Below are 56,044 nucleotides of genomic sequence, written 5' to 3' on the forward strand. Positions count from 1 at the left end.
CGCGTTCCGCGCGACGGTAGCGCGCTGCCCGCGCCTGACGCGCCCACGGCGCTGCTCTTTCATGCGACCTCGAAAGACGAGAAGAAGTGGCCGGTCGAGCATTGGGGCGAGCTGGGCAATGCGTTGATCGCGCGTGGCCTGCGCATCGAACTGCCGTGGGGTTCCGATAACGAGCACGCCACGGCGCGTGAAATTGCGGCGCTCATCCCTGGTGCGACGGTGCTGCCGCGTCTCACGGTTTTGCAGGTCGCACAGCGCATCGAAGATTGCGCGCTCGTGGTCGGCACCGACACGGGCTTCGTGCATCTCTCCCACGCGCTCATCAAGCCGACCGTGATGGTCTTCGTTACGACCGACGCCGAGCACAGCGGGGTGCGTGCGCCCAATCGCTCGATCTCGATCGGCGATGGTCGTCATGTGCCGCCCGTGCAGGTAGCGATCGATGCCGTCGATCGCATCTACCCCGCGCGCGACGGCGGCGCATCCACGCAGGCATCGCGCGTTCACGCCGCTTGAGTTTCGCGGTTCGGCGCGCGCTGGCTGCGGCGGTCTTTCCGCGTGCTTTCCCCGCAGTTTCCCATTACGAGCTTGTTAAAAGTGTCGCGCTTGTATTGCATGCGCGCGTGAGAGCGCGCATGCAAAAGGCTTTGGGCGCTCGTGTTGTTACACGAGCCACACCGCTGCTTACAAATTGCAACGCCTCACGCCTTCGCCGTCGTGTTCAATCATAACCATCCAGCCCGACATCGCATGGCTGGACACAGACACTGACTTGAAGGGAGAACACTGTGAAACGATTGACGCTTACCCTCATCGCCGGCGCATTGCTCGCGGCTTCGCTGGGCGGCTGCGTCGTGGTGCCGGCCGGCGGCTACTACGGCGGCGGCTACCATCACGGCTATTACTATCGCTGATCGCCGCCACGCGGCGCAGCGCCACATAGCGCCGTGCGAGCGGCACCCGCGGCACCTGCAGCACGGCGGCCTTCAGGCAAGCAGCATTTCAATCGCGACGACCGCGGCAATTGCCGCGACGTTCGCCGCAAGCGCTTCGAGCACGACCGCGCGCCAGCTCGCGGTGCGCAGGCGAAACGCCAGCAGGAGGGAGATGCCCAAGGCGAGGGCGATGATCAGAACAATGTCGGCGTTGCTCAGATGCAGGTTCATCGTCGGCTCCCCCGGGAGATCGCTCCCCGCCTGTTGATTCGAGTATAGACACGCGTCGCGCGTGCCCCAAGCGATCAAAAATCGCGATCTGGAAGGGCGTAAAAAAAGCGGAGTCCGGCTGGCGGACTCCGCTTTTTTGCTTTGCTTTTTCGTCGATACGGCGATGCGTTACGAGAGCGACGTATGGCGCGTCTCACGCATGCACAGGACACCGAACAGGCTCACGCAGGCGGCGATCGACACATACGCGCCGACCCACGAGAGACCGCCGCGCGCGGCCAGCACCTGTGCGATATACGGCGCAACCGAAGCGCCGAGAATGCCGCCCAGGTTGTACGCGACGCCCGCGCCCGTATAGCGCACGTTCGTCGGAAACAGCTCGGGCAGCAGTGCGCCCATCGGTGCGAACGTGGCGCCCATCAGGAACAGCTGGATCACGAGAAAGAGCAGCACGAGCGGCGTCGCACCGCTGCCGAGCAGCGGCTCCATCGTGAAGCCGGAGAGAATCGCCAGAATGCAGCCGACGATCAGCACCGGCTTGCGACCGAAGCGATCGGAAAGCCAGGCCGAGATCGGGGTGGCGATGCCCATGAACACCACAGCGATGCACAGCATGCCGAGGAAGGTCGGGCGCGGGATGTGCAGCGCCGTCACGCCGTGCGAGAGCGAGAACACCGTCGCGTTGTAGAAGAGCGTGTAGCACACGACCATGGCGAGCGCGCCGAGCAGCGTCGGCCACCAGTACTGCGAGAGCAGCGTCGCGACCGGCACCTTGACGCGTTCGTCGCGCTCGACAGCGGCCTTGAAGGCGGGCGTTTCAGCGATCTTCAGGCGCACGTACAAACCGAGCGCGACGAGCACTGCCGAGACGATGAACGGCACGCGCCAGCCCCAGTCGCGGAACTGCTGGTCGGAGAGTGTCGAAGCGAGCCCGAAGAACAGGCCATTCGAGGCGAGGAACCCCACCGACGGCCCGAGCTGCGGGAACATGCCGAACCAGCCGCGTTTGCCTTGCGGCGCGTATTCCGTCGCGAGGAGCGCGGCGCCGCCCCATTCACCGCCCAGGCCGATGCCCTGGCCAAAGCGCAGGATGCACAGCAGGATCGGCGCGAGGCTGCCGATCGCGTCATAGCCGGGCAGGAAGCCGATCAGCGTGGTGGAGAGGCCCATGACGAGCAGCGACGCCACCAGCGTCGATTTACGGCCGATACGATCGCCGAAGTGGCCGAAGATGAACGAGCCGATCGGCCGCGCGACGAACGCAATGCCGAAGGTGACGAACGCCGAGAGCGCCTGCGCCGTGGCCGAGCCGTGCGGGAAGAACACGGGGCCGATCACGAGCGCGGCGGCCGTTGCATACACATAGAAGTCGTAGAACTCGATGGCGGTGCCGATAAAGCTCGCAAAGATCACGCGTGCGGTGCTTTGCTGCTTCGCTGCGCTTGCCTGATCGGCGCGCGCGGGCGAAATGGGGGAGGTGGACATTCAAGGGTCTCCAGTCGTTGTGACGCGCTTACGCCTGACTCTTGCGAGGCTTGCGCGAGCGTCTTTGTTCAGGCTCGAAGCGTGGCGGGGCGCGTGGCTGGCGCGCGACGCACAGGCCGCGTCCGTCAGGCGGCGACGCTTCGCCAGTATGCATCGCACAGCGCGGGCTGTGCGCGGTGGTTCCTGACCGGCCATTGGCGCGCGCCGATAGGCACGAAGGGGCGGGAGCACGGTCGAAGCCTCACGTGGGGGCGCGGATGGCGCGTGGCGAGAGGCATGGCCGGCGGGCGCCGGCTGGGGATAGCGAAAAATTATAACGACCGTGCGCGTCGAGCGGCAAGGCGGGCGTAAGCAGGCGAGCGAAGCTTTTACGTCACTGGAAGTTCTGCGCTTGCGGCGAAGCGAGCGTGCGCAACTGGAACTTGCCGTTGTCGTTAAAGAGCCAGTCCTCGAACATCTCGAGCTGGCCTGCGGAATTGAGCAGACCGCCGGGCGGAGGCGGCAGCGGCGCGGCACGGCGCAGGGTTGCGAGGGCGGTGGCTTCGGCTTCGTCGTCGCCGTTGGTGCGATAAACCGATGACTTCACGATCTGGCCATTGCGATTGACCGTGAACGAGACGACCACGAGCGAGCGCAGCATGGCCTGCGGCGCGCCGCGCAGCACATAGGTCGGGTTGTGTTCGACGATGTGTCTCGCGACCGTGGTGCGATAGTCGTCGAGTGTGGCGCTGTTGATCGCCGCGGGAGGAATGACAAGGAGCGGTTTGGGCGGCGGCGTGATCGTGCAGGCGCTAAGGCACCCGAGAATCGCGAGCAGCAAAACCAGACCGAGGCGCCGTGCGAGGAAGGCGCGAGGTGCGGACGAACCGCATGACCACTGGACGCAGATGAGCATGTCGAACAAGCTCGGAAGCGGAACCTGAATCGAGCTTAGACGATACGCAGCGGGAAGCAATCAGAACTGTCCCGCGTAGTTCGCGGGACGTGCGAAACGGCGACAGTGCTTGGGGGTGCTTGAACGTGTTTATTCGACCGGGAACTGTGCGCAGGGATCGGCTGTGGTCGTCGCGCAGGCGTACGAGTACTCGCCGCTCTTCAGGAACAGTTCTTTGCCGACCTGCAAGTTGTCGCGCAGATTGGGCGAGGTTTCCCACGCGATGTAGCTCGAGCACATCACGGCGAACAGGACGACAAGCGAAAACGCGAATTTTTCGAGCAGTTGGTATTGGTGCGGCATGGTGATCTTTCCCATCGATGCGTAGGATTTTACCTCATGGTTAGGGTTTTCACCTAGTGAATTGGGCGCGATCTGATGGGGCGATTTATGGGTTCGACCCTTTAATTGCGATCGTCGTGATGAGATATCCGATCGGGACCTCGCAGCGCTCTGGGTGAGCACGGCCTGTCAGCGCGAAATTGTTCGTTGTCCTGATTATTTATCGCGCAATGCTGGCCACGCATTCTCTCGTGGCGTAGGGGCGGCATCTCGTTGATCAGCGGCGTTTCGGCCTGGCGGCCGGCGCTTTGACGACACGCTGGCGCTCAGACGCGCCAGGTTTCACGAATTGGCGGAGGCGGTGTCTTTCTTTGATCCTTACTGGGTATGGGTTTTCGGTCAGCATTAGCAGAAAGTACCCGACAAAGTACCCGGATTTGGTGGTGGTTGCGGCGGGCGCTGGCGGGCCGTGTGCTGACTCCCGGCCAGTAAAAACGCTTGGAGACGTGGAGACAATATGTGTGTCTCGTCTAGAACCCGTATTGCATAAGGCTTTAGCCCGTCTCCAGATTGTCTCCAAAGTGTCTCCAACGATATGGCACTTTGGAGACAAAAGAAAGCGGCCAAGCACAGAAGGCGGTGGCAAAGTATCCGCCTCTGGAACGCTCCGCGCAAAAGGAACCCCGCGCCGCCGCCTACCACGGCGCGCGCTGTGTCGGAAACTGGGTTTTCCTATGAAAGGATTTCCGTTAGGAAAAGAGCAAACGAGGTAGCCCTCAGACGTCGCTTACGCTGGACGCTCCTTTAACGAAACAGGAGAGCGCGATGGATCGCGATCGACCGAAGCACGATGCGGTTACCAGTGAACACCTCAAACATGTTCGAGCGACCCTTACTGACACGATCGAGCCTGTGCGGATACCCGGTCCTTTAGGGATCGAGGAATGGCAGCCGCATGTACGCCGCCACCCGCATGCTGGTGCATCGGACGAAGAACTATTGATGCTGTATCCGTTGCCGAAGTGACGTGCAAAAGCTGGCGGCGTCGCCGCCAGCTTCATTGATAAGAGTGCGAAGGCTAGGATGCAGCGCGGATGCGCATGATCGTTTGGCGGCTCGTGCCGTAGTGTCGTGCCAGCGCTGCCACGCTCTTACCGTCCGCCAACTCGCGCAACACTTCGGCGCGTTGATGTTCACTGAGCGCGGCGGGGCGCCCTATCGCTTTGCCTTCGGCCTTCGCGCGCGCAATGCCCGCGTTCGTGCGTTCGATGAGTAGATCGCGCTCAAACTCGGCCACGGCGTTCAAAACCTGCATTGTCATGCGACCGGCCGCGCTCGTCAGATCCACGCCGCCGAGGGCCAGACAGTGGACCCGCACACCACGCTCCGCCAGCGCTTCGACTGTTGCGCGTACGTCCATCGCATTGCGGCCGAGCCGGTCCAGCTTCGTCACGATCAGCACGTCGCCTTCCTCCATCCGGTCGAGCAGTTTGGCGAAGCCGGGGCGCTGGTCGGCGCTTACGCTACCGCTGATGCTCTCCGATACGACGCGGCGCTTATCGACTGCGAACCCGGCCGCCTCGATCTCGCGGAGCTGGTTTGCGGTGGTTTGGTCGGACGTGCTGACGCGGACATAAGCGAACGTGCGGGACATATCGCCTCCAAGGTGTACGAAAGGCATGTACGAATCATAAGGGACGTACGAAACTATTCCACCCTTACTTGCGTACACCTTGAGCTAGGTATGTCTAAAAGGGTTCGGTTTCGGACAGGGGCAAACGGTGCGGACGCATCGGGACTTGTGGGGACTTTGAGGGCGTATGATTATGCCGCCCTTACACGCCCTGCAAACCCGATATGCCAGTCCGTTACCGGCGCATTCTGAAACACCATCCATTGCGCGAGCTGCTCGGCCCGCGCCACCCCGGCGAAACGCCGCTTCGATATCCGGTCGATGCGCCGTGGTCGATCGTTCAGGCTGGAATGCGGGCGTATGTGGGGATTCTGACGATGCTACAAGCGGCGGGCAGGTTGCCACCTACGCTTGACGATAGGCGGTTCTACAAGGGGCTTGTTCGTGAGTTCATGGCCTTTCGAGAGCGCGCACTCGACGCAATGTCGGAGTTCGCACCTACTGACTTGGGAGCTACTCCCGGAATCGCGGAGCTTGCGTGTTGGCGGGTGTTCCAGCACGGCCCCGAATCAAGGTTCGACGTGCATCTTGGCGCCCTTGAGGACATCTGGTTGTCGGCTGGAGCTGCTGACGCTCCCAACGGCCCTTTGGCCCTTGGTGTGCCTGTCGAGGGCCGGGGTGCATTCCTTGCTCGCCACTACGCCGTGGCCGTGCTGCTGGAGTTCGACACAGCGTTGATCTGTCGAGCGAGAGGCGACATAGACGGCACACTCCAGGCGGCGGTCTATGGCGGCCAATCGGCTAGTTCGTCATTCAATCTCGAAACGGCACCGAGCGGAGCTGGGGATATCGCGTCTCTTGCGGCGACTCTTGCGGCGCTTCGTAGCGAACAGGCCAGAGCGGCGGCAAATCTCCGTCACAGCAACAGCGACGAAGGGCGCGCGAAGCTGGCGGTCTGTGAGCAATGGAGGCGCTGGCGTGCGGGCGAATTGCACTTCCAAAGCGTTGCAGCGTTCGCCCGCGAGGCATTGAAACAGCACATCGCCTTGAATAGCGGGCCGACCGTTGAGAGGTGGGTACGAGAGTGGGACCAAGGAAAGAACATTCCCGATCTGGCCTGACGGACTTTCGGGCTCACTCTGTCAGATAAAAACGTACTCTGCTAGCACAGTGCGCATCGTGCGAGCATAGTGCGCACTGTGCTAGCACAAGCGTTTCGCACCTTCAAAATAAGGCTGATACTCCGGCCAGTCCCGCCATCCGACGCGGGATAACGGAGGAATCATGCGTGAGCTTGACAGCACTGCGAGCGGCACGCGGCCGGAATCGCTCTTGCGATTAAACGCCGTAGTCGCTCGAACCTCTCTCTCGCGAAGCGAGATTTACCGCCTGATGAGTGAGGGCGCTTTTCCGCAAAACTTCAAGCTCGGTGAGCGCTCGGTTGTGTGGCGTGAGTCTGAAGTGAGCGCATGGATTCATGGCGTAGTGCACCGCCAGCAAGGTGCGTCATGACTCCGCGCGGCCGAGCTGGAAAAGACGCGGGCGGCCGACAATGCGCCTTGCCCTTCGACGATGCAAAGCCGGGTGCGCTTGTGCATTGGCGCCGTGGTGTGGCGGTCACTGATTCGCTGACGATTGCCCGCGAATTCGGCCGCCGCCACGATAACGTGTTGCGAACCATTGACAGCTTGCTTGCGGACGGGACGCTAAATCGCCTCAACGTTGAGGCGATCTCGTACGCCGATGAAATGAATCGCCCACAGCGGGCCTTCGAGCTTGACGAGCGCGCGGCGCTAATCGCCATGCCGTTTGTTGGCGGCCGCAATTCGCGCATCGGGCAAGCGCGGCTTGTCGATGAGTTCTTGGCGATGCGTGACCGCGAGCGCACGCGCAGCACTGACGCATGGCGAGAGGTACGCGGCGAGACACGCGCAAGCTTTCGCCTGATGGGCGCCTCTCTGGTGCACACTCGCGCGGCCGCTGGCAAGGCCACAGAGACGCACCACTACATGAACGAGGCCCGCCTCGTGGACTACGCTTTGACCGGCCGATATGGCCCGCTCGACCGCGATACGCTGTCGCGGTCGGAGCTGGCCTTGCTCGATGAGTTGGCGGGCCAAAACGCAATCCTGATTGCGCGCGGGCGCTCCTACCCTGAACGAAAGGCCGAGCTGGTGGCGCTGGCGGCCAGGTATCGCGCCGCGCATGGCGTGAGGACGCTCCAGTGAGAGCCATGAGCGTGCGCCAGGTGCGCGCTGGGCCGCTGCTTGGGCCGCGTGGCCGGCCGGGGTATACTGGCCTTGTCGCCGTGCGTACGGCGGCAAACTGGATTGGCGTCCAGACAAGTCAAGGCGGGCAACCGCCGACCGGCGGTTTTTTTTCGCCCGCACGCATCAAGCGCCTTCTATGGTCGGGCCTTGGTGGGGGTGCGCTCGCGCACGCCGGTTTCCTTGACGCCGGTACGCCAACTCCGCCTTGTGCCCGGCCACCCCGATTGGCGTTGGGGGGACGGGTTGGAAAACTCGTTCAAGGAGTCGCGTCATGCGTCTTGTCTCCGCTCGCCCCGAGCAATCGCAATCCCCCCTTCAAATCATCCGTGCTGCACTTCGCGCCGAGCTGGCCCGCGTGGAGGTCTGCAATGGATAACCGCCAGCACGCTATCCCGGCCGCCAGCATCGACGCGGCTGTTATCCGCCTTGGTGAGCTGGCGGCCTTCGCAAACCTGCTATCGAACGAGGACGCGGCGGGCGCTTTCGGCCAGCTCGATCTGGCCGAACAGGTGTCGATCTTCGGAGCGCTCGAAGGCATGGCGAACGCTGCACGCGCAGCGCTGACGCAAGGTGCGGAGGTGACGCATGAATAAGCGTGATTCGTCGGCTGGAGTTCCAAGCGTGCGCGAGGCCGCGCTGTATTTCGATGATTGCGCGCGGAGGCTGTATCAGCTCGGTGCACTGTTCGAGGCGGTCTCTTGCATGAGCGCTGAATTCACAACCGCCCGAGGGTTGGCGGACGTTGGCGTGCGGCTCTCTGAGGAATGGGCCAGCTCGATGGAAGCGCAGCGCGAACGGTACAGGTCGGAGGTGCCCCATGCGTGAGCTAACGACTGTCGTAGCCGTGCTTGACGCGGCCAACAATGCGACCGGGCGCGCGCTCGAAGGCATGCAGCGGGCCAATGCGGTGTTCCTGGCGCTCGAAAGGATCGCGGCGGCCGGTGGCGACAACGTGGCCGCTGGCCTGGCACGTGAGGGAACCACGATGCTGGACGACTACATCGACACGGCGTCGGGCGACGTGGAGGAGTTTTTCGGAGCGTGGAAACGCGCTACAGGCGCGGCTGTTCCCGCGACGAAGTAGGCGGTACTGACATTCAATCGGGGCGGCAATGTACGCCGCCCGTTAAGGATTCCTACATGAAAGACGAAACTTGCATCATCCATCTTCCCGGTGACGACATGCTGCCTTTCGAAACGCGCGTTCCCGTCATCCATCGGATCAGCGTGGCGGCGGGCGCGGTTGCGGCGGATGAAGTGCTCGACGTACTGGAGAGGGTCGATCTGGCGTCCGAGGTGGCAAACGCCGTAGGCGCTTTCCTTGCGGAGGTTGAGCGCGAAATAAGGCAAGCCGGGCTGGACTCGCACGAAGTGACGTTACACGCGATGCAGGCCGCGTTTCTCGCCGGGTTCGTCGGCCGCGTGCAGCAAGTCATGATGCACGCGGGCATCGGCGTAGTGAAGCATTGAGGGCGAGCCGTGGCAGATACCGTGCATGACGAGTTTGAACGCGCCCGGATCGCGCTGGGCTACATCCCGCCCGATGATCGCGAGACGTGGCGCAAGGTCGGAATGGCGCTCAAAACTGAGTTTGGTGATGAGGCGTTCCCTCTGTGGGACGAATGGAGCCGTGGCGCACAAAGCTACAAGGCCAAAGCGGCGCGCGATTCGTGGAAGTCGTTCAAGGGCGGAGGAATCACAGTCAACACGCTTTTCCATATCGCGAAGGGACACGGCTTTGACCCGCGCGCACACAAGGCAAAGCCGATTGACCCGGCCGAGCGTAAGCGGCGCGATGCAGAGCGCGCGGAGCGTGAGACACGCGAGCTGGCGGACGCTGCGGAGCGGCATGAGGCGGTAGCGGCCGAGGCTGCACGGATCTGGGAAGCGGCCGGGGCGGCTCCGGCCGACCATCCCTACCTCAAGCGCAAGGCGATTCAACCGGGTGAGCTGCGCCTCTATCGCGGCCCGCTGCGCTTTGGCACGGCCGTATGCGATGGCGCTTTGATCGTTCCAGCGTGCGACACGGCGGGTAAGGTCTGGACGCTCGAATTGATCCTTGTGGACGGCCAGAAACGCTACCTAAGGGACGGCCAGAAGGCGGGACACTTCGCCAGTGTCGGCGGGCCGGTAGGCGATACGTTGCTAATTGCAGAGGGCTACGCGACCGCCAGCACGCTCGCGGCCGCGACGGGGCTGCCGTGTGCCGTGGCATTCGACGTGGGGAACCTGCTGGCGGTCGCCAAGGCGTTGCGCGGCCAGCATCGTGACGCGCGCATTGTCCTGTGTGCTGATGACGATTACCGCACAAAGGGCAATCCGGGCGTGACGAATGCGAATGCGGCCGCTGCTGCTGTTGGCGGCGTGGTGGCCGTGCCTGACTTCGGGGACAAGCGCCCCTCCTCTGGAACGGACTTCAATGACCTGGCCGCACATCGGGGCGTTCAAGCGGTGGCGGCTGCTGTGCGCTCCGCTCTCGCTACACGCCGCCCGGACGGTGCAGGCAATGCCGATGCGTCCACAACGGGCGCGAAGCCCGCCAAGGCCCGGAAAACGCCCCGCGCAGGGGATCGGCGGGTGCGTTTTGAAGTGGACGATGAAGGCGTCTGGTATCACGGCGTCAACAGTCACGGCGAGCCATTGCCCCGTCACAAGATCAGCTCGCGTCTGGACGTGGTAGCACTGACCCGCAACGAATTGAATGGCGAATGGGGCTACCTGCTTGAGTTCGCGGACCCGGACGGTGTGCCAAAGCGGTGGGCGATGCCCGCCGCCATGCTGGCGGGTGACGGCTCCGAGCTGCGCCGCGAGCTGATGGCAATGGGCCTTGATATCCGGCCGTCACTGACGGCCCGCCAGCAGATCGTCAACTACATTCAATCGTCGCGGACGGAGGACCGCGCCCGCTGCGTGCCGCGTATTGGCTGGTATCGCGGCGCGTTTGTATTGCCGGACCGGGTGATAGGCGACGGCCGCGAGCCGTTGATCCATCAATCCGACACGCCGATGCAAAGTCAGTTTCGTGAGAGCGGCACACTGGATGAATGGCGGCGCGAGGTGGCCGCATATTGCGTTGGCAATAGCCGCCTGCTGTTCTGCGTGTCCGTCGCGCTGGCGGGGCCGCTATTGCACTTTGCTGGGCTGCAATCGGGCGGGTTTCACCTGCTCGGCTCCACGTCGGAGGGCAAGTCAACGGGCGGCGCTGTGGCCGCGTCGGTGTACGGCTCGAAAGACTATGTGCGCGGCTGGCGGGCGACCGATAACGCGCTGGAGGCTGTAGCCGCGCAGCATGCGGACACGGTGCTGATACTCGATGAAATTGGACAGGTCGAGCCGCGCATCGTGGGCGACGTGGTTTACATGCTGGCGAACGAGGCGGGCAAATCTCGCGGTGCGCGTGCTGGCGGTGCGAAGCCGGTTCTGAACTGGCGGTTGCTGTTCCTCTCGAACGGCGAGAAGAGCATCGACGCACTGATGGCCGAGGGCGGCCGACCGATGAAAGGCGGCATAGAGGCGCGTTTGCCCGCGATACCGGCCGACGCGGGCCGGGGCATGGGCGCGATAGAGGAGCTTCACGGCTTCGATTCGTCACGCGCCCTTGTGGAGCATCTGAAACACGCCGCCAGCCGGTTTTACGGCATGGCGGGACCGGCGATGATTCAATGGGCGTCGGAGGTCGCGGACGAATTGCCCGAGCTGTTGCGCGCGGCTGTAGCGGAGATGGTGGACGACTGGATTCCGCGTGATGCCAATGCGGCCGTTGCGCGGGTGGCGGAGCGTTTCGCATTGGTTGGCGTGGCGGGCGAGCTGGCGACGGCGGCGGGCATTACCGCATGGCCCAAGGGCGAGGCCGAGGCGGCGGCGCGTGCTTGCCTCGATGCGTGGATCAAGGCGCGGGGCGGTACGGGTAGCGCCGATCAGGCCGCAATGCTGCGTCAGGTCGTGCTGTTCTTCGAGCAACACGGCGACGCGCGCTTTGTATGGGTGCAGCGCATGAACGACGATCACCGGCCGAACGTGATGCACCGGGCGGGGTTCAAGCGCCTCGTAAGGCGCAATGCGGAAGGCGACGATACGGCGGTTGATAGCGCCCAGTCGTGGGTTATGGAGTACGGCACCAACAGGGAGATAAGCGACGCCGACGCAGACAGGAGCGAGATTGAGTATCTGGTTTCGGTCGAAACCTTCCGCTCTGAGATTTGCCGGGGCTTCGATCATCGGCACGTCGAGCGCGTCTTGATCGAGCGAGGCGTTCTGATGCCAGAGTCAAGCGGACGGGCGACACGCGCGGAGTACGTGCCGACGCTCGGCAAGCGTGGCCGCTATTACCGCATCCTTCCGTCTATTCATTCGCTTGCATCGTGACGGCCGCCGCGATGGCGGCGACGCGGGGCGTTTGTTTGCGCGAAAACTGAGTTTCCGTGCATTGCTCCAGCCGGAATGTCCCCGCGTCGGCAGTCGATTAAATCAATTAGCGTAACAATAGGCGGCCTTGTCACCACGTCACCAACCGTATCTCCAGCGGTTTGGTTACGCTCAAAGCCTTGCTGGTATTGGCTTTGAGCGTTTGTCACCACGTCACCACCAAAATCAGCAATGCGGGGAACGGTCGTGTTGCGTCCAACATTACAGTGCATGCCAGGTGAAAAACCCGTAGTGGCAAGGGCTTGACGGCTGGCGGGCTGCAAAAACGGCCACGTTTGAGAGTGGGGGTAACGGTGCTTTACCGGGGGGTAGGCGCTCGAGGCTGGCTTACGATCATTGCGGCATCTGCAACAGCGCTCGCCGCCTTGGGTCCTTTCCGGCAATCGACAAATGAGGGTAGTTCGAACCCCGTCACGCGCGGCGCTCCCCGAGAATTTCAGGGTAGCCACGCGGTAGCCACTCGCGACCGGGGGTAGCCAAAAAGGGTAGCTTGCGCCCGATCAGGACCGTCAGTTCAGTCAGATTTTTGTGTGCGCGAGTTTTGGAGGGGGGGGTGTCCGGCCGCCTTCCTCACTTCGGCCTTGATGTGTTTCGCCCATGCCTCCATCAGCTCGCGCCGCTTGTCGAACAGATCGCCGCGACGGTAGGCGCTTTCCGTCTTGTCGCGGATCGCGTGCGCGAGCGCCATCTCTACAACCTCATTCGGAAACGGCGTGCATTCGGCGGCCCAGTCGCGGAACGTCGAGCGAAAGCCGTGAACGGTCAACTCGCCCCGGCCCATGCGTTCGAGTAGTTGCAGCATCGCCATGTTGGAGAGCGGCCGGCCTTCGCGGCGCCCTTCGAAGATCGGGCCATCTGCGGATAGGGACGGGAGCGCACGTACCGATGCGAGCGCGGCCGAGGATAGCGGGACACGATGCGGACGCTTCGCTTTCATCCTATCCGCTGGAACGGTCCACAGGCCCGCTGAGAGGTCGAATTCGCCGGGGAGCGCCCCGATTACTTCGCCGGTACGCATCGCCGTGAGGATCGTGAATTCAAGCGCTCGCGCGGCCGTACCGACCATCGCGTGCAGCTCGATCATGAACGGCCCAATCTCAGAGTAGGGCAACGCCGCGTGATGCTTGGGCTTCTGCACCTTCGACGGGGCCGCCAGCAGTTGATCGAGGTGGCCGTTCCAGCGGGCCGGGTTCTCGCCGTCGCGCAGGCCGCGCACCTTCGCCCAGTCCATGATGTTTTCCAGGCGCCCGCGAAGGCGCGAGGCCGTCTCATTCTTGGTCTGCCAGATCGGCTCCAGCACGCGCCGTATCAGGTCCGTGTCGATATCGGCGGGGCGCAACGTGCCGATGACGGGATAGGCATAGGTGGCCAGCGTGTTGGCCCATTGCTGGGTGTGCTTCGGGTTGACCCATTCGGCGCTCCGGGCGTCGATGAAAGCCTCCGCGCATTGCTTGAAGGTGAGAGAGCGGGCCGCGTCAATCTTGCGGCGGGCCTTGTCCTGCTTACGCAGCACGGCCGGATCGTCGCCGCGCGATACCGCGGCGCGGTGGTCGTTACGCGCAGCTCGCGCAGCGTCGAGCGTGAGGCGGGGATGCGGGCCAATCTGTATCAGCCCTTCGCGGCCGTCCGGCTTCATGTACCGGAACTGCCAGTATTTCAGGCCATTGGGCTTGATCTGGAGGAACAGGCCGCCACCGTCGCGCAGCCGGTAGGCGCTCGCGCGTGGCTTCGCGTTGCGGCATTGCAGGTCGCGTAGGAGGCTTTCGGGCATGGCTGGAAACCCTGAAAAAGTACCCGGAAAAGTACCCGCCAAAAACGGGGATTTTCGAGGATTGTACAGGATGACCGAGGACTGCAGATTTCCATGAAACCCTTTCTGCTATTGGGTTTGCGGGATGTTTGAGGACTGCTGGGGTAGCTATTCTGGCGGAGGCGGTGAGATTCGAACTCACGGAAGGGTTACCCCTTCGCCGGTTTTCAAGACCGGTGCATTCAACCACTCTGCCACACCTCCGGAGCCGCGCATTGTAACCCGAAACATGAGCGCGGCGGCAGTCGCCCGGTCGATCCAGGTCGACCTTAGTGCGGGTCTTTCAGGAACAGTGCCTGCAAGTCGTTCAGGAAGCGCTGTCCCAACTCGGTCGGCGCGATTTTTTCGTAATCGCGCGTGATGAGCCCGCGCCGCTCAGCTTCCTGCAGTGCCGGTTCGATCGTCGTGATCGGCAGGCCCGTGCGCTCGATGAAGCGATGCACCGGAAACCCTTCAACGAGCCGCAGCGCATTGAGCATGAACTCGAACGGCAAGTCGCGCGCGCTCACCTCGTGTTCTTCCTGGACCGGCGTGCCCGCCCGCGCCTGGTCGATAAAGGTCGCCGGATGTTTGTAGCGCGCCTGGCGCACGATGCGGTTCGGAAACGAGAGCTTCGTGTGCGCGCCCGCGCCGATCCCGAGATAGTCGCCGAAGCGCCAGTAGTTGAGGTTATGCCGGCACTGGCGATCCGGCTGGGCGTACGCCGAAACCTCATAGCGTTCGTATCCTGCGCCCGAAGTGCGCTCGTGAATCCAGTCCTGCATATCGGCGGACTGGTCGTCGTCGGGCAGGGCGGGCGGGAACTTCGCGAACAGCGTGTTCGGTTCGAGCGTCAGGTGATACAGCGACAGATGCGGCGGCTTGAACGAGAGCGCGGTCTCGATGTCAGCCTGGCATTCGGCGAGCGTTTGCTGCGGCAGCGCGAACATCAGGTCGAGGTTGAAGTTGTCGAAAGTATTCGCCGCGACCTCGACCGCGTGTCGCGCCTGCGCCGCGTCGTGAATGCGCCCGAGCGCCTTCAGATGCGCTTCGTTGAAGCTCTGGATGCCCACCGAGAGCCGGTTCACGCCACTCGCGCGAAACTGCGCGAACTTCGCGGCTTCGAACGTGCCGGGATTCGCTTCGAGCGTGATCTCAGCGTCGGCGTCGAGCGGCAGCAGGGCGCGCACGTCCGAAAGCAGCCGATCCAGGCCCGCCGCGGAAAGCAGGCTGGGCGTCCCCCCGCCGATGAACACCGTATGCACCTGGCGGCCCCAGACGAGCGGCAACGCCTGTTCGAGATCGGCGCGCAGCGCGTCGAGGTAGTCGTCTTCGGGGAAGCGCTCGCCCTTCCATTCATGCGAGTTGAAATCGCAATACGGACACTTGCGCACGCACCACGGGAAATGGACGTAGAGCGCGAGCGGCGGCAGCGAAGTGAGGCGAATGCTGCCAGGCATCGTGAACGACTGGACCACGTCGATGCCGATTCGATGCTGCTGGCTCACGCTTCCTCCTGCAGTCGCGCGAGCAACTGGCGCAGGGCGACTGCGCGATGGCTCGACGCGTTCTTGAGTGCCGGATCGAGTTCGGCGGCCGTGGCCTCCAGCTCCGGAACGTAGAAGTAAGGGTCATAGCCGAAGCCGTTGTCGCCGCGCGGCGCGTCGAGCACCACGCCGTGCCAGCGGCCTTCGGCGATGAGCGGTTCGGGGTCGTCGGCGTGGCGCACAAGTGCGAGCACGCAGTAGTAGTAGCCGCGGCGATCCGCGTGATCTTTCAGGTTCGCGACGAGCAGCGCATTGTTCGCCGCGTCGCTCTTCTCGCCGCCCGCTAGCTGCGCGTAGCGCGCCGAATACACGCCCGGCGCGCCGCGCAGCGCACGCACGCACAGGCCCGAATCGTCGGCGAGCGCGGGCAGGCCCGTGAGCTTCGCCGCGTGGCGTGCCTTGGCGAGCGCGTTCTCCACGAAGGTGGGATGCGGTTCCTCGGCTTCGGGCACGTTGAGCGCGCCTTGCGGCACGAGCTCGATGCCGGCCGCGCCGAGCAGCGCCGCGAACTCGCGCAGTTTGCCCGCGTTGTTCGAGGCGAGCACGACGCGCGAGAGCGCGCGAGCCGCGGTTTTAGCCGCTGAATCCGGCTGTAAATCAGCCATGCGAGGTCTCCAGCGCCGCCTTCTGCTTCTCGATCAGCGAGCGGATGCCGCTTTGCGCCAGGTCGAGCAGCGCGTTCAGTTCATCACGCGAGAACGGCGCGCCTTCTGCCGTGCCCTGGACTTCGACCATGCCGCCCGAGCCGGTCATGACGACGTTCATGTCGGTGTCGCACTGCGAGTCTTCGTCATAGTCGAGGTCTAGCACCGGCACGCCTTCGTACACGCCGACCGAAATCGCGGCTACGTAGTCGGTGATCGGCGAGCGCTCGATACGGCCAGTGGCCAGCAGCTTCGAGACGGCGTCGTGGGCCGCCACGAACGCGCCTGTTATGCTCGCGGTGCGCGTGCCGCCATCGGCTTGCAGCACGTCGCAATCGAGGTTGATGGTGCGCGCGCCGAGCGCTTCGAGGTCGAACACCGCGCGCATGGCGCGGCCGATCAGGCGCTGGATTTCCTGCGTGCGGCCTGTTTGTTTGCCGCGCGCGGCTTCGCGGTCGCTGCGCGTGTGCGTGGCGCGCGGCAGCATGCCGTACTCGGCGGTGAGCCAGCCCTGGCCCTTGTCGCGCAGGAACGGCGGCACGCTTTCGGACACGCTCGCGGTGCACAGCACCTTCGTGTCGCCGAACTCGACGAGGACCGATCCTTCGGCGTACTTCGTGTAATTGCGGGTGATGCGGACTTCGCGAAGCTGGTCGGCGGCGCGGCCGGAGGGGCGCTGGTTGGATTGGGTCATCGTGAAGGTGCGCGAGGGCACGAGCGGGAAGGGGAAACCGTGATTTTACCGCCTAAGCGCGCCTCGCGATGGACGCCGCCGGCAGGCGGCGGGAAGGCCGAAGGAGGGCCGCTCGGGCCGGGCGCCCCATGCAGCCCGCACTTGCGAAGGCGTGCCCTCAAAAATGGGATAATGCAGTTTCTCCGCCCCGCGCTATCGTCCATTCGCGACACCACGCCGGGCGCCTCGATTCCCCCGCCGTGACCCGCGCGCGCCCTGCGCACGACGCCACGGCTTTCTTCGCGAGACGAACCATGATTTACAGCATGACCGGCTATGCCAGCGCGACGCGCGAGCTTGCTGCGGCTTCGGGCACGGGCGGCGCCAGTGTCTCCGTCGAATTGCGCACGGTGAATTCGCGCTTTCTCGACCTGAACTTCCGCATGCCCGAAGACGTGCGCGTGTGCGAGCCCACGCTGCGCGAAATGCTGATGACGAAGCTCTCGCGCGGCAAGGTCGACATCCGCATCAACATCCAGCGCAGCGAGCAGGGCGCCAACGCGGGCGCGCTCAACCGCGACGCGCTCGATCAGCTCGCCGGGCTCGAGCGCGCCGTGCTCGAAGCGTTTCCTGAGTCGGGCCGCTTGCGCACGGGCGAGATCCTGCGCTGGCCCGGCGTGCTGGCGGAAAGCGGCGTGGCGGCCGACCTGCTGCGCGACGCCGTGCTCGGCTGCGGCAAGCAGGCCATCGTCGACCTGATCGAAGTGCGCGCTCGCGAAGGCGCGCAGCTCGCCAACATGCTGCTTGCGAACGTCACCGAAATGGAGGCGATCGTCGCGCGCATCACGCCGCTCGTGCCGGAGCTGATCGCGAAGCACCAGCAGAAGATCGTCGAGCGTCTGCAGGAAGCGCTCGGCATCGCCGCGCCGGACAGCAATGGCAACGGTGGCAGCATCGGCAATATTTCGCGCGAAGAAATCGCCGAGCGCATTCGCCAGGAAGTGACGATGTACGGCATTCGCATTGACATCGCTGAAGAGCTCTCGCGCCTCACGGCGCACCTGAACGAAACGCGGCATGTCATCGAGAAGGGCGGCCGCGTCGGCAAGCGTCTCGACTTCATGATGCAGGAGCTCAACCGCGAAGCGAACACGCTTGGCTCGAAGGCGGCGGCGAAGGAACTCGCAGACGCCTCGATGACGCTCAAGCTGCTCATCGAGCAGATGCGCGAGCAGGTCCAGAATCTCGAATGAAGGAAGCAACGAACATGACCGACCACAGTAGCGCCCCCAAAGCGGACGCGAAGCACGACAAGAAGCGCAATCCGTACGCGGGCATGTACCCCGGCAACCTCTTCATGGTGGTGGCGCCTTCGGGTGCGGGCAAGTCGACGCTCGTGAACGCGCTGCTCGCCGAAGACAGCGCGATCCGCCTGTCGGTTTCGTACACGACGCGCGCGCCGCGTTCGAAGGAGCGCGACGGCGAGCACTATCACTTCACGAACGTCGACGACTTCCTCACGCGCCACGCCGCGGGCGAGTTTCTCGAGAGCGCGGAAGTGCATGGCAACTACTACGCCACTTCGCGCGTGTGGATCGAAGACCAGATGAAAATCGGGCATGACGTCCTGCTCGAAATCGACTGGCAAGGCGCGCAGCAGGTGAAGAAGCAGTTTCGCAATGCCGTGGAAATTTTCATCCTGCCGCCGTCGCTCGAAGCGCTCGCCGACCGCCTGAAAAAGCGCGGCGAAGACGAGCCGAACGTCATCACGCGACGCCTGCTTGCAGCGGGCAGCGAGATCGCACACGCGAGCGAATCGGAGTACGTCGTGATCAACGAGAACTTCGATCGCGCGTTGCAGGAGCTGCGCAATATCGTGAGCGCCACGCGCTTGCGGTTCGCTTCGCAATACGCGCGGCATACCGAGCTCTTCGTGCAGCTCGGTATCCACCAGCCGCAGCCCGGCGCATCGGGCACATAAGGTAGAATAAGAACCTGTGAGAATGAGAAGGAACCCGACATGGCCCGCATCACCGTCGAAGACTGTCTGAAACAGATTCCGAACCGCTTTGAACTGGCGCTCGCTGCGACTTATCGCGCCCGCCAGCTCGCACAAGGTCACACGCCCAAGATCGAAAGCCGCGACAAGCCAACTGTTGTCGCGCTGCGCGAGATCGCGGCTGGCCAGGTCGGCCTCGAAATGCTGAAGAAGGTGCCCGTCTAAGGGCGCATTCGGACGCATTGCCCGCATTGTCGTTAGGCATGTAGTTCGTACCGCGCGCAGTTGCATCAAACGGCTTTAGTCGTCAACGCCAAACCTGATACGGAGGGGAACATGAGCACCACGCCCTCGCCGGCCACCGACGTGGACCAGGAAGCCGAGACTGCGAGCCCTGCGCGCAATTACATCGACGCGGTCCTCGAACAGTCGTTTCGCCATCTGTTCGGGCCGACCGCGACGCCGGAGCAGCCCCGCAAGCACGGGGTTGTCTCCATCGCCAATCTGACCGCTGCGCTCTCCGGTTACCTCACCCCCGAGGAAATCAAGGAGGTCAAGGCGGCGTTCCACTTCAGCGATGAAGCCCACCTCGGGCAATATCGCCAGAGCGGCGAACCCTATATCACCCATCCCGTCGCCGTCGCGGAAATCTGCGCCGGCTGGAAGCTCGACGCGCAGTCCATCATGGCTGCGCTCCTGCACGACGTGATGGAAGACCAGGGCGTGACCAAGGCGGAACTCGCCGAGCGCTTTGGCGCGAAGGTCGCGGAACTGGTCGATGGCCTGTCGAAACTCGACAAGATGGAGTTTCGCAACCGCGAGGAAGCGCAGGCGGAAAACTTCCGCAAGATGCTGCTCGCGATGGCGCGCGACGTGCGCGTGATTCTGGTGAAGCTTGCCGACCGTCTGCACAACATGCGCACGCTCGGCGCGGTTCCTCCCGAAAAGCGCCGCCGCGTGGCGCGCGAGACGATCGACATCTACGCTCCCATCGCGCACCGTCTTGGCCTGAACAACACCTATCGCGAGCTGCAGGACCTGAGCTTCGCGAACTTCAACCCGAATCGCTACGCCACGCTCGAAAAGGCGGTGAAGGCCGCGCGCGGCAATCGCCGCGAAGTGGTGAGCAAGATTCTGGAAGCGGTGCAGCGCGCGATTGCCGACGCGAAGCTCGACGCCGAAGTGACGGGCCGCGAGAAAACCATCTTCAGTATCTACAAGAAGATGCGCGACAAGCAGTTGTCGTTCTCGCAAGTGCTCGACGTGTACGGTTTTCGCGTCGTGGTCGAATCGGCGCTCGAGTGCTACACCTGCATCGGCGCGCTCCATGCGCTCTACAAGCCGGTTCCAGGCAAGTTCAAGGACTACATCGCCATTCCCAAGGTGAACGGCTATCAGTCCCTGCACACCACGCTCGTGGGCCCGTTCGGCGCGCCTATCGAGTTCCAGGTGCGCACGCGGAAGATGCACGAGATCGCCGAAGCGGGCGTGGCCGCGCACTGGCTCTACAAGAACGGTGGCGCAGATCTCAACGATGTGCAGAAGCGCGCGCACCAGTGGCTCAAGTCACTGCTCGACATCCAGAGCGAAGTCGGCGACTCGAGCGAATTCCTCGAACACGTCAAAATCGACCTGTTCCCGGACGCGGTGTACGTCTTCACGCCGAAGTCCAAAATCATGGCGCTGCCGCGCGGCGCCACGGCGCTCGACTTCGCTTATTCGATCCACAGCGACCTCGGCAACCAGTGCGTGGCCGTGAAGATCAACAACGAGCTGCTGCCGCTGCGTACCGAACTCAAGAGCGGCGACATCGTCGAGGTGATCACAGCGCCGTACTCCAAGCCGAATCCGGCGTGGCTCGGCTTCGTGCGCACCGGCAAGGCACGTTCGGCGATCCGGCACTACCTGAAGACGATGCGTCTCACGGAGTCGGTGCAGCTGGGCGAACGACTGGTCGATCAGGCGCTCAAGGGCTACGGCTACCAGCTTTCGGAAGTCACGCCGGAAGTGTGGGAAAAGCTGGTCCAGTGGACCGGCAACAAGAACCGCCAGGAAATTTTCGCCGACATCGGTCTTGGCCGGCGCGTGGCGGCGGTCATGGCCAAGCGCATCGAAGTGCTGATGAGCGGCCAGGATGCCGACGACGCCGATCATCATCATCCGCCGCGCGACCCGAATGCGCCGCCGGCGCCGCCCGTAGTCATCACGGGCACCGAGGGCATGTCGGTGCAGCTTTCGGCTTGCTGCCGCCCGATCCCTGGTGACAGCATCATGGGCTACATCGGCATCGGTCTCGGTATGGCGATCCATACGACCGACTGCCGCGTCGCGCAACGTATCCACCGGCGCGACCCGGGTCGCTGGATCGACGTAGCGTGGGCGCCGCAGCCGGGGCGTCTGTTCGATGTCGCGGTGAAGGTGCTCGTGAAGAACACCAAGGGCGTGTTCGCCCGGGTGGCGGCCGACATCACGTCGGCGGACGCCAACATCGTGCACATCGCGATGGACGACGATCTGGCACAGGAATCGAACATGTTGCGCTTCGTGATCCAGGTGAGCGACCGCGTGCACCTCGCGAACGTCATGCGCCGGGTGCGCACGAATCCGGACGTAATGCGCATCGCGCGTGAGCGTTCGAGCGACGACGGGCACCATCGCCACGACGGCGGCATGCGCATCGAACGCGAACGCGCGGATTATTGAGCGGGGCGCGTGGCTCTGGGCGGGAAGCTCGGGGCACGTAGCTCCGGGCGCCCCGCGTCGGGAAGTGCTGTTCCGTGGCACGGACCACTCCCACTGAGCGTATCGCGCGGTACTCTACCGTTTTCTCATTGCCGCATCTTCGCGGCAGCCTGACCGGGCTCGCCGGTCACTTCGCCATCTTCCTTCGACCCGAAACGAGGGACTCGCAATGAACGTAGCTGAGCTGACCGGCCTCGCGCTCGATTACTGGGTGGCGCGCAGTCTGCCGGACTTCGTGCGCGAAATCTATTTCACCGACAGTGGCGAGACAGTCGCCGTGCGCGGCAACGATCGCGGGCGTCCATGGGATGGCCGCTTCATGCCTACCGATTCGTGGGAGGCGGCCGGCGTGGTGCTAGACCGCGCAAAGCGCGTCGAGCTTCGCGAAGGCGAGCCGGCTTCCTGTGTGGCGGAGTTCGAGGGCGAATCGGGTGCAGTGAAAGCCCACGGAGAAACCACGCGCGAGGCGCTGCTGCGGGCGTTCGTCACAAGCCGCTTTGGTGAGACGGTAGGGCAGATGCTGCGACAGCCTCAGGCGCTGCTGGGCATGGGCATGGAGCCTGTAGGGGAGCCCAGCGCGATTGGCGACGTGGAGGACTTGCCGCGACCCGACGCGCAGATCGGCGACATCGGCACGCCGCCGCGCTAGGGTCTTGCCTCGCACGAGACGGCAGGCGCACACAATTCTGCAGCTGAAAAGACAAAGGGCCTTTCCATTCGGAAAGGCCCTTCAATGGGTGGTGCGGCTGGCAGGATTCGAACCCACGACCCCTTGGTTCGTAGCCAAGTACTCTATCCAACTGAGCTACAGCCGCACGCTAAAACGATACTACGTACAACGATATACTGCTTGAAACCCTTCCCAGATTAAATGGGAAACGCTTCGAATAAGTGGCGCGGCTGGCAGGATTCGAACCCACGACCCCTTGGTTCGTAGCCAAGTACTCTATCCAACTGAGCTACAGCCGCACGCAGAAGTGAGATTATAGCAGGGGTTCGAAAAAAGGGAAGACCCTTATCGCGATTTGTCTTGGGGCGTGATTCGTGTACGCTGGCAGTAGTGAGTGAGTTAGTACACACATACCGCAGTGATCCCATCATGAACAAGGCCTTTGTCAAAGAATCGACCGACAACGACGACGACGATCTCGAAGCCGGTCACCCCGAGATTCCCGCCGGCACGAAGAACTACATTACGCCCGCCGGCTACGAGCGCATGCGCAGCGAGTTGCTGCACCTGATAGACGAGGAGCGGCCCGAGGTGGTCAAACTCGTCTCATGGGCGGCCTCGAACGGCGATCGTTCCGAAAACGGCGATTACATCTACGGCAAGCGCCGTTTGCGCGAAATCGACCGCCGCATCCGCTTTCTCACGAAGCGGTTGGATCTGGCTGAAGTCGTGGACAGCAGCCGGCAGGAGAGCGTGGACCAGGTGTTCTTCGGGGCGACCGTCGAGTACGGCACCGAGGACGGCGAGGCGCACACGATCACGATCGTCGGCATCGACGAGGTCGATCTCGACCAGGGGCACGTGAGCTGGGTTTCGCCTGTCGCGCGGGCGCTACTGAAGGCGAAGATAGGCGATCAGGTCACGCTGCACACGCCAGCGGGGCCGGAGCCGATCGACGTTCTGGACGTGCACTATCCGCCGGCAGCCGCGTAATCAGACTGCGGCAGAAATGAAAAAAAGGCACCCGAGGGTGCCTTTTTCAGCTGCAGTGCTGGCCAAGGCGGCCAGCAGCGTGCTGCTTAGAAGCGGTGACGCATACCAACCGTCACAGCAACCTGGTCTTGCGTTGCCGAAGCCGACGTCAGGCCGTTCAGGTACGGTCCGATGTTCGCCGAGTTCGACGAGACGTGCTGCCAGTTGCCTTGGAGGTACACATCGGTGCGCTTCGACAGAGCGTAGTCCGACTGGAGCGAAACCGTGTTGTAGTTCGGGTTCACGCCGCCGCCGAAGTTCGTGCGCGTGTACGTGTATGCGCCGGCCAGGCTCAGAGCCGGGGTCAGAGCGTAACGAATGTTGCCTTCAAAGTTCTGGAAACGTACGCTGTTCCCGTTAAGAGCGATGCCGTTAGCCGTACCCGACTGCGTGGGCGAGATGCCAATCGCGTTGCCCAGTTGCGTCTGCGTGTAGACGAAGCCTGCCGTTGCCGGGCCGAACGTGTAGTTCACGCCGCCGCCGAACGTGCTTTGGCGAGCTGCACCGAAGGTGTAGTCGCCTGCTTGTGCGCCCGAGAACGTAGCCGCGTTGAACTGCGGGTTGTTGATGTTGTTGTTCGCGTGCAGGTAAGCAGCTGCAAAGTTCAGGCCGGCGTAGTTATACGTCGCGCCGAAGCTATAAGCACGGTTGTTCGCGAATTCGGTGCTGTTCGAGAACGAGTACGTACCGCCGAACTTGAAGCCAGCGTAGTTGACGCTCGAGTACTTGACCGTGTTGTTGAAACGAACCGAGTTGTTCAGGTTGTCGTTGTCGAACGGGTGAGCAGCGATCGTGCCACCGTATTGCGTGCCGGTGTTCGACAGCGGTGCGAGGTAGTCGACGACGGAGTCGTACTGACGACCGAGGGTGACCGCGCCGTATTGGTCGCTAGCCAGACCCACGAACGCTTGACGGCCGAACATGCGGCCCTTTTGACCGAGGTTGCCGTTGTCGATGTTGAAGCCGTTTTCCAACGTGAAGATGGCCTTCAGACCGCCACCGAGGTCTTCAGCACCGCGCAGGCCCCAACGGCTGCCGTTGACCGTGCCGCTCGTGGCTTGCCACGCGCTGTGACCACTCGTTGCGCTCACGCGCTGGTTGTTCGAGTAGGTGATGCCTGCGTCGATCAGGCCGTACAGCGTAACGCTGCTTTGCGCGTGTGCAGCCGTTGCAAAAATGCCCGTCAGGGCGGCGACCATGAGAGTCTTTTTCATCTTTGTAAACTCCGAGAACAGAGGTGGGTTTCGTCGAACCCCGTTTGGGAAACCGTCCATGCGAAGCGCAGCGAGAGGCAAAGTTCGCGTGGTACGAATTAATCCGTCCAAGTCGGTTTCCAGACAGGCAGAGTGTAGAGAGGGTGCTCGGAGAGGGGGTATTCCGAATTTCGCAATAAAGTATTGCGATATCGGAAATGATTATCGCGCTCGTCTTAAGCCCTGCTGCTAAAGGCTTTGAGCGGATTTCTCAGGGAGGGAATGAAACTGTCAACCGCGCGAGCGTTGTGCGATCGCTACAACAATTGATTGCGAAAAACGGTTTAAATTGGTCTCAACTGATTATTGCGCCCGGCGTAACAGATGATTGTGCGCCGCAGACTTAATCGTCAGACCTGGGCCCGGCTATACTTCAATCGCTGCTTTCCGAAGCAGACTTTTTCGTTGACGAAAAAGATCTCCAAACCTTTGTCGGCGCGGCCTTTTCTGCCGCGCTTTTTTTTGCCCGTCTTCAGGCCATGCGCGCTACGCGCGCCCCTTACTGGGTGCCCGCTTGCGGTGGCTCAGGCTGCAGGCTCCAGTCTTCCATTACGTAGTGCCTTGCGTCCATAGGGGAACACAGCAGGTTGTGCCAGTGGTCCCCATGCCATGCGCCATAGGTTTCGGCTTCCTCAGCCGTTGGCGCAATCCCGTCCGTTTGAACGAGCCAGTGAATCCATCGCCGCAGAGCTGTCAGCATGATGACCTCCGATGCCGCTAATAATATGGATCATGAATTGAATGTATTACTCGAACAACCGGGAGAAACACTTACGTTTGACACGAATTGTTACATTTCGGGAAAACTTCCCGGTAGAAATGACGTAAGCAGGATAGTCGCGTAAAAATGACGTGTTTTTATATATAAATTCGGATCGCATACGATTTTCTTGCGACTTTTTGATGCATACCGCTTTTATCGTCGAATCGGGAAAGCTGTTATAAAAAATTCGCTTGACTGGCGATTGACGTTCCCCGTATAACGGCAAAGCTGATTTTCGTTCCGCTGCAATTTAAAGAATTCGCTGAAGCGGGACGGCGGGAATTGGCTGGATACGGCGTGAGGGTTATTACCCGCGTCATTAAAATCTCGAGGGAAACTGAAACATGGAAACCGGTATCGTCAAATGGTTCAACGATGCGAAGGGCTTTGGCTTCATCACGTCTGACGCCGGCGGCGACGATCTGTTCGCGCACTTCTCGGAAATCCGCGCCGACGGCTTCAAGTCGTTGAAGGAGAACCAGCGTGTGTCGTTCGACGTCAAGGTCGGTCCGAAGGGCAAGCAGGCCGCGAATATTCAGCCGCTGTAAGTGCAGCGTGCGAGCGCTCGCTGCGCGAGCGCTCATCAACACCAGGCCCCGGGCGAACCCCGGGGCTTTTTCATTTTTGGCATATTGATATTCAGGCAATATTAGTGGTCACGGTTTTTAGTCGCGCATTTAATCGGGAAAACCCTGGGATCTTGCAATTTTCCTGATTCGGGTTTGCACTAAAAGACGAGAGTCGCGCTTAGGCTGCCGGGACTGTCGGCGCGTGGCGTGCAAACAGTGCATACTTGGGCCGTTTTCCATTTCCCCTGTCGTTTCACCATGTTTGAATCCTCCTTGAGCGCCGCCCAGGCCGCCGGCGACCTTCCCATTGTTTTCGTAGACCTCGAGACGACCGGCGGCTCAGTAAGCGAGCACCGGATTACCGAAGTTGGGGTGGTGGAGGTGGCGCAAGGGCAGGTGACACGATGGAGCACCCTCGTCGATCCCGGTCAGCCTATCCCGCCCTTTATTCAGCAGCTCACCGGTATTACGGACCAGATGGTGCGCGGCGCGCCGCGCTTCGCCGACATTGCGGCTCAGCTCCATGGGCGACTCGCCGGCAAGCTCTTCGTCGCGCACAACGCGGCCTTCGACCGCGGCTTCCTGCGGGCAGAGTTCGAGCGTGCCGGTTATTCCTTCAACCCCGATGTGCTGTGCACTGTGCGCCTGTCGCGGGCGCTTTTCCCGGGTGAGAAGCGCCACGGGCTAGACGCGTTGGTCGAGCGCCATGCACTCGTGCCATCGGACCGCCATCGCGCGCTCGCCGACGCCGATCTCCTCTGGCAGTTCTGGCAGCGCCTGCCCGCGCTGGTGCCGGGGGAAGCGCTGGCGTCGCAGATCGAGCGCACGACGCGCCGTCACGTACTGGCCGGCGACATCACCGACGAACTGATCGACACCGCGCCCGCGGGTCACGGCGTTTATGCGTTCTACGGCGAGAACGACGTGCCGCTCTACGTGGGGCGCAGCGTACGGGTGCGCCAGCGTGTGCGCGCGCATCTTTCGGGGGATCGGCGCTCTTCACGCGAACAGCGGATGGCGCAGCAGGTGCGCCGCGTGGAGTGGCGTGCGACGGGCGGCGAGCTTGGCGCGCTCCTTGTCGAGGCGCAATGGATCGCAACGCTCAAGCCCTCGTTCAATCGCGTGCCGCGTGCGTCGAAGCGCGACCCCGTCGACCTTGGGGCGACGCCCTGGCCGTTCGACGGCGCGGTGGTCGTGCCGGAGCGGGACTCGACCAACGGCGCCGACGTTTATCACCTGATCGATCGCTGGTGCTATATGGGTGCCTTTCCCAGCGCGACTGAGGCTGAGGCGCTGGTGGACCGAAGCGCTGAGCGGGTGTTCGAGCTTTCGACCTGGCGCATTCTGCAGACGCACTTCGAACGCGGTCTGCGCGTGCAGGTGCTGCAGCCTTCCGAGGCTGACCGCCTCACGAGCGCGGCCTAGCGGTCCTTAAGCGACGCCGCCTACGCCGCCCGATTCGCACACATGCTCAAGCGCCTGATTCATCGCATTCGTGCGCGCGGAGTCGTATCGGGTGAGTTCCTTCCAGTTCGCAACCGTTCGTGCGACGCGCGCCGGGCAATCCGGTGCGCCGCGCATTGATTGCACGCGTGCGAGTGCGCCGATCAATTGGCCCGTGAGTCTGTCGAGTTGGGGTCGAGTGGCCGTGGCGAGATCCGGCGCCGGGTCGCTGGGCGCCTGCGAGGCACGCCATGTGTCGAACAGCGACTTTTGCATTTGCGTGCTGGCATCGATCTGATCGCGGAAGAACGCACGCGCAAACGCGGGATCGACACCGGCCGCCTTGGCGCGCTTTTGCACGTCGGCGATCAAGGCGTCTTCACGGGGCGTATCGGTGATCGGCTTCTGATGTTGCCATTTCCAGTGCGCGACCGGCTCGGCGAGCGCCAGCCGCTGCGAAACGAGGGCGACAAGGTTGGTCAGGGCAGTGTCGTCACCGTCGGCATGGACGGGGGCGATCGGCAGGGCGAAGAGCAGCGCAGCAGCGCAACGCGCGCTGGCGCGAGTCAGCAATGTCATCGAGTGGAGGAAAGACGCCGGCAATAAAAACCGAAGCATAGCCGGTTATGGTGCGCTTGCATCTAACGGCGCGCAGGTCGAATCGCGACAGTGGCATGAAGCCGCGCTCTCGATCGAGCGTGCCGAGCGCTAACCGCTACGGCGCAAAAACGCGCGCGCAGCATCACACGCGCGTCCCCTAACTACGCGTGTCGATTTGCACACGAACGTCTGCAGCGCGCGGTGTCACTCAAAACCCACGCGAGAGCGAACGTGTGCGTAGCCCCGTCACTTCTGTTCGTGTGCCTTGCGTTGCTCGTCCAGAAAAGCCCGCACGTGAGCAGGCAATTCGTCGCCGAGAAACTCAACGGCCACCGGTTCCGGATCCGGGCTGAAGACTTGGTCCGGGGTCGGAATCCTTGGCGGTTTGGCGTCCATGATCTTTCTCCTATGTAAGCCGATTATCCGGCTCGGCACTTCTGCTGCGCTAGTCCCGCTTACGGTAACAGTGCTTTTCTCGCACGCGTGTTGCTTTCTTCGCACAGCGATACAAATGATTAACGGCGCGGGAATATAATTGTTGAGATGTCCTTCGCACTTGCGCATGCTGCGTGAATCAAGTTCGGCTCCTCATTCTCCGAATCTCCCGCACAGCGGCTGCTGCAGTCGCACAACGCCTCAATCGCACTTCCCCCGGCTCTGAGACCCGCGTTCGCGCTTGCACCTTTCCGCGCCTGTGTTGCGCGGCGCCGCAAGCGCGGGCGGGTCCGTCCGGATCAGCGTGCACCCATCATTGGTCTACAACGGATGATTATGCTTAGCCGTTGACGTCGAAACGTTAATAAGAATTAAAACTATGTAAGTGTCCGTTTCCATCCGATTGGGCGATTAATACTTTGTTCCGCGTCATTTGGTCGCGACTTAATGACCGAACGTACGTAAATAGCCGCGCATTCGGGCGCGGCGTATTGATGCACTCCGATAATTCGTTACGTTTGGTCCTCCGGCGGCGCCGGCACGCGTTGCACGTGAGCATGGTTTGCGGGTGTCGCACGCACGTCCACCTGGCCGTGAATGCGTGACTGGTGGCCGTCCGCGAACATGTAGTACGGAAACGGGTGCGCGGGTTCGGAGGCTGCGTCGAGGCGCGCGACCAGTTCGGGGGCGAGTGTGAAGTCGAGCGAGCCGAGCGACTGTTCGAGTTGCGCAGCTTGGGTTGCACCGACGATGATGCTCGCCACGCCGCGCTTTTGATATAGCCAGTTCAACGCAACTTGCGCCATGGGCCGGTTGGCCTCGTACGCGACCCGCTCGAGCTCGGCGACGATCGCGAAGTTGTGCGCAGAGAGCTTGTCGAAGCCGGGCGGCGGCTTCGCGCCCACCGTCTGCAGGCGGCCCACACCGTGCACGCCTTCGCTTGCCTGCGACGGCCGATATTTCCCCGACAGCACGCCCATACCGAGCGGACTCCACGGCACGAGCCCCATGCCGAGTTGCGTCGCCAGGTCGGCAAATTCGTGCTCCGCGTTGCGTTCGATCAGGGAGTATTCGAGTTGCATGGCCGCCACCGGTTCGAAGCCGCGCCAATCGGCCAGCGTTTGCGCCCGGCCCGCGTACCAGGCGGGCACGTCGGAGAGACCTACGTAGCGGATCTTGCCCGCGCGCACCGCGTCGTCCATGGCGCGCATCACTTCGTCGGCGGGCGTCATGCGGTCCCACGTGTGCAGGTAGTAGAGATCAATGTAGTCGGTGCCAAGGCGCTTGAGCGAGCCGTCGAGCGCACGCAGCAAGTTCTTGCGATGGTTGCCGCCAGCGTTCGGGTTGCCCGATTCCGCGTTATAGGAATACTTGGTGGCGATGACGAGCCGCTCACGCAGACCGCGCGCCGCCGCGAAGCGCCCCACCCAGGTTTCGCTTGTGCCTTCCGTATAGAGGTCGGCGGTGTCGATGAAGTTGCCGCCCGCGTCGACATAGAGGTCGAAGAGTCGCTGTGCGCAGGCTTCGTCGGCGCCCCAGCCCCATTCGGTGCCGAACGTCATCGTGCCCAGAGCGATGGGGCTGACACGCAGGCCAGAGCGGCCGAGCAGGGTGTAGCTGTCGAGATTCATGGCGGCTTCCTTAAAGGATGGGTGGCGAACGCGAACTCATCTTGCGCCTTTCCTTTTTGTGGAAAAATCGGGTTCACCTGAAATTACTGTGAAGCTGAGCTTCACAATGGAGGCTGCATGGGCCCGGTTTCCAATCCGGCGTCAGCGCCGGCCGCCGCGTCCGGGCTGGCGGGACGCCTGCCCGCTCTGCTCGCCGTGGCTGCCGTCGCACGGCATGGCAGCTTCACGCGCGCGGCGTCCGCGGCGGGCTTCTCGACTTCGGCGCTATCCCAAGCCGTGCGTGCGCTCGAAGCGCAACTCGGCGTGAGGCTCTTCAATCGCACGACGCGCCGCGTCGCGCTGACCGAGGCGGGCGCGCAGTTTCTCGCGCGCGTGCAGCCCGCGCTGGCTCAGATCGAGGCAGCGTTCGACGCGCTCGACGCTTCGCGCGATGAGCCCGCTGGCACGCTGCGCATCAATCTGCCACGCGTGGCGAGCGAGTTGCTCGTCATGCCGCATCTCGCTGACTTCATGGCGCGTTTTCCGCAGATCAAGCTCGAACTCGCACTCGACGACGGTTTTGCCGATCTGGTGGGCGAGGGCTTCGACGCGGGTATTCGCCTGGGCGAATCGGTGGCGCCTGGCATGGTTGCTGTGCCGATCGGCGGGCCGATTCGCATCGTCGTGGTGGGCTCGCCGGCATACTTCGAACGCCACGCGCGCCCCGTCACCCCCGACGATCTGGCCGCGCATGATTGTCTGCACTATCGCTTCGCGACAGGCGGCGTCTACCGCTGGGAGTTCGCGCAGCCCGACGATCCCCGGAGCATGTTCGACGTGGTCACCGAGGGCCGCTTCGTGACCAACGATCTGCGCACGATGGTGCGCGCCGCGGAGCAGGGCGTGGGTCTCCTGCACGTGATCGAGGATTACGTGCGCTCGCCGCTGGACGAAGGCCGGCTCGTGCCGGTGCTCGAGTCGTGGGGCGCGTCGTTTCCCGGCTTCTATTTGTATACGGCCGGGCGCGCCCAGTTGCCGCCCAAACTGCGTGCGTTCATCGACTTTCTGCGCGAGCAGCGTGGGGGGCCTGGATTCGCGTAGCCGTTTTCAGATACGTCTGATTCGGTCGCACGGCGATTTTGCTTATCTTTAAAAGATGCTGACGCAAGGTCCGCACGACGCCCAGCAGTACACCCCTTTCCAGATAGCAACGTAACAGACCCGTGCGCCACATTGCCGGCGCGATCCTACGATGAGCGACCATGTCACCACGCCGGCCGAAGCTTCGGTCGAGCAAGCGCACACGAAGGCGGCGCTTGCGCTCGCAGACCAGCACTTCGACCTGGGCAGAACGCGTGACGCGCTGCTCGCCTACCAGGAGCTGCTCGAGCACGAGCCGCACAACGCACACGTGTTGCATCGCCTGGCGCTCTCATATTTTCGCGACGGACAACACGACCTCGCACGCGACCATCTCGAACGCGCAATCGGCGCGGCGCCCGAACGCGCCGAGCTGTGGGAGCATCGCGGCCTACTCGCGGCGATGGCGAACGAGCATGTTGCTGCCGAGGCGTTCTACTATCGTGCGATTGCGCTCAGCGGCGGCACGGCTAGCTTGCACCGCAACCTGGCCGATGTACTCAAGCTGGCGAAGCGCCGCGCCGAGGCGCGCATGCACTACGAAAAGGCGCTCGACTATGAGCCCTCGCTTCATCACGCCTTGCGGTGCCTGGCGCGATTGTGTCTCGAAGACGCGTACCTGGAAGCGGCCGCGGAGTATCTGCGCCGCGCACACGCAGTGGGAACCTCACGGCTCGCAGATGGGCTCGAGTTGCTAACGGTCCTCGCGCGTCTCGAACGCCCCACGGAACTGAACGCGCAAATCTCGCAGATGCGAGCCGAGTTCGCGGCAAACGCGGCAGCGCTCGAGAACCTCGCGTTGCGGCTCAACGAAATCCATCGCTTCAACGACGCGTATCAGGTCGCGCTGGAGGGGCTTGCGGTCGATGCGACCCGCGGCAAGCTGCATCACAACGCGAGCTACGCGTCGAACATGCTTGGCGAGCATGGCCGCATGCGCCATCACGCCGCAGAGGCGGCGCGCTTGCTGCCCGAGGACGAACATGTGCAGTTCAACGCCGCCGTCACGATGCTGCGCGACGGCGATTTCGAGCGAGGGTGGCGGCACTATCACTGGCACGAACGCTTGCCGCAGAACAGTACGCTCGTGCGTCCCGCCTTTCCGGAGTGGTCCGGTGAGGCCGTGAACGGGCGGCGGTTTTTGCTGATCGGCGAGCAGGGGCTGGGCGATCAGCTTCAATCCTTGCGCTACATCGACTGGCTGCAGCGCCGGGGCGCGACGGTCGATGTTTGGGTCGACAAGGCGATTGGCGATGTCGCGGCATGCGCGCGCGGCGTGAACAAGGCCTGGACGACGTTGCCGCCTGGTCCCTACGACTTCTGGAGCCGCATGTTCCGCTTTCCAGCGTCAATGAAGCTGACGGTGGACATGCTTCCGCTGGCAATGCCTTACCTGGGAGCGCCGCCTGGGTGCGTTGCCGATTGGCGCGAGCGGCTTTCCGGCGGGGCGCATCGTGGTACGCGCAGACTCCGCGTGGGGCTCGTATGGGCTGGGAACCCCGATTACGAACTCGACCGCTACCGCTCGCTTGCGCTGCACACGTTACTGCCTGTGCTCGCCCGGCGTGGTGTGTCATGGTTTTCGCTGCAGAAGGGCGGCGCGCAAAGCGAGTTGGACACGTTGCCTCACGACGTCGACATCACACCGCTCGGGCCGCAGATCGCGAACTTCGCGGACACGCTCGCCATTGTCCAGTCGCTCGATCTCGTGATGACCGTCGACACCTCTGTCGCGCATCTTGCGGGTGCGGCTGGCGTGCCGGTGTGGATCCTGCTGCCGACCTGCACGGACTGGCGCTGGATGACGCAGCGCTCCGATAGTCCCTGGTATCCGTCGGCGCGACTTTTCAGGCAGCGCGAGTTGGGGCAATGGGATGACGTGCTCGCAGAGGTGGGCGAGGCGCTGGATGCGCTGGCGCCGAAGGAGTGACGCAGCCGCCGTTCAGCACCGATCGCAGGCGAGGGCACAAAGCAAAAAGCCCAGTCCGAAGACTGGGCTTTTTGCTTTAATTCTGGTGCCGGAAAGAGGAATCGAACCCCCGACCTTCGCATTACGAATGCGCTGCTCTACCGTCTGAGCTATTCCGGCGTGCATCAGAGAAGAAAGATTATAGGAAGTTGCCGCGAACTATGCAAGCCCCTTCCTCATCTTTTTTCATTTTTTCGCTTCGTGGTGGTAGCGCGTGACGCGCTCGACCTCGTTCTTCGAGCCGAGGAACACGGCTACGCGCTCATGCAGGCTCGTAGGCTGGATGTCGAGAATGCGCTCCTCGCCGTTGGTCGCCATGCCACCCGCCTGCTCGACGATGAACGACATCGGGTTCGCTTCGTACATCAGGCGCAGCTTGCCGGGCTTCGACGGATCGCGCTTGTCGGCCGGGTACATGAAGATGCCGCCACGGTTCAGGATACGGTGCACGTCGGCAACCATCGAGGCGATCCAGCGCATGTTGAAATTGTCGCCGCGCGCGCCATCTTTGCCGGCGTTCAGCTCGCCGATGTACTGCTGAACCGGTTCATACCAGTGGCGTGCGTTCGATGCATTGATCGCGTATTCGCGCGTTTCTTCCGGAATGCGCATGTTGCTCTGCGTGAGCACCCACGAGCCGAGTTCGCGGTCGAGCGTGAAGCAGTTCACGCCGTTGCCGGTCGTAAGCACGAGCACCGTTTGCGGGCCGTACACGGCGTAGCCTGCGGCCACCTGCTTCGTGCCGGGCTGCAGGAACGATTCTTCGGTCGGCTGCTGGCCGTCCGGGCAGCGCAGCACCGAGAAGATCGTGCCGATCGACACGTTCACGTCGATGTTCGACGAGCCGTCGAGCGGGTCGAACACCAGCAGGTATTCGCCCTTCGGATAGTTGGCCGGGATCGGGAAGAACGTTTCCATTTCCTCCGAGGCCATGGCGGCGAGGTTGCCGCCCCATTCGTTGGCGTCGAGCAGGATCTCGTTCGAGAGGATGTCGAGGTTCTTCTGCACTTCGCCCTGGACGTTCTCGCTGCCGGCCGTGCCGAGCGCGTCGCCGAGCGCGCCCTTGCTGACGTTGAAGCTGATCGCCTTGCACGCGCGCGCGACAACTTCGATCAAAAGACGCAGATCGGCGGGCAGGTTGCGGTGCTCGCGCTGCTGCTCGATCAGGTACTTGGTGAGGGTGGTGCGACGTTGCAAAGCCATTGCAGTACTCCGGATACGCTTGGGAATAGCGCAATTCTACCCGCTCGACTGTGACCGCCCGCCGCACAGCCGCGCAAAATAAAGCGCCGGGACGCGGCCCGGCTGGCTGGAGCGGCTTTTCGCGCGGTGGCGGGTGGGAGCGCGCCGCCAAAAATAATCACGAAAAAATGCGCAAAAAAAACCGGCCGAAGGCCGGTTCGTGGGTTGCCGCGCGGTGCGGCTCAGGCGCCGCGCGTTTCCCGTCATTTCGTCTGATCAAGCCAGCGCTTTTTCGACGATCTCGCGCACGTCGCGCGATTTGGCTTCCGCGGCGACGCGCTCCAGCGCCGCGCGCATCGCGTCACGCAGCGCGGGCGTGAAGCGGCGCCACAGTTCGAGATTGCGGGCGAGGCGCGCCGCGACCTGCGGATTGAGCGCGTCGAGCGCGATCACCTGGTCGGCCCAGAACGCGTAGCCCGAGCCGTCGGCGGCGTGGAACTGCGCGGGGTTCGCGGCGCAGAAACTGAAGATCAGCGAGCGGGCGCGATTCGGGTTCTTGATGTTGAACGCCGGGTGACCCATGAGCGAGCGCACCGTTTCGATGGTCGGGCGTTGCGCCGTGCCCCGTTGCGTGGCCTGCAGCGCGAACCACTTGTCGATGACGAGCGGTTCCTTCTCGAAGCGCACGTAGAAGTCTTCGAGCGCCTTGTGCGCGACGTCGCCGCCGGTGGCCGCCTGCACGTTCAACAGCGCGGAAAGCGCCGCCGAACGATCAGTCATGTTGTTCGCAGCGTCGTATTGCGCCGTGGCGAGTCGCACCGCTTGCGCGGAATCGTCGAGTTCCGAGAGATACGAGAGCGCAAGGTTCTTCAACCCGCGGTGTCCGGCCGCCTCGGGCGTTGGCTCGTACGCGCCCGGCGTGACATTGCGCTCATAGGCCGCGAGCCATTCGCCTTTCAGCGCTGCTGCCAGTTGCTTGCGCACGAACTGGCGCGCCGTGTGCACGGCGGCCGGATCGGATTCGCTCATCTGCTCGGCAAGATAAGTTTCCGAAGGCAGCATGAGCGCTAGCTCGCGGAACGACGGCGAGAGCGATTCGTCAGTCAGCACGCGGCGGAATGCATCGATGAGCGCGGTGTTGATTTCGAGCGGCTGGCCCGCGGCGGCGCGAGCGGCGAGCGCGAGCAGTTCGCGCGTAGCGAGGCGCTGGCCCGCTTCCCAGCGGTTGAAGGCGTCGCTGTCGTGCGCGAGCAGGAAAGCGAGTTCGTCGTTCCCATAGTCGTAGTCGACGATGACCGGCGCCGAGAAGTTGCGCAGCAGCGAGGGCAGGGGCTTGCCCATCACATCGGCGAACGTGAAGGTCTGCTGCGCGTCGGTCAGCTCCAGCACGCGCGTCGTGCCGTGCGCGGCGGCTTCGCCTTCGAGGCGCAGAGGCAGGTCCGCACCGTCCGGGCCGATCAGGCCGATCGCAAACGGAATGTGCAGCGGGCCCTTTTGCGTTTCGCGCGCGGCGGGCGAGCCGCTCGCGTAGCCCTGCGTGAGCGTCACGCTGTAGCAGCGCGTGCCTTCGTCGTAGCTCGTCGTCACGCTCACGCGCGGCGTACCCGCCTGGCTGTACCAGCGCTCGAACTGCGCAAGGTCGCGGTCATTGGCGTCGGCCATCGCGTGGCGGAAGTCGTCGCAGGTCACGGCCTGGCCGTCGTGGCGCTGGAAGTACAGGTCCATGCCCTTGCGGAACCCGTCGCGGCCAAGCAGTGTTTGATACATCCGCACGACTTCCGCGCCTTTCTCGTAGACGGTCATCGTGTAGAAGTTGTTGATCTCGACGTAGCTCTCCGGTCGCACCGGGTGCGCCATCGGGCCCGCGTCCTCGGCGAACTGCATCTGGCGCAGTACGCGCACGTCCTCGATACGCTTGGTCGCGCGCGCGGCTTCGTTTTCGTCGCCGCCCGACATCGCCGCTGAGAACTCCTGGTCGCGGAACACCGTGAGGCCTTCCTTCAGGCTTAGCTGGAACCAGTCGCGGCAGGTCACGCGATTGCCAGTCCAGTTGTGAAAGTACTCGTGGCCGACCACGGCTTCGATGTTCGCGAAATCGACATCGGTGGCCGTTTCGGGATTCGCCAGCACGTACTTCGTGTTGAAGATGTTGAGCCCCTTGTTCTCCATCGCGCCCATGTTGAAGTCGCTCACGGCGACGATCATGAAGCGGTCGAGATCGAGTTCGAGGCCAAAGCGCTGCTCGTCCCAGTGGATCGAGTGGATGAGCGAGTCCATTGCGTGACGCGTCTTGTCGAGATCGTGCGGCTCGACCCATACCTGCAGCAGCTTTTCCTTGCCCGAGCCGGACGCGATGCGTTCTTCCAGCGCCACGAGCGTGCCCGCCACGAGCGCGAACAGGTAGCTCGGCTTGCGGAATGGGTCTTCCCATTTCGCATAGTGACGGCCGTCGGCCAGGTCGCCTTGCGCGATCAGGTTGCCGTTCGAGAGCAGTACCGGGTAGGCGAGCTTGTCGGCGCGCAGCGTGACCGTGTAGGTCGCCATCACGTCGGGGCGGTCGAGAAACCACGTGATGCGGCGAAAGCCCTCGGCCTCGCACTGTGTGAAAAAGTTGCCGCTCGACACGTAAAGGCCCGAGAGCGTGGTGTTGGCGGCTGGGTCGCACGCGCCGGTGAGCGTGAGCTCGAAGGCTTCGGGCACGTTCTCGACCGTGAGGCCGTGCTCGTGCGCGCGCACGCTCGCGTACGGTTTGCCGTCAATGGCCGCGCCAATGAATTCGAGCTGCTCGCCCATGAGTTCGAGATGCGCGGTGGGTTGCGCGTCGGGATTGCGACGCACGCGCAACGTGCTCTTGACGACCGTGCGCTCAGGCGCAAGGTCGAATTCGAGGTCGACGGTATCGATCAGAAACGCGGGCGGTGCGTAGTCTTCGCGGCGGATCACGGTGGGCGTGGCGGTATCGGACATGGTCTGGATAGGGGCGTGTCGGATCGGTGTGGATCGATCGTGTGGATCGGATTGGCCGGCCGCGGCGGCGTGGACGCCCGTTGGGCGCTGCCTGCCGTCGCGTGAGCACGGCGGTTCGCCTCATTGTACAAAGGCTCGGGCCGCTTTGTCCGTCAGGGCTCGGCCCCCGAACTTTCGCGCCGCGTCGCGAGTCAGTATGATCAGGCCCTGCCGCGCCGTAATGGACCACAAAGCGGACCACAACGCGGACCACAAAACAAGACACGACCGGCGCGGAGCGCGCACGGATCGGACATGGAGCCGGCATGGAATAAGCGCGGCGCAAAGTTCGTATCGGAGAAAGCGGCCCCCACGACTGCACTTTTCCAACTGAAGCAACACTGCTACGAGAAGACCATGATGCACGACAGATGGACCCGCCGCGCCCTCCTGATGCTGGCGGCGCTCGCACTCACGCTCTCCGGCTGCACGACTTACGTGACGAGCCAGGTGACCGCTTTCTCCGCATGGGACGGCGGCAGCGACGCCACGCGCACCTTTGCATTCACACGCAGCCCTGAGCAGAGCCAGAGCATCGAGCAGAGCACCTACGAGCAGTTCGTCGCCAACGGGCTCGCGATGCACGCGTTCCACCTCGTGGCCGAACCGCAGGCGCATTATCTCGTGGGCCTTGCGTACGGCAGCCGCACGGACACGGTGACGGTTGCGCAGCCGGTGTTCTACAACCCCTGGCCGGGCCCGTATTGGGGGCCCTGGAACCCGTGGGGCGCATGGGGACCGTATCAGCCCGCCTACGTGAACCAGACGTATCCGGTGTACTCGCATGCGCTCGGCATTCGCATCACCGAAAGGGCGAGCGGCAAGGAGGTCTATAACGTGCAGGCGCGCACGTCGGGCGACGATCCCTCGCTCGTGCGCGTGATGCCGTTTCTCGTGCAGAGCGCGCTCGGGAATTTCCCGCTGGCCAACGGCACGGTGACGGAGGTCAAGATTCCGCTAGGCAAGAGCGGCGGCGCGCCGAACGAAACCGGCGCGGCCCCGGCGGGTGCGGGGCAGGGCGGTGCTGCCGCGGCGGCGAAATAGCCACGTCAAGGCGCGTCAGAACCCCACGCCCAGAATCGCGAGCACGCCGAGCACGACAAACAGCACCGCCGCGATGGCATGCACGAGCTTCGTCGGCAGCTTGTGAGCGAAGCGGTCGCCGAGCAGGATCGCGGGCACGTTCGCGATCATCATGCCGAGCGTCGTGCCGGCCACCACGCCGAAGAAGTCGTGAAAGCGCGCGGCGAGCGCGACGGTCGCGATCTGCGTCTTGTCGCCCATCTCGGCGAGAAAGAAGGTCACAACGGTCGCGCCGAACACGCCGAGCTGCGAGCGGTTCACGTTCGCTTCGCCTTCTTCGAGCTTGTCCGGCACGAGAATCCACAGTCCCATGGCGACGAACGAGGCGGCGAGCGCCCAGCGCATCACACCCGGCGTGACGAACGCGCCGAGCCATGTGCCGAGCGCGCCCGCGCCCGAGTGGTTGACGAGCGTGGCGACGAGCACGCCGAGAATGATCGGCACGGGCTTGCGGTAGCGCGCCGCGAGCACGAGCGAGAGCAATTGCGTCTTGTCGCCGATTTCGGCGAGCGCGACCGCTCCGGTGGAGACCAGAAAGGCTTGGTTCACGTTGTGATGGATCCGCGGGCCGTGATGTGTGCGAGCGACGACCCACGAACCGCCGGGCCCTGTTGCGGCGGTCATGGGTCATCGGTCTCGCCAGGCCCGGGATAAAGGCTGCGTCCGCCATGGCCGTACAGGCCAAGTCTGTTGACGGACGCCCCCGCGAATTCGCGCGCGGCAAGCCCGCGGTCCGAAGACCGGCACTGCGGCGCTGCGGCACGATTCGGGGGCGGCTACTCCCCAATGAGGGGCGGATTATACCACGCAGGATTTTCCTGCAACCCGCGTGGGGCGGGGCTGTCAGCGGTGCGCGCCGTCGCGGCTGTGCACGCGTTTGCCCGCTGCGTAGGTCTCGAACACGGCGCGGTCGTCGCCGAGCAGGGCGAGCGCGAACAACAGTTCTTCCAACGATTCGGCGCGCGCCGTGCGCCGCGCGAGCAGCGGCGTGGCCTGTGCATCGAGCACGACGAAGTCCGCTTCACTGCCGGGCGCGAGCGTGCCGATCTTGTCGGCGAGATCGAGCGCCTGCGCAGCGCCCGCTGTCGCGAGCCAGAACATGCGCGTGGCCGTGAGGTGGTGGCCGCCCATGCGCGCGACCTTGTGCGCCTCGTTCATCGTTTGCAGCATCGAGAACGAGGTGCCGCCGCCCACGTCGGTGGCGAGCGTGACGGGCATCGACGATTCGCCCGCCTTGTCGAAATCGAACAGGCCGCTGCCGAGGAACAGGTTCGAGGTCGGGCAGTGCGCGGCGACCGTGCCCGTGTGCGCCATGCGGCGGCGGTCTTCGTCGTCGAGCCAGATGCAGTGGCCATACACCGCGCGTTTGCGCAGGAGTCCGTAGTGATCGTACACGTCGAGATAGCTGCGGTGGCCCGGGAACAGTTCCTTGACCCACTTCACCTCGTCGGGGTTTTCCGCCACGTGGCTCTGGATGAAGATGTCGCCATGCGCTTTCGCAAGCGCGCCGCAGGCTTCGAGCTGCGCTTCGGTCGAGGTGGGCGCAAAGCGCGGCGTGAGCGCGTACATCTGGCGCCCGCGGTTGTGCCAGCGCTCGATCAGCTCGGCGCTGTCGTCGTAGCCCGTTTGCGGCGTGTCGCGCAGGAACTCGGGGCAATGGCGGTCCATCAGCACCTTGCCCGCGACCATGCGCAGGTTCTTCGCTTCGCTCGCGGTGAAGAGCGCATCGGCGGACTGCTTGTGCACGGTGCAATACACGAGCGCCGTGGTCGTGCCGCAGGCGAGCAGTTCATCGACGAAAAAGCGCGCCGTGTCCTGCGCTACCGCTTCGTTTTCAAAGCCGCGCTCGGTCGGGAACGTGTAGGTGTTCAGCCACGGCAGCAGACCCGGCGCGGGCGACGCGATCATGTCCGTCTGCGGATAGTGGATGTGCGTGTCGATGAAGCCCGGCACGATCAGCTTGTCGCGCAGATTGTGAACCGTCGCACCATCGCTCACGCGTGACTTGAGCGCGGACCACGCGCCCGAGGCGAGCACGTGGCCGTCTTCGACGATTACGACGCCCTCTTCGTCAAAGACAGCGGCGTCGGACGATTGCGCAGGGTCGCCGGTGAACGTCAACAGTTTTGCGCGGTAAGCCGATTGAGTCATGGGAACTTCGTCTCCGATAAATTCAGGTATTCGTCCAATGCATGCCCCGCATGACGCGTGCCGCTCCTGAAAAAACGGCACGAGAGGGCCCGCGGTCCGGCGCTCGCGCGCTGGACCGGATTCGTGTGACAGCCCGGGCTGGGGCTTGCTGTGCGGACGAGTCCGCGTTTTTGTTCGCGCTTTAGTTCACGCTTTAAGCTGTTGCGCGATTCCAGTTCGCGTCGAGTTTCGCGATTAGCGCGGCGCGCTCTTCGGGCGTCACGAACGAAGCCTCGAAGCCGTTGCGCAGGATCGTGTACACCTCGTCGTCGTCGAGCTTGAGCGCTTCGATGATGGCGCGGTAGTTCTCGTTGACGTAGCCGCCGAAGTAGGCGGGATCGTCGGAATTGACGGTCACCGCGACGCCTTTGTCGAGCAGGGCCTTGAGCGTGTGCTGCGTCATGTCGTCGAACACGCACAGCTTGGTGTTCGAGAGCGGGCACACGGTAAGCGCCACGCGCGTGTCGGCCAGACGCGTGACGAGCACAGGATCTTCGATGCTGCGCACGCCGTGATCGACGCGATCGACCTTGAGCAGATCGAGCGCTTCGTAGATGTACGAGGGCGGACCTTCCTCGCCCGCGTGCGCGACGAGCTTCAGGCCCAACGCACGCGCTTTCTCGAACACGCGTTCGAACTTGGAGGGCGGATGGCCGCGCTCGGACGAGTCGAGGCCCACGCCGATCAGGCGCGCATAGCGCTCGAAAAGCGGGCGCGCGGCTTCGAAGGTGGCGAGCGCATCGGCTTCGCTCAAGTGGCGCAGGAAGCACAGGATCAGCTTGCTCGTGAGGCCGCGCTTTTCCGCGTCGGCGAGCGCGCGGTCGATGCCCGCGACCACGGTTTCGACCGGAACGCCGCGTTCGGTGTGCGTTTGCGGATCGAAGAATATTTCGGTGTGCACGACATTGTCGGCGAGCGCGCGCTCGCAGTACGCCATCGTCATGTCGTAGAAGTCCCGCTCCGTGAGCAGCACGCTCGCACCTGCGTAGTAGATGTCGAGGAACGACTGCAGGTCGGTGAACGCGTAGGCGGCGCGCAGCGCGTCGATCGATGCGTACGCGAGCTTCACGTTGTTGCGCTGCGCGAGCGCGAAGATCAGCTCGGGTTCGAGCGAGCCTTCGATATGGATGTGCAGCTCCGCCTTCGGCGCGTTGGCGGCCTTTTCGACGAGCGCCTCTGCGATGGCGGCGGTATTGGCGGTGGTCGTGATCGTCATGTTCGGTTCGATTCGCTTATGGGTTCTTCAGTGTTTGACATCACGCGGAATGGGTTGCGGGGGCATGCGCCGCGCTCGCCAGCTTCGCTGCCTCGATGGCCTGCAGCAGTTGCGCGGCAGCCGAGACGGCGATGACTTCGGGCGACTTGTCGACGATACCGTCCACGCCGAGCGGGCAGTTCATGCGTGCGATCTGCATGGGGTCGATGCCGCGAGCGGCGAGCCGGTGCTCGAACTGCTTGCGCTTCGTGTGCGAGCCGATCATGCCGAAGAACACGAAGTCGCCGCGGCGCAGGATGCGCTCGGCGAGATCGAGGTCGCGCGAATGATCGTGCGTCATCACGATGAAGCTCGTGCCGGGCGGGGCGGTGTCGATGGCTTCGTCGGGCGCGTCGTTGGCGTCGATCGCGACGTTGGGCGCGTTCAGCACCGCGAATGCGTCGGGCGTCGGAAACGCGGCATCGCGCTCGTCCACCCACAGCACGCGGCAAGGCAGCGTCCCGAGCACGCGCACGAGCGCCGCGCCCACATGGCCCGCGCCGAACAGCACAACAGGAAAGTCGTTCGGCGCAATCGTCTCGGTGAGGAGCAGCGCACCGCCCGTTTCCCAAAGCAGGCAGTCGGGCGCTTCCACGCCTGGCTCCGGCTCGGAAAGCATGGCCGGATCGGCTGCGGCGCCAACGCCCTCGGGGCTCCCGTTCCGCGAGGAGCGAAATGATACGCTACGCACGGTCGATGCGCCTGCCGCGAGGCGGCGCGCGAGCGTGGCGAGCCAGCCGAGGTCGGCCACATCGAGGCGCTCGAACGCGAGCACGACGGCGCCGCCGCAGCACTGGCCGAGGCTCGGCCCGAGCGCGAGGCGCTCGAGTCGCCGCGCGTGCGGCGTGCGCATGCCGTCGCGCAGCACCTGGCGCGCGATCTCGATGGCCTTCCATTCGAGGTGGCCGCCGCCGATGGTGTGGCGGGCCGCTTCGCGCGTGACGATCATCTTCGTGCCGGCTTCGCGCGGCGCCGATCCCTCGACGCGCGCGACGGTGACCAGCACGGCGGCGTCGCCGTGCGCGAGCAGTTGCTGCAGATCGGAAAGCCAGGCTTGCATCTGGCGGTTCTCCCTACGGGGCGGCACGTTGTTGCGTGTACCGCCGGTTAATCTTCGTGGCCAGGCTTGCGCCGCGCCTCACGGTTGGAGCGTGCGAAGCGCCGCTGGTTCGCTCGCGCGCAGTGCGTCCAGCGCATCGAGAATCGCTTCAGGCGTCGCGGGCGCGCGTAGCGGCGCGGCCTCGCGCGCCTCGGGCACCGCCGCGCCCACGGCGTCGCGAATCGCGAGAAAGGCCGAGAACGGCAAAAGCAGGGGCGGCTCGCCCACGGCCTTCGAGCGAAACACGGTCGGTTCGACGTTGTCGTTGGCGCCGTTGCGATAGAGCCTCACGTTGAACGCCTCTGGCGTGTCGCTCACCGCCGGGATCTTGTACGTGGACGGCGCGTGCGTCATGAGCCGCCCGTCGCGGTTCCACCAAAGCTCCTCGGTCGTGAGCCAGCCCATGCCCTGGATGAAACCGCCTTCCACCTGCCCGAGATCGATGGCCGGATTGATCGACTGGCCCGCGTCGTGCAGCACGTCTGCACGCACGAGCTTCCATTCGCCGGTGAGCGTATCGACGACCACTTCCGATACCGCCGCGCCATAGGCGAAGTAGTAGAACGGACGGCCGGTGAGCGTGCGCGCGTCCCAATGCACTTTGGGCGTGGCGTAGAAGCCATCGGACCACAGTTGCACGCGCTTCATATACGCGAGTTCGACGAATTCAGCAAAAGCGATCGCTTTGGCGTTCGCCCGCACGAGGCCATCTTCGAACGCGACGTTTTCGGGCGCGCCGCCGTATTGTGCCGCCGCGAACGCCGCGAGGCGCGCGCGGATCGTGAGCGCGGCATCCTCTGCGGCCAGGCCGTTGAGGTCGCTGCCAGTGGATGCCGCCGTGGCCGACGTATTGGCCACTTTCGACGTATCGGCGGCGCTCACGCGCACGCGCTCGAGCGGCAAACCGAGCGTGCCCGCCACGACCTGCGCGACCTTGGTGTTGAGCCCCTGGCCCATCTCGGTGCCGCCGTGGTTCACGAGCACGGAGCCGTCGCGATAAACATGCACGAGCGCACCCGCCTGGTTCAGATGCGGCACGTTGAACGAGATGCCGAACTTCACCGGCGTGAGCGCCATGCCGCGCTTGAGCACGGGGCTCACGCGGTTATACGCGGCGATGGCCGCGCGCCGCTCGTGATAGCGGCTCGACGCGAGCAGATCGTCGGTGAGCGGCGCGAGCACGTTGTCTTCCACGCGCTGGCCGTATGGTGTGACGTCGCGCTCGCCAATGCCGTAGTAGTTCGCAAGCCGCACATCGAGCGGATCGCGGCCGAGGGACCTGGCGATTTCGTCGAGCATCACCTCCATCACGAGCGCGCCCTGCGGGCCGCCAAAGCCGCGAAACGCCGTATTGGACTGCGTGTTCGTCTTGCAGCAGAGCGCGACGATTTCGACATCCGAAAGATAGTAGGCGTTGTCGAAGTGACAAACCGCGCGCGTGGCGACCGCGCCCGAAAGATCGGCGGAATAGCCCGCGCGCAGCGCGATTTCCACGCGTGCGCCGAGGAGCCGTCCTTCGTCGTCGTAGCCCGCTTCGTACGTGTAGAGCGCGTCGTGGCGCTTGCCGGTGATCATGAAGTCGTCGTCGCGATCCGCGCGCAGCTTCACGGGTCGCTGCAGCTTGTGCGCCGCGAGCGCGGCGACGCAAGCGAACAACGCCGACTGCGATTCCTTGCCGCCGAAACCGCCGCCCATGCGCCGGCATTCGCAGCTCACACGGTGCGCGGGCCAGCCGAGCAGATGCGCGACGACCTGCTGCATCTCGCTCGGGTGCTGCGTCGAGCTGTAGACGAGCATGCCCGTTTGCTCTTGCGGCAGCGCGTAAGCCACCTGGCCTTCGAGATAGAACTGTTCCTGGCCGCCCACTGCGAACGTGCCCGCGAGGCGATGGGGCGCCGCGGCGAGCGCTGCATCGGGCGCGCCGCGCACGAGACGCAGCGGCGGCAGCACGTAATGCTGGCGCTTGCGTGCTTCTTCGATGCTGAGAACAGGTTCCAGCGGCTCGTAACGAACGACATCCTCGCTTGCAGCGAGCGCCGCGGCGCGGCGCGCGAGTTCGTGGCTCGTGGCGATCACCGCGAACACGGGCTGCCCGAGGTACTGCACGACGTCGCTCGCGAGCACCGGATCATCGTGCACGACCGGGCCGCAGTCGTTCTCGCCGGGGATGTCGGCGGCAGTCAGCACCGCAAGCACGCCCGGCGACGAGCGCACGCGTTCCAGATCGAGCGCGACGATGCGTGCGTGCGCATGGCGCGCGAGGCCGAGCGCCGCGTGGACGGTGCCGTGCAGTTCGGGGATGTCGTCGGTATAGCGCGCCTCGCCGCTCACGTGAGCATCCGCCGATTCGTGCGGCAGCGGCGCGCCGAGCGCGCGTTCATGGGCGTGCTCATCGCGGTGCTCCTGCCGCATGACGAGCGCTTCGGCTTGATCGTTCATGGCGTGGCTCCAGCGGCTGCGTTGTCCTGGCCATCGTCGTCGCTGTCGGCGAAGGCGAACGCGTTGACGTCGCACAGCGCGAGCGGCGCGTCGTCGCGCGTTTCGAGCCAGCAGCGCCACAGGAGGTTACGCGCGACCTTCAGACGATACGCGCTGCTCGCGCGCATGTCCGTGAGCGGCTGATAGTCGGTGGCGAGCGCATCCATCGCGCGCTGAACGCTGATTTCGTCCCATCGCGCGCCGTTAAGCCCCGCCTCTGCGCGCGCGGCGCGCTGCGGGATCGCTGCCATGCCGCCGTAGGCGATACGCGCGCTCGCGAGTGTCCCGTCCTCGCGCACGTCGAGTGCAAACGCGGCGCACACCGCCGAAATGTCCTGGTCGTAGCGCTTCGAGACCTTGTAGGTGCGAAAGCGCAGTGTCGGCGCGGGGCGCGGCACGCGGATCGCTTCGACGAATTCGCCCGCTTCGAGCGCGTTCTTCTGATAGCCCGTGTAGAACGCCGCGAGCGGCAGCGTGCGCACGCGCGCCCCGTTACGCAGCACGAGCGTGGCGTCGAGCGCGAGCAGCGCGGGCATCGAGTCGCCGATCGGCGAGCCGTTTGCGACGTTGCCGCCGAGCGTCCCCGCGTTACGAATGGGCAGCGAGGCGAAACGCGCCCACAGTTCCGCGAGCTCCGGGTAGTCGATGGCGAGCGCCGCGTAGGCTTGTTCGAGCGGGACGGCCGCGCCGATCGTGAGCGTCTGCGCGTCACGCGAAACGGTCGTCATTTCCGCGACGTTGCCGGTGTAGATGAGGTCGCCCAGGTCGCGAAACTGCTTTGTGACCCACAGCCCGACATCGGTGCTGCCCGCGAGCACGCGCGCGTCGGGATGCGCGGCACGCAGCGCCGCGAAGGCTTCGAGCGTGCGCGGCGCGTAGAACGTGCTCTCGCCGTGCCCGGCGCCCCGCACGTCGGGACCGTGATATTCGAACGTGCCGGCACGCTGCAGCACGCGCAGTTGGGCTTCGACGCGAGCGCGATCGAGCGCCACGCGCGGGTGACAGGTTTCGTCGAACATGCGCAGCGCTGCCTCGATGATCGGCCGATAGCCGGTGCAGCGGCACAGATTGCCCGAGAGCGCCTCGTTGATCTCTTCGCGACTCGGCAGGCCCGCGCCGGCCGGCTGGTTCTCGTACAGCGCCCACAGTGACATGACGAAGCCCGGTGTGCAGAAACCGCACTGCGAGCCGTGGCAATCGACCATCGCCTGCTGGACCGGATGCAGTGCGCCACCCGGCTGGCGCAGATCTTCGACGGTGTAGAGCGCGCGGCCGTCGAGGGTAGGCAGAAACTGGATGCAGGCGTTGACGGCCTTGAGCGCGAGACGACCTTCGCCGTCGAGTTCGCCCACCACGACGGTACAGGCGCCGCAGTCGCCCTCGGAGCAGCCTTCCTTGGTGCCGCAGGCGCGCAGATCCTCGCGCAGGTGCTGAAGCACCGTGCGTGTGGGAGGCAGGTCGCGCACTTCGTGCACGGTGCCTCGGTGGAGGAAGCGGATGGTTTGCGTTGTCATGGTGAACCCGGGGACATTGCGGATCAGGCGCGCGTTACGAGAGGGGCGCGCCAACACCGGCCTCGCGCACGTAGATCGCCATCCAGTTCCGAAGATAGCACCGCTAGCCGCAGGAAAGTATTTCCCCCGCAAGATGGGGGTTATGTGATTTGGGTCATGACGCCGTCACAGCGCGGATTGCGGTGCACAGGCGTTGCGTGCGGTGATTGCGCCCGGATGGCAGGGGGGATGCGGGAGTCGCGCGCGATTCGATGCCGCCGTGCAAGGCTAGCGCTCGAATCGCGCTGGCGGGGCGTGCCGCCCGATGGCTGGGCGGCGAATGAGGCGGGTGAGCCGGAAAGAGCCGGTGGCGCTTGAACAGGCGCGGCGCGTCTGCGCCGTGCCCCGTCGTGTCCTTTAGCCGGTCAGCGGCGGATGCCGGGCCACGACACCTGGCGGCGCCGGTTGCGCCACAGGCTCAGAATCACGGCCAGGAACGCAATAATGAACGCGAGCAGCGACCACATCGGCATGGTCAGGCCGAGCGTCGGCGGATAGGTGGTTTCGCAAAGGCCTTGCACCTTGAACACGCCGGGCAGCCAGTGCGCGAACGGCAGGCTGTCGACAATGGGCTGCAGCGTGTCGAAACCGCAGCTGTAGCTCGGGAACGCCTGCACCCAGACGAGTTTTGCGGCCGCGACCGCGCCGCCTGCCGCCGAAAGCACCACGAGCGCTTCGAGTACGCGCACGCCGCGCCAGCTCGTCATGCGCGCGCCGAGAAAGGCGAAGACCGCGATCAGAATCAGGAAGTAGCGCCCCAGGATACACAGCGGGCATGGGTCCTGGTGCTCGACATACTGGAAGTACAGGGCGCCGCCCAGGAGCGCGAGGCAGATCAGGCCAAGGAGGACCAGCAGGCCGCGCTCGCGGCGCAATAGCGCGTTATCGTCGTTCATGAGGCTCGTTTATTGGCTCGTTCGTTCGGGTTGTCTGGCGCAGCGCCCAGGCGGCTGCGACGGCGTGACGGGATTCTAGCGCGAAGGTTGCGCGCGGCGCGGACGTGTCCTTGCTCGCGCGCAGGGGTTGATTGAGCGATTCCCGCTCAGGTCAGCGCAGCGGCGCGAGCACCGCCTCGACGCCGCGGCCGATGGCGAGCAGTGCGTCGTCATTGTCAGGCGCGGCGGCGAGCATCAGCCCGACGGGCGATGCGCCATAGTGGTGGCATGGCAGCGAGAGCGCGCAGGTATCGAGGAAGTTGAACGCGCTTGGATTGCGCAGCACGAGCGCGTTGGTGCGCGCGAACACATCGTCGTCGGCGGCTAGCGGGGCGACGGGCGGCGGCGCGATCGGCACGGTCGGCGCGATCACGACGTCGAAGCGCGACCAGAGCGTGGCCTGGGCCTCTTCCATCACCGTGGCGCGCGCGGCGATCAGGTCCAGATAGTCGGTGGCCGTGGCGTGCTCGCCCTTGAGGATGCGCACGAGCACGCGCGGATCGTACTGGTCGCGATGCTTCGCAATCAGCTCGCGATGCCACGCATACGCTTCCATCGGCGAGAAGCCGATGCGGTTGATCTCGGCGAAGCGCTCGAAAGCGGCAAAGCGGACTTCGCTCACGATTGCACCGGCCGCATCCAGATGCTTGAGCGCCGTATCGATCGTTTCCGCGACTTCGGGGTCCACGCCGTCGGTCACATAGTTGGTGAGCACGCCGAGGCGTACGCCTTCGAGGTGGCGCGCCGCCGGCACGCGCGGCGCGAGCCCGGCGAGCACGCGGTCCACGAGCGCGCAGCACGCCACCGTGTTGCCGATTGGACCGAACGAGTCGAGCGTGGGGGAAAGCGGCACGCCGCCCGTTTTCGGAATGCGCCTCGCGGTGGGTTTGAAGCCCGTGAGGCCGCAGAACGCGGCGGGAATGCGGACGGAGCCGCCGGTGTCGGTCCCGAGCGCGACGGCGGCCATGCCGTCCGCGACCGAAGCCGCCGCGCCCGAGGACGACCCCCCCGCCACGCGCGCGTCGCCGGCCACGCCGCGGCGCCAGGGCGAGAGCGGCGTGCCGTAGTGCGGATTCAGGCCGAGACCCGAGAACGCGAATTCGCTCATGTTGGTACGGCCGACCAGCACCGCGCCTGCATGGCGCAGCCGCGCTACAGCGGCGGCATCTTCCTTGGCGGGCGCCGCGTTCGCGAGTGCCGTGGAGCCCGCGCGCGTGACTTCGCCGGCCACGTCGAACAGATCCTTCACCGAAACGGGGATGCCCGCGAGCGGCGAAAGCACGGTGCCGGCCGCGCGCAGGCGGTCGTGTGCGTCGGCGGCGGCGCGTACGCGCTCCGGATCGACGTGCGTGAAGACGGTCGCGCCCTGGCCGGCCGGGTCGGCGATGCGCTCGAGTGCCGCTTCGGCGAGCGCGCGGCTCGTCGTGCGGCCCGCGGCGAGATCGGCGCAGAGCTGGGCGAGGGGAGGGAACGGCGTGAAGGCAGTGGATGCGGATGTCATGGCGGCAGAAGATTCGGTCGGTGCGCTGCGGCGCGGGCGGGCATCGCCCGCAAGGGTCGCATCATTGTAGGTCGGCTTTTTTCCTTGCGTGCGATTTGGCTACGCCGCGCATCGGGTAACATGCGGAGATTCGATAGCTATTTGTAAGGAAAGACCTTCATGCACCAGGGAATCGGCTTCATTCAGGATCTGGCAGTCGTGATGGCGCTCGCGGGCGTCGTCACTGTGCTGTTTCATCGCCTGAAGCAGCCGGTCGTGCTCGGCTATATCGCGGCGGGCGTGATCATCGGGCCGTACACGCCGCCGTTCCAGCTCATCCACGACGAGCAGACTATCCAGACCCTGGGCGAGCTCGGCGTGGTGTTCCTGATGTTCTCGCTCGGTCTCGAATTCAGCCTGCGCAAGCTTTTCCAGGTGGGCGCGACCGCGATCGTCGCGGCGCTCTCGGAAATCGTGCTGATGCTGTGGATAGGCTACGAGATCGGCCGCGCGTTCGGCTGGGCCACGATGGATTCGCTGTTCCTCGGCGCGATTCTCGCCATTTCCTCGACGACGATCATCGTCAAGGCGCTCTCCGATCTCGGCGTGAAGCGCGAGCCGTTCGCGCAGCTCGTGTTCGGCATCCTGATCGTCGAGGATATCCTCGGCATTGCCATGCTCGTGCTGCTGGGCGGCATTGCGCAGACGGGCGAGCTCTCGCCGGGCATCGCGCTCATCACGCTCGGCAAGCTACTGCTCTTCATGCTGGTCTCGCTGCTCGCGGGCATCCTGATCGTGCCGCGCGTGCTTGGCTACATCGCGCGCGTGGGCAACGACGAGATGCTGCTCGTCTCGGTGCTGGGTTTTTGCTTCGGCTTTTGCCTGCTCGTCGTGAAGCTCGATTATTCGATCGCGCTCGGCGCGTTCCTGATCGGCGCGGTCATGGCCGAGTCGCGGCATCTGCATCGCATCGAGCATCTGGTTGCGCCGCTGCGCGACGCATTCTCCGCCATCTTCTTCGTGACGATCGGGCTGATGCTCAACCCGCTCGTCCTGGTCGATTATGCGTGGCCGATCGCCGTGATCTCGATTGCCGTGGTGCTCGGCAAGCTCGTGTCGTGCGGCCTCGGCACTTTCCTCGCGGGCCGCGACGGACGCACCGCCATGCGCGTAGGCATGACCGTCTCGCAGATCGGCGAGTTCTCGTTCATCATCGCCTCGCTCGGTCTCACGCTGAAGGTGACGAGCGGGTTTCTCTATCCGATCGCGGTGACCGTCTCTGCCATCACGACGCTCACGACGCCTTACCTCATCCGCATTGCGGACCCGCTCTCGCAGCGCCTCGCGCGCGCCATGCCGCCCGCCGTCTCGAACGTGTTCGGCATGTACAGCCAATGGCTGCGCTGCCTCGTACCGCGCTCGGACGGTCCTACGATCTTTTCGCTCACGAAGCGCATCGTCGTGCAGATTGCCGTGAATCTCGCGCTCGTCTCGGCGATCTTCATCGGCGTTTCATATGGCGCGCGCTACGCGGCGCCGTTGCTTGCGCACTGGATTGGCGACGAGCGCATCCAGCGCGTCGTGCTCTGGAGCGCCGCGCTCGTGCTCGCGATGCCGTTTCTCGTGGCGGTGTGGCGCAAGACGCAGTCGCTCGCGCTCCTGCTTGCCGAAGTGAGCGTGCAGCCGGAGAAGGCAGGGCGCTTCACGCGCGCGATCCGTCATGTGATTGCGGAGCTGGTGCCCGTGGTGTCGATGTTCGGCGTGTTCGTGCTCGTGGCGGCGCTCTCGGGGACGATTCTGCCGCCCACGGGCTTCCTCGTCGGCGTGCTGGTGTGCGCCGCGGCGCTCACCATGCTGCTGTGGCGCTGGTGCGTGAAGATCCACGCTTCGATGCAGATCGCGTTGCGCGAGACCTTCGACGAGCGGCCGGATGCCTGATCTGGCCAAGCGAGCAAGTCGTTAGCTAGTGGCGCACCTCGCACGCCGGTTCGAACCGCGTCTTGTGTCACGGGATGTGAGCAATTGTGTGCGGGGGTGGCGGCGACGTGCCGCGCGACGGATAATCAAAGCTTGTTCATTCGTTCGCGCGCCGCGCGCCTGACCCCACGTCATGAGCGATAACAAATCAGACCACCCCGAGGTCCCTGACGGCGCAAGCCGTCCTGCCGATGCCGGTCCTGCCGGCGCCGCCTCGTCCACTCCTCCCGCCGGCCCTCCCGGCGCTTCTGCCAGTTCTCCCTCTGCATCGACCACCGCTTCGCCCTCTGGGGAAGCCGCGCAACGCGCTTCGACCGATGCGCCCGAAAGCGCTTCGACCGTGACGCCAGGCGCCGGGCAGGCGGCAGCGGCTTCTACGTCGGGCGAGCCGATGCCGGCGCCGGCCGGCACCACGCCGAGTATTCCGATCAGCGAAACGGCCGAGGCCGGCAAGTCCGCGCCTGCGCCGGCCCCGCATACCGAACCGGCGAGCACTAGCGAGACGGCAGCGTCTGCTGCGCCGCAACGTCCTGGTGCTGCGCCTGCCGGCTTTGGCCAGGCGCCCGACTTCACGGCACATCACCCGCCGCCGCCCGGCGCCATTCCGCCGGAACCGCCGCGTTATCTGCGCGCAAGCGATTCGGCTTGGGCCGTGTTCGGCCGCATCATCGCGGCGCGTGCGCGGCAAATGTTCGACCGTGCCGGTCAACGGATTACGCAGCGCACGCTGCGCATAGGTGTCTCGGCGCGGATCTTCCACCCGGAGCCGGGCGCACAAGGGCTGCGCGGCAAGACGCTGCAATACCTTGAGGAATCGATCGCACACTGGGTGATGTCCCGAGGCGTTATCGTGTTCATGATTCCGACGGTCGGACACGAGGGCATGCTGCATCCGAGCAATATCCGCCTGCGCGATTACGCGAAGCATCTCGACGGCCTGTTGCTCCAGGGCGGCGCCGACGTCTCGCCGCAGACGTACGCGGAGGTCTCGCCACGCCCCGAATGGCCGGGCGACCGCGTGCGCGACATGTACGAACTCGAACTGCTGCATGAATTCGTCGAGTCGGGCAAGCCGGTGCTGGGCGTGTGCCGCGGCTGCCAGCTCATCAACGTAGCGTTTGGCGGCACGCTTTATCAGGACATCGCGTCGGACGTTCCGACAGCCGGCGTGCACGTGAGCGAGCATTACGACCAGCATCGTCACTCGGTCACGTTCCCGGAGGGCTCGACGTTCGCGACCATGTTCCCCGGACGGCGCGAGGCGATCGTCAACTCGATTCACCATCAGGCCGTGAAGAACCTCGGACGCGACCTGACCGTCGAGGCTGTTTCGGCGGGCGACGGGCTTATCGAGGCGGTGCGTTACCGGCGCTCGCCGTTCGTCGTGGGCGTGCAATGGCACCCCGAGTTCCACCGCGCTGGAGGCCCCGAAATGCTCGATTGCACGCCGCTGCTCGACACCTTCTTGCGAACCGCGCGCGAAACGCGCTTTTGATTGCAAACCGCGGGCAAAACGCAACGCGTCACGGCGACCCGCAGCAACCCCGTTCTCGCCGCGCGCAACCTGCGCGCGGCGTTTTCATTTCGGTCTTCTTCCTCGGCGTCCTACGCGCCTTGGGCCTTTTCTGTTCTCGATCGGCACGCTTCCTACGTAAGACTCGTCCTAATCTTCCTATTCCACTGCTTATCCAAATTTAAACTTCGTTTTTGAGATTTCCCGGCGGCGATAATGAAGGGTTACTGAGAATCCTGAATGGAATAGGCAGGTATGAAGCACTCAATCACGTTGCGTCGTGTGATGCTCAGCGCCGCAGCACTCATGCTGCTCCAGCAGGGCACGACGGCATGGGCCGGCATGCCGGCCGACGCGGCGAACGCGGCCGACGTGTCTGGCGCAGCTGGAGAGCGTGTGCCGCTGGCGGGTAGCCGCCCCTCGCTTGGCAGTTTGACGCCGCAGCCGGCCGCCGCGTTGCCGCCGTCGGGCGATATGACCAACGCGGGCGAGCAAGCCAGCGCCGGCGCCGTGCAAGGTGACGTTGCCACGCTCATGCAACTGATTCACGACGCCCAACTCGTCGAACTGCGTACGACCTATAACGCGAGCTATGGCGCGAGTCTCTTCTTCTACCCGCCGGAGATGACGTACTACGTCGTACTGTTTCAGGACAAGCACTTCTGGCGTGTGATCCGTTCGCAGGACGAAGCACGTTCAGAGGCGATCTATGCAGACTTCGTGCGGCAAACCGAGCAGCTTTCCCAGGTAGAAATACGCCGTACGGAGCTCGAGGCGCAAAAGAGGTTCATCGAGCGCGTGATCGCAATGTCCGAAGAACGCGCGCGCCGCCTGCAGGCCGATCTCGCCATCGCTCGCACCCAGCAGGCGCGAGTCGACGACTACCAGCGTCAGGCGCAGGGCGACGCAGCGGCGCTCAACGCGCAGAAGGCCCAGGCACAGGCGCAATTGCGCGAACTGCAGAGGCAAGTGGACGCACTGCAGCGCGCAACGGAGGCAGGACTGCCCGGAGTGCGGCGCTGAGCGTTGCGGGGCAGCATTTCGCCCCGCCGGCGGAGCGCTTCCCCTGCAATCTACAAAAAAGCCCGGCAAATGCCGGGCTTTTTCTATGGTGCAACGGCGGGCGGACCCTCGGATTACTTTGCGAACCGGTCCGGCACCTCGGTGATGCGACGTTGCGAAACATGATTCACCCATTCCGTACTGTCGACCGGGGCGGCAGGCGAATTCGATACGCGTGCCGGGGCGTACGTTTTCGCATAGGAAAGGATGGACGCGTATTCGTCGGCGGGATTCGCGCCGGTTTGCCGTGGCGAATAGCCTTGCGCTTGCGAGTAGGCGCCATGCGCGCGATGTGACGTCACCGGTCCCGCTTCGCGATATGGCGCAAACGTGCGGATGTCGCGACGCGGTGTCGTACCGCGTTCTGCAACGCGCTGACCGCTACCGCGCTTGACCGCACGCTCGTTGCCGCGAGCTTCGCGCTGGACCAGTCTCGCAGGCGCTGCGGGCTGCGCACGCGTGCTGAAATCGGATTTCGTGTGTGCTGTTGCCACGGCCCGCGAAGGCTTGCGAGTATCGACGACTGTCGTTTGGGGTGCCTGCGTGGGCACTGCCACAGAAGCTTGCGCTGGCTTATCCACCGTGCGAGACAAGACTGCGGCGGGCATAGGCGCCGCGGTGCTGGACCGCTTTATGGTCCCGGTAGTGCCGTGCTCGTGCTGTGCGCGCGCTTCGGCAAGACGCTGCGAGGTGTCATGACCCGCGCTCGCATTGGAGCGTGGGGAAGCGTTGCCGGTTGCGCCTGGTGAATCGTGTGGTGCATGACTCGCGACGATCCATGCGAGCAGTGCGGCGCCGCCAATCGCAACCGCGCCGCCTGTGAGCTTGCGTGGCTGGAACGGCGGTATGTGGTTTGGCGCGTGGCCTGGCGAAACCCCAGGTGTGCTCCGCGCATTGGCAGCGCGCCCGGCTTGCGGATTACCGGCGGTTTCCCGCGCAACGGACCCCACGGAAGCAGGCGGAGCAACAGACGCGGCAACGGGCCTGGGCGGCTGCGGAGCCTGGCCGTGATCGTTGCCCCAGCCGACCGCCGCACGAAACGCTTCGGCGCTCAGGCAAACCGTGCGCATGACGGCCGCATAGAGCGCGCGCAGTTCAGTACGCAGGCTGAAATGCGGAGGCGTTAGCGCCCATTCCCGACCAAACGACGCGGGCAAACGGGCAAGCGGGCGAATGTGCGGCAACGCAAGCGTGCCTTCGACTTGAACGAACGGAAATGTTGACATCGATCTCTCGCAACCCCGGTTTGGCGACGGCGCCGGGTGGCAATGTCATCGGCGCGCGCGTGTTGATGGGTCGCCTGCGGCGCATGCAATTAAAGGGATGCCGCTGATGATAGTCGTCACCATTGCGCCGTTCTATCGGAAATGTCTTAAAAGCCGGGGGTCTTTGCGCTGCGCCAGGAGCGCGTGTCACTCGCCGTCGAGCCTGTACACGTAACGCAGTGCCGTGATGTCGATGCCGCCCATGCGATCGGGTTCCGAGCCCGAATAGGTCCAGCCCTGGCGCTCGTAGAACGCGATCGCGGGCGTGTTGCCGTCGAGCACGTACAGGTAAAGCTGCGTCTCGCCCTGGGCGCGCGCCCAGTCCTGCGCCGCACGCATGAGCCGCTTACCCACGCCAATGCCCTGATGCGCCGGCAGCGCATGAAGATTGTCGAGCAGCACACCCCAAGGAGAGCCCGGCTGGCGCTCGACGCACACGAAGCCCACGGCCGCCCCCGACGCAAGCTCGGCGATCAGCACGAGACGCCGGTCGCCGCCTGGCGCCTCCATGCGTGCGCGCCAGTACGCCGAGCGCTCGGCGTCGACTTCGCGTTCGAGAAACGCGGCGGGCAGCAGCGCACGATAAGTGGCCTGCCAGCTTGCGGCGTGCATGGCGGCGAGCAAGGGAGCATCGGCAACGGTGGCCGGGCGCAGCGTAAGGGCTGGGATTTGGGTCATGCGGATGGAAGACGTGTGGGCGTCCGGATCAAGGCGCGCGTCGGGGGCCGCGCGCCGAGCCCTGCTGCGAAGTATTGTGCCCCAATCGAGGACACTCGCGGCGGGCGCGCCAGAGTGAAAGCGTGACGAATGACGTTAGTAATACATATGAAAGAAATGTTCGATGTTGACGCTTTTTGCTAGCCTCTTTTAAGGAAATGCCCGAATATCTGACT

At 64.4% G+C, this 56,044-nt stretch carries 51 protein-coding genes, 4 tRNA genes and 1 riboswitch (1 of these 56 cut by a window edge); of the genes, 25 read left to right on the forward strand and 30 right to left on the reverse strand.

Features of this window, described 5'->3' with window-relative positions:
- Positions 1-516, forward strand: the 3' portion of a protein-coding gene (waaC, locus tag JMY28_RS08655; protein WP_201695487.1) for a lipopolysaccharide heptosyltransferase I. Its footprint begins 492 nt before the window's first position; the window shows 516 of its 1,008 coding nt (coding positions 493-1,008); the start codon falls outside the window, past its left edge; its stop codon occupies positions 514-516.
- Between the two features lie 272 nt (positions 517-788).
- A complete protein-coding gene (locus JMY28_RS39320; RefSeq protein ID WP_256094537.1) occupies positions 789-914 on the forward strand; it encodes a hypothetical protein in 126 nt (41 codons plus the stop codon).
- A gap of 72 nt (positions 915-986) precedes the next feature.
- On the opposite strand, the gene JMY28_RS08660 is transcribed toward JMY28_RS39320, so the two are convergent.
- The 4 genes from JMY28_RS08660 to JMY28_RS08675 form a co-directional block, all read right to left on the reverse strand.
- Positions 987-1,166: a hypothetical protein gene (locus JMY28_RS08660; RefSeq protein ID WP_201695488.1), complete on the reverse strand. Its 180-nt coding sequence runs from the start codon at positions 1,164-1,166 to the stop codon at positions 987-989.
- A gap of 168 nt (positions 1,167-1,334) precedes the next feature.
- Positions 1,335-2,651 (reverse strand): MFS transporter, encoded by a 1,317-nt coding sequence (locus JMY28_RS08665; RefSeq protein WP_201695489.1) that lies wholly within the window; start codon positions 2,649-2,651, stop codon positions 1,335-1,337.
- 373 nt (positions 2,652-3,024) lie between these two features.
- Positions 3,025-3,546: a TonB family protein gene (locus tag JMY28_RS08670; RefSeq protein ID WP_201695490.1), complete on the reverse strand. Its 522-nt coding sequence runs from the start codon at positions 3,544-3,546 to the stop codon at positions 3,025-3,027.
- A gap of 129 nt (positions 3,547-3,675) precedes the next feature.
- A complete protein-coding gene (locus tag JMY28_RS08675) occupies positions 3,676-3,888 on the reverse strand; it encodes a hypothetical protein (protein ID WP_158758383.1) in 213 nt (70 codons plus the stop codon).
- 804 nt (positions 3,889-4,692) lie between these two features.
- Here JMY28_RS08675 and JMY28_RS08680 point away from each other — a divergent pair.
- Positions 4,693-4,893, forward strand: a complete 201-nt coding sequence (locus JMY28_RS08680; protein WP_201695491.1) for a hypothetical protein — start codon at positions 4,693-4,695, stop codon at positions 4,891-4,893.
- A 52-nt stretch (positions 4,894-4,945) separates the two neighbouring features.
- On the opposite strand, the gene JMY28_RS08685 is transcribed toward JMY28_RS08680, so the two are convergent.
- The gene (locus JMY28_RS08685; RefSeq protein WP_201695492.1) at positions 4,946-5,521 is read right to left on the reverse strand and encodes a recombinase family protein; all 576 of its coding nucleotides are present in this window, start codon (positions 5,519-5,521) and stop codon (positions 4,946-4,948) included.
- 203 nt (positions 5,522-5,724) lie between these two features.
- On the opposite strand from JMY28_RS08685, the gene JMY28_RS08690 reads away from it, so the two are divergent.
- From JMY28_RS08690 to JMY28_RS08725, 8 genes are all read left to right on the forward strand, one after another.
- Positions 5,725-6,621 carry a hypothetical protein gene (locus JMY28_RS08690; protein ID WP_201695493.1) on the forward strand — a complete coding sequence of 299 codons (897 nt, stop codon included), beginning with the start codon at positions 5,725-5,727 and terminating at the stop codon, positions 6,619-6,621.
- Positions 6,622-6,784: 163 nt separating this feature from the next.
- Positions 6,785-7,012 (forward strand): AlpA family phage regulatory protein, encoded by a 228-nt coding sequence (locus tag JMY28_RS08695; RefSeq protein WP_201695494.1) that lies wholly within the window; start codon positions 6,785-6,787, stop codon positions 7,010-7,012.
- Positions 7,013-7,059: 47 nt separating this feature from the next.
- Positions 7,060-7,728 carry a Rha family transcriptional regulator gene (locus tag JMY28_RS08700; RefSeq protein WP_201695495.1) on the forward strand — a complete coding sequence of 223 codons (669 nt, stop codon included), beginning with the start codon at positions 7,060-7,062 and terminating at the stop codon, positions 7,726-7,728.
- 410 nt (positions 7,729-8,138) lie between these two features.
- A complete protein-coding gene (locus JMY28_RS08705) occupies positions 8,139-8,363 on the forward strand; it encodes a hypothetical protein (RefSeq protein WP_201695496.1) in 225 nt (74 codons plus the stop codon).
- Positions 8,356-8,595 carry a hypothetical protein gene (locus tag JMY28_RS08710; RefSeq protein ID WP_201695497.1) on the forward strand — a complete coding sequence of 80 codons (240 nt, stop codon included), beginning with the start codon at positions 8,356-8,358 and terminating at the stop codon, positions 8,593-8,595. The genes JMY28_RS08705 and JMY28_RS08710 overlap by 8 nt, the downstream gene beginning before the upstream one ends.
- On the forward strand, positions 8,588-8,854 hold the full coding sequence (locus JMY28_RS08715) for a hypothetical protein (RefSeq protein WP_201695498.1): 267 nt from the start codon (positions 8,588-8,590) through the stop codon (positions 8,852-8,854). The genes JMY28_RS08710 and JMY28_RS08715 overlap by 8 nt, the downstream gene beginning before the upstream one ends.
- Before the next feature lie 56 nt (positions 8,855-8,910).
- Positions 8,911-9,240 carry a hypothetical protein gene (locus tag JMY28_RS08720; RefSeq protein ID WP_201695499.1) on the forward strand — a complete coding sequence of 110 codons (330 nt, stop codon included), beginning with the start codon at positions 8,911-8,913 and terminating at the stop codon, positions 9,238-9,240.
- A gap of 9 nt (positions 9,241-9,249) precedes the next feature.
- Positions 9,250-12,135, forward strand: coding sequence for a DUF927 domain-containing protein (locus JMY28_RS08725; RefSeq protein ID WP_236596761.1), 2,886 nt, complete (start codon positions 9,250-9,252; stop codon positions 12,133-12,135).
- 574 nt (positions 12,136-12,709) lie between these two features.
- Here the strand turns inward: JMY28_RS08725 and JMY28_RS08730 are convergent.
- From JMY28_RS08730 to rph, 5 genes are all read right to left on the reverse strand, one after another.
- Complete coding sequence (locus JMY28_RS08730; RefSeq protein ID WP_201695500.1) at positions 12,710-13,966, reverse strand: tyrosine-type recombinase/integrase; 1,257 nt, start codon at positions 13,964-13,966, stop codon at positions 12,710-12,712.
- 153 nt (positions 13,967-14,119) lie between these two features.
- Positions 14,120-14,209, reverse strand: a tRNA-Ser gene (locus JMY28_RS08735).
- 65 nt (positions 14,210-14,274) lie between these two features.
- Positions 14,275-15,444, reverse strand: a complete 1,170-nt coding sequence (hemW, locus tag JMY28_RS08740; RefSeq protein ID WP_236596771.1) for a radical SAM family heme chaperone HemW — start codon at positions 15,442-15,444, stop codon at positions 14,275-14,277.
- Between the two features lie 44 nt (positions 15,445-15,488).
- Positions 15,489-16,136 (reverse strand): RdgB/HAM1 family non-canonical purine NTP pyrophosphatase, encoded by a 648-nt coding sequence (gene rdgB / locus JMY28_RS08745; RefSeq protein WP_201695502.1) that lies wholly within the window; start codon positions 16,134-16,136, stop codon positions 15,489-15,491.
- Positions 16,129-16,869, reverse strand: coding sequence for a ribonuclease PH (gene rph, locus JMY28_RS08750; protein ID WP_201695503.1), 741 nt, complete (start codon positions 16,867-16,869; stop codon positions 16,129-16,131). Before rph ends, rdgB begins: the two co-directional genes overlap by 8 nt.
- Positions 16,870-17,162: 293 nt before the next feature.
- Here rph and JMY28_RS08755 point away from each other — a divergent pair, with 293 nt between their 5' ends.
- The 5 genes from JMY28_RS08755 to JMY28_RS08775 all read left to right on the forward strand — a co-directional run bounded on the left by JMY28_RS08755 (position 17,163) and on the right by JMY28_RS08775 (position 22,238).
- A complete protein-coding gene (locus JMY28_RS08755) occupies positions 17,163-18,101 on the forward strand; it encodes a YicC family protein (RefSeq protein WP_201695504.1) in 939 nt (312 codons plus the stop codon).
- A gap of 14 nt (positions 18,102-18,115) precedes the next feature.
- Positions 18,116-18,829 (forward strand): guanylate kinase, encoded by a 714-nt coding sequence (gmk, locus tag JMY28_RS08760; RefSeq protein ID WP_201695505.1) that lies wholly within the window; start codon positions 18,116-18,118, stop codon positions 18,827-18,829.
- A gap of 39 nt (positions 18,830-18,868) precedes the next feature.
- Positions 18,869-19,072 carry a DNA-directed RNA polymerase subunit omega gene (gene rpoZ, locus JMY28_RS08765; RefSeq protein ID WP_006400783.1) on the forward strand — a complete coding sequence of 68 codons (204 nt, stop codon included), beginning with the start codon at positions 18,869-18,871 and terminating at the stop codon, positions 19,070-19,072.
- A gap of 111 nt (positions 19,073-19,183) precedes the next feature.
- Positions 19,184-21,550: a RelA/SpoT family protein gene (locus JMY28_RS08770; RefSeq protein WP_201695506.1), complete on the forward strand. Its 2,367-nt coding sequence runs from the start codon at positions 19,184-19,186 to the stop codon at positions 21,548-21,550.
- A gap of 208 nt (positions 21,551-21,758) precedes the next feature.
- A complete protein-coding gene (locus JMY28_RS08775; protein WP_201695507.1) occupies positions 21,759-22,238 on the forward strand; it encodes a phage protein NinX family protein in 480 nt (159 codons plus the stop codon).
- An 89-nt stretch (positions 22,239-22,327) separates the two neighbouring features.
- On the opposite strand, the gene JMY28_RS08780 is transcribed toward JMY28_RS08775, so the two are convergent.
- A tRNA-Arg gene (locus tag JMY28_RS08780) sits at positions 22,328-22,404 on the reverse strand.
- Between the two features lie 77 nt (positions 22,405-22,481).
- Positions 22,482-22,558 (reverse strand) — tRNA-Arg (locus JMY28_RS08785).
- 130 nt (positions 22,559-22,688) lie between these two features.
- Here JMY28_RS08785 and greB point away from each other — a divergent pair.
- Positions 22,689-23,252 carry a transcription elongation factor GreB gene (greB, locus tag JMY28_RS08790; protein WP_201695508.1) on the forward strand — a complete coding sequence of 188 codons (564 nt, stop codon included), beginning with the start codon at positions 22,689-22,691 and terminating at the stop codon, positions 23,250-23,252.
- An 86-nt stretch (positions 23,253-23,338) separates the two neighbouring features.
- Here the strand turns inward: greB and JMY28_RS08795 are convergent, their stop codons facing one another.
- Together JMY28_RS08795 and JMY28_RS08800 are read right to left on the reverse strand one after the other, a co-directional pair.
- On the reverse strand, positions 23,339-24,505 hold the full coding sequence (locus JMY28_RS08795) for a porin (protein ID WP_201695509.1): 1,167 nt from the start codon (positions 24,503-24,505) through the stop codon (positions 23,339-23,341).
- Between the two features lie 538 nt (positions 24,506-25,043).
- A complete protein-coding gene (locus JMY28_RS08800) occupies positions 25,044-25,244 on the reverse strand; it encodes a hypothetical protein (RefSeq protein WP_081771740.1) in 201 nt (66 codons plus the stop codon).
- Between the two features lie 407 nt (positions 25,245-25,651).
- Between JMY28_RS08800 and JMY28_RS08805 the strand changes: the two genes are divergently transcribed.
- Positions 25,652-25,855 (forward strand): cold-shock protein, encoded by a 204-nt coding sequence (locus JMY28_RS08805; RefSeq protein WP_028205165.1) that lies wholly within the window; start codon positions 25,652-25,654, stop codon positions 25,853-25,855.
- A gap of 279 nt (positions 25,856-26,134) precedes the next feature.
- The gene (locus JMY28_RS08810; protein ID WP_201695510.1) at positions 26,135-27,301 is read left to right on the forward strand and encodes an exonuclease domain-containing protein; all 1,167 of its coding nucleotides are present in this window, start codon (positions 26,135-26,137) and stop codon (positions 27,299-27,301) included.
- 6 nt (positions 27,302-27,307) lie between these two features.
- Here the strand turns inward: JMY28_RS08810 and JMY28_RS08815 are convergent, their stop codons facing one another.
- From JMY28_RS08815 to JMY28_RS08825, 3 genes are all read right to left on the reverse strand, one after another.
- Positions 27,308-27,898, reverse strand: coding sequence for a chorismate mutase (locus JMY28_RS08815; RefSeq protein ID WP_201695511.1), 591 nt, complete (start codon positions 27,896-27,898; stop codon positions 27,308-27,310).
- A 267-nt stretch (positions 27,899-28,165) separates the two neighbouring features.
- Positions 28,166-28,315, reverse strand: a complete 150-nt coding sequence (locus JMY28_RS08820) for a hypothetical protein (RefSeq protein WP_027795377.1) — start codon at positions 28,313-28,315, stop codon at positions 28,166-28,168.
- A 551-nt stretch (positions 28,316-28,866) separates the two neighbouring features.
- Positions 28,867-29,985 (reverse strand): aldo/keto reductase, encoded by a 1,119-nt coding sequence (locus tag JMY28_RS08825; RefSeq protein WP_201695512.1) that lies wholly within the window; start codon positions 29,983-29,985, stop codon positions 28,867-28,869.
- Positions 29,986-30,102: 117 nt separating this feature from the next.
- Here JMY28_RS08825 and JMY28_RS08830 point away from each other — a divergent pair, with 117 nt between their 5' ends.
- A complete protein-coding gene (locus tag JMY28_RS08830) occupies positions 30,103-31,065 on the forward strand; it encodes a LysR family transcriptional regulator (RefSeq protein WP_201695513.1) in 963 nt (320 codons plus the stop codon).
- Positions 31,066-31,216: 151 nt separating this feature from the next.
- Positions 31,217-33,034 (forward strand): tetratricopeptide repeat protein, encoded by a 1,818-nt coding sequence (locus tag JMY28_RS08835; RefSeq protein WP_201695514.1) that lies wholly within the window; start codon positions 31,217-31,219, stop codon positions 33,032-33,034.
- Between the two features lie 83 nt (positions 33,035-33,117).
- Here JMY28_RS08835 and JMY28_RS08840 read toward each other — a convergent pair.
- The 3 genes from JMY28_RS08840 to pepN all read right to left on the reverse strand — a co-directional run bounded on the left by JMY28_RS08840 (position 33,118) and on the right by pepN (position 37,222).
- Positions 33,118-33,193 (reverse strand) — tRNA-Thr (locus JMY28_RS08840).
- 66 nt (positions 33,194-33,259) lie between these two features.
- Complete coding sequence (locus tag JMY28_RS08845) at positions 33,260-34,276, reverse strand: class 1 fructose-bisphosphatase (RefSeq protein WP_201695515.1); 1,017 nt, start codon at positions 34,274-34,276, stop codon at positions 33,260-33,262.
- Positions 34,277-34,531: 255 nt separating this feature from the next.
- Entirely contained in the window at positions 34,532-37,222 is a 2,691-nt protein-coding gene (pepN, locus tag JMY28_RS08850; RefSeq protein WP_201695516.1) for an aminopeptidase N, read from the reverse strand.
- Between the two features lie 396 nt (positions 37,223-37,618).
- On the opposite strand from pepN, the gene JMY28_RS08855 reads away from it, so the two are divergent.
- Positions 37,619-38,305 (forward strand): DUF4136 domain-containing protein, encoded by a 687-nt coding sequence (locus JMY28_RS08855; RefSeq protein ID WP_201695517.1) that lies wholly within the window; start codon positions 37,619-37,621, stop codon positions 38,303-38,305.
- 15 nt (positions 38,306-38,320) lie between these two features.
- On the opposite strand, the gene JMY28_RS08860 is transcribed toward JMY28_RS08855, so the two are convergent.
- The 8 genes from JMY28_RS08860 to JMY28_RS08895 all read right to left on the reverse strand — a co-directional run bounded on the left by JMY28_RS08860 (position 38,321) and on the right by JMY28_RS08895 (position 49,355).
- The gene (locus JMY28_RS08860) at positions 38,321-38,893 is read right to left on the reverse strand and encodes a TMEM165/GDT1 family protein (protein ID WP_201695518.1); all 573 of its coding nucleotides are present in this window, start codon (positions 38,891-38,893) and stop codon (positions 38,321-38,323) included.
- Positions 38,894-38,985: 92 nt separating this feature from the next.
- Positions 38,986-39,141, reverse strand: a riboswitch (yybP-ykoY riboswitch).
- A 46-nt stretch (positions 39,142-39,187) separates the two neighbouring features.
- Positions 39,188-40,495: a guanine deaminase gene (gene guaD, locus JMY28_RS08865; RefSeq protein ID WP_201695519.1), complete on the reverse strand. Its 1,308-nt coding sequence runs from the start codon at positions 40,493-40,495 to the stop codon at positions 39,188-39,190.
- 193 nt (positions 40,496-40,688) lie between these two features.
- Positions 40,689-41,750 carry an adenosine deaminase gene (locus tag JMY28_RS08870; protein WP_201695520.1) on the reverse strand — a complete coding sequence of 354 codons (1,062 nt, stop codon included), beginning with the start codon at positions 41,748-41,750 and terminating at the stop codon, positions 40,689-40,691.
- Positions 41,751-41,790: 40 nt separating this feature from the next.
- Entirely contained in the window at positions 41,791-42,849 is a 1,059-nt protein-coding gene (gene xdhC / locus JMY28_RS08875) for a xanthine dehydrogenase accessory protein XdhC (RefSeq protein ID WP_201695521.1), read from the reverse strand.
- Positions 42,850-42,927: 78 nt separating this feature from the next.
- Entirely contained in the window at positions 42,928-45,300 is a 2,373-nt protein-coding gene (gene xdhB, locus JMY28_RS08880; protein ID WP_407945486.1) for a xanthine dehydrogenase molybdopterin binding subunit, read from the reverse strand.
- A gap of 23 nt (positions 45,301-45,323) precedes the next feature.
- Positions 45,324-46,880, reverse strand: coding sequence for a xanthine dehydrogenase small subunit (gene xdhA, locus JMY28_RS08885; protein WP_201695523.1), 1,557 nt, complete (start codon positions 46,878-46,880; stop codon positions 45,324-45,326).
- Between the two features lie 404 nt (positions 46,881-47,284).
- Positions 47,285-47,815 (reverse strand): disulfide bond formation protein B, encoded by a 531-nt coding sequence (locus JMY28_RS08890; protein ID WP_201695524.1) that lies wholly within the window; start codon positions 47,813-47,815, stop codon positions 47,285-47,287.
- A 151-nt stretch (positions 47,816-47,966) separates the two neighbouring features.
- Entirely contained in the window at positions 47,967-49,355 is a 1,389-nt protein-coding gene (locus JMY28_RS08895; RefSeq protein WP_201695525.1) for an amidase, read from the reverse strand.
- Positions 49,356-49,514: 159 nt separating this feature from the next.
- Here JMY28_RS08895 and JMY28_RS08900 point away from each other — a divergent pair, with 159 nt between their 5' ends.
- From JMY28_RS08900 to JMY28_RS08910, 3 genes are all read left to right on the forward strand, one after another.
- Positions 49,515-51,272 carry a cation:proton antiporter gene (locus JMY28_RS08900; RefSeq protein WP_201695526.1) on the forward strand — a complete coding sequence of 586 codons (1,758 nt, stop codon included), beginning with the start codon at positions 49,515-49,517 and terminating at the stop codon, positions 51,270-51,272.
- A gap of 172 nt (positions 51,273-51,444) precedes the next feature.
- On the forward strand, positions 51,445-52,806 hold the full coding sequence (locus JMY28_RS08905) for a gamma-glutamyl-gamma-aminobutyrate hydrolase family protein (RefSeq protein ID WP_201695527.1): 1,362 nt from the start codon (positions 51,445-51,447) through the stop codon (positions 52,804-52,806).
- 273 nt (positions 52,807-53,079) lie between these two features.
- Positions 53,080-53,847: a DUF2968 domain-containing protein gene (locus JMY28_RS08910; protein WP_201695528.1), complete on the forward strand. Its 768-nt coding sequence runs from the start codon at positions 53,080-53,082 to the stop codon at positions 53,845-53,847.
- A 113-nt stretch (positions 53,848-53,960) separates the two neighbouring features.
- On the opposite strand, the gene JMY28_RS08915 is transcribed toward JMY28_RS08910, so the two are convergent.
- Both JMY28_RS08915 and JMY28_RS08920 read right to left on the reverse strand, forming a co-directional pair.
- Entirely contained in the window at positions 53,961-55,112 is a 1,152-nt protein-coding gene (locus tag JMY28_RS08915) for a hypothetical protein (protein WP_201695529.1), read from the reverse strand.
- Positions 55,113-55,298: 186 nt separating this feature from the next.
- Complete coding sequence (locus JMY28_RS08920; RefSeq protein WP_201695530.1) at positions 55,299-55,829, reverse strand: GNAT family N-acetyltransferase; 531 nt, start codon at positions 55,827-55,829, stop codon at positions 55,299-55,301.
- Positions 55,830-56,044: the final 215 nt, after the last annotated feature.

Origin of the sequence: Paraburkholderia hiiakae (assembly GCF_904848665.1) — a bacterium.
In the GTDB taxonomy this organism is placed as follows: domain Bacteria; phylum Pseudomonadota; class Gammaproteobacteria; order Burkholderiales; family Burkholderiaceae; genus Paraburkholderia; species Paraburkholderia hiiakae.

Bases quoted from the DNA above. Each gene is read 5' to 3' on its own strand.
- JMY28_RS08915 (WP_201695529.1), bottom strand. From the start codon at position 55,112: ATGTCAACATTTCCGTTCGTTCAAGTCGAAGGCACGCTTGCGTTGCCG.
- JMY28_RS08905 (WP_201695527.1), top strand. From the start codon at position 51,445: ATGAGCGATAACAAATCAGACCACCCCGAGGTCCCTGACGGCGCAAGC.
- JMY28_RS08690 (WP_201695493.1), top strand. From the start codon at position 5,725: ATGCCAGTCCGTTACCGGCGCATTCTGAAACACCATCCATTGCGCGAG.
- JMY28_RS08715 (WP_201695498.1), top strand. From the start codon at position 8,588: ATGCGTGAGCTAACGACTGTCGTAGCCGTGCTTGACGCGGCCAACAAT.
- JMY28_RS08855 (WP_201695517.1), top strand. From the start codon at position 37,619: ATGATGCACGACAGATGGACCCGCCGCGCCCTCCTGATGCTGGCGGCG.
- JMY28_RS08815 (WP_201695511.1), bottom strand. From the start codon at position 27,898: ATGACATTGCTGACTCGCGCCAGCGCGCGTTGCGCTGCTGCGCTGCTC.
- JMY28_RS08900 (WP_201695526.1), top strand. From the start codon at position 49,515: ATGCACCAGGGAATCGGCTTCATTCAGGATCTGGCAGTCGTGATGGCG.
- JMY28_RS08800 (WP_081771740.1), bottom strand. From the start codon at position 25,244: ATGCTGACAGCTCTGCGGCGATGGATTCACTGGCTCGTTCAAACGGAC.
- JMY28_RS08845 (WP_201695515.1), bottom strand. From the start codon at position 34,276: ATGGCTTTGCAACGTCGCACCACCCTCACCAAGTACCTGATCGAGCAG.
- JMY28_RS08675 (WP_158758383.1), bottom strand. From the start codon at position 3,888: ATGCCGCACCAATACCAACTGCTCGAAAAATTCGCGTTTTCGCTTGTC.
- JMY28_RS08805 (WP_028205165.1), top strand. From the start codon at position 25,652: ATGGAAACCGGTATCGTCAAATGGTTCAACGATGCGAAGGGCTTTGGC.
- JMY28_RS08830 (WP_201695513.1), top strand. From the start codon at position 30,103: ATGGGCCCGGTTTCCAATCCGGCGTCAGCGCCGGCCGCCGCGTCCGGG.
- JMY28_RS08835 (WP_201695514.1), top strand. From the start codon at position 31,217: ATGAGCGACCATGTCACCACGCCGGCCGAAGCTTCGGTCGAGCAAGCG.
- JMY28_RS08695 (WP_201695494.1), top strand. From the start codon at position 6,785: ATGCGTGAGCTTGACAGCACTGCGAGCGGCACGCGGCCGGAATCGCTC.
- guaD (WP_201695519.1), bottom strand. From the start codon at position 40,495: ATGACTCAATCGGCTTACCGCGCAAAACTGTTGACGTTCACCGGCGAC.
- JMY28_RS08730 (WP_201695500.1), bottom strand. From the start codon at position 13,966: ATGCCCGAAAGCCTCCTACGCGACCTGCAATGCCGCAACGCGAAGCCA.
- rph (WP_201695503.1), bottom strand. From the start codon at position 16,869: ATGACCCAATCCAACCAGCGCCCCTCCGGCCGCGCCGCCGACCAGCTT.
- JMY28_RS08660 (WP_201695488.1), bottom strand. From the start codon at position 1,166: ATGAACCTGCATCTGAGCAACGCCGACATTGTTCTGATCATCGCCCTC.
- JMY28_RS08895 (WP_201695525.1), bottom strand. From the start codon at position 49,355: ATGACATCCGCATCCACTGCCTTCACGCCGTTCCCTCCCCTCGCCCAG.
- xdhC (WP_201695521.1), bottom strand. From the start codon at position 42,849: ATGCAAGCCTGGCTTTCCGATCTGCAGCAACTGCTCGCGCACGGCGAC.
- JMY28_RS08685 (WP_201695492.1), bottom strand. From the start codon at position 5,521: ATGTCCCGCACGTTCGCTTATGTCCGCGTCAGCACGTCCGACCAAACC.
- JMY28_RS08705 (WP_201695496.1), top strand. From the start codon at position 8,139: ATGGATAACCGCCAGCACGCTATCCCGGCCGCCAGCATCGACGCGGCT.
- pepN (WP_201695516.1), bottom strand. From the start codon at position 37,222: ATGTCCGATACCGCCACGCCCACCGTGATCCGCCGCGAAGACTACGCA.
- JMY28_RS08775 (WP_201695507.1), top strand. From the start codon at position 21,759: ATGAACGTAGCTGAGCTGACCGGCCTCGCGCTCGATTACTGGGTGGCG.
- rdgB (WP_201695502.1), bottom strand. From the start codon at position 16,136: ATGGCTGATTTACAGCCGGATTCAGCGGCTAAAACCGCGGCTCGCGCG.
- JMY28_RS08720 (WP_201695499.1), top strand. From the start codon at position 8,911: ATGAAAGACGAAACTTGCATCATCCATCTTCCCGGTGACGACATGCTG.
- greB (WP_201695508.1), top strand. From the start codon at position 22,689: ATGAACAAGGCCTTTGTCAAAGAATCGACCGACAACGACGACGACGAT.
- JMY28_RS08770 (WP_201695506.1), top strand. From the start codon at position 19,184: ATGAGCACCACGCCCTCGCCGGCCACCGACGTGGACCAGGAAGCCGAG.
- JMY28_RS08890 (WP_201695524.1), bottom strand. From the start codon at position 47,815: ATGAACGACGATAACGCGCTATTGCGCCGCGAGCGCGGCCTGCTGGTC.
- JMY28_RS08680 (WP_201695491.1), top strand. From the start codon at position 4,693: ATGGATCGCGATCGACCGAAGCACGATGCGGTTACCAGTGAACACCTC.
- JMY28_RS08795 (WP_201695509.1), bottom strand. From the start codon at position 24,505: ATGAAAAAGACTCTCATGGTCGCCGCCCTGACGGGCATTTTTGCAACG.
- JMY28_RS08710 (WP_201695497.1), top strand. From the start codon at position 8,356: ATGAATAAGCGTGATTCGTCGGCTGGAGTTCCAAGCGTGCGCGAGGCC.
- JMY28_RS08920 (WP_201695530.1), bottom strand. From the start codon at position 55,829: ATGACCCAAATCCCAGCCCTTACGCTGCGCCCGGCCACCGTTGCCGAT.
- JMY28_RS08910 (WP_201695528.1), top strand. From the start codon at position 53,080: ATGAAGCACTCAATCACGTTGCGTCGTGTGATGCTCAGCGCCGCAGCA.
- xdhA (WP_201695523.1), bottom strand. From the start codon at position 46,880: ATGACAACGCAAACCATCCGCTTCCTCCACCGAGGCACCGTGCACGAA.
- JMY28_RS08820 (WP_027795377.1), bottom strand. From the start codon at position 28,315: ATGGACGCCAAACCGCCAAGGATTCCGACCCCGGACCAAGTCTTCAGC.
- JMY28_RS08870 (WP_201695520.1), bottom strand. From the start codon at position 41,750: ATGACGATCACGACCACCGCCAATACCGCCGCCATCGCAGAGGCGCTC.
- JMY28_RS08810 (WP_201695510.1), top strand. From the start codon at position 26,135: ATGTTTGAATCCTCCTTGAGCGCCGCCCAGGCCGCCGGCGACCTTCCC.
- hemW (WP_236596771.1), bottom strand. From the start codon at position 15,444: ATGCCTGGCAGCATTCGCCTCACTTCGCTGCCGCCGCTCGCGCTCTAC.
- JMY28_RS08670 (WP_201695490.1), bottom strand. From the start codon at position 3,546: ATGCTCATCTGCGTCCAGTGGTCATGCGGTTCGTCCGCACCTCGCGCC.
- xdhB (WP_407945486.1), bottom strand. From the start codon at position 45,300: ATGCGGCAGGAGCACCGCGATGAGCACGCCCATGAACGCGCGCTCGGC.
- gmk (WP_201695505.1), top strand. From the start codon at position 18,116: ATGACCGACCACAGTAGCGCCCCCAAAGCGGACGCGAAGCACGACAAG.
- JMY28_RS08665 (WP_201695489.1), bottom strand. From the start codon at position 2,651: ATGTCCACCTCCCCCATTTCGCCCGCGCGCGCCGATCAGGCAAGCGCA.
- JMY28_RS08825 (WP_201695512.1), bottom strand. From the start codon at position 29,985: ATGAATCTCGACAGCTACACCCTGCTCGGCCGCTCTGGCCTGCGTGTC.
- rpoZ (WP_006400783.1), top strand. From the start codon at position 18,869: ATGGCCCGCATCACCGTCGAAGACTGTCTGAAACAGATTCCGAACCGC.
- JMY28_RS08755 (WP_201695504.1), top strand. From the start codon at position 17,163: ATGATTTACAGCATGACCGGCTATGCCAGCGCGACGCGCGAGCTTGCT.